This window comes from Oscillibacter sp. GMB15532 (assembly GCF_041020825.1).
GTDB lineage: Bacteria > Bacillota > Clostridia > Oscillospirales > Oscillospiraceae > Oscillibacter.
Window position 1 is genome coordinate 1 of the sequence record NZ_JBEVTO010000007.1, and the last position, 57,671, is coordinate 57,671.

The 57,671-nt window shown below is 54.4% G+C and carries 42 protein-coding genes; 26 read left to right on the forward strand and 16 right to left on the reverse strand.

Features of this window, described 5'->3' with window-relative positions:
- Positions 1 to 198 precede the first annotated feature (198 nt).
- The 10 genes from ABVS15_RS09365 to ABVS15_RS09410 all read left to right on the forward strand — a co-directional run bounded on the left by ABVS15_RS09365 (position 199) and on the right by ABVS15_RS09410 (position 13,155).
- Complete coding sequence (locus tag ABVS15_RS09365; RefSeq protein ID WP_369283467.1) at positions 199 to 1,275, forward strand: ABC transporter substrate-binding protein; 1,077 nt, start codon at positions 199 to 201, stop codon at positions 1,273 to 1,275.
- 67 nt (positions 1,276 to 1,342) lie between these two features.
- Positions 1,343 to 2,362, forward strand: a complete 1,020-nt coding sequence (locus tag ABVS15_RS09370; RefSeq protein ID WP_369283468.1) for an ABC transporter permease — start codon at positions 1,343 to 1,345, stop codon at positions 2,360 to 2,362.
- The gene (locus ABVS15_RS09375) at positions 2,359 to 3,153 is read left to right on the forward strand and encodes an ABC transporter ATP-binding protein (protein ID WP_369283469.1); all 795 of its coding nucleotides are present in this window, start codon (positions 2,359 to 2,361) and stop codon (positions 3,151 to 3,153) included. The genes ABVS15_RS09370 and ABVS15_RS09375 overlap by 4 nt, the downstream gene beginning before the upstream one ends.
- A 258-nt stretch (positions 3,154 to 3,411) precedes the next feature.
- Positions 3,412 to 4,566, forward strand: coding sequence for a BMP family ABC transporter substrate-binding protein (locus ABVS15_RS09380; protein WP_369283470.1), 1,155 nt, complete (start codon positions 3,412 to 3,414; stop codon positions 4,564 to 4,566).
- Between the two features lie 47 nt (positions 4,567 to 4,613).
- On the forward strand, positions 4,614 to 6,146 hold the full coding sequence (locus ABVS15_RS09385) for an ABC transporter ATP-binding protein (RefSeq protein WP_369283471.1): 1,533 nt from the start codon (positions 4,614 to 4,616) through the stop codon (positions 6,144 to 6,146).
- Positions 6,133 to 7,191, forward strand: a complete 1,059-nt coding sequence (locus ABVS15_RS09390) for an ABC transporter permease (RefSeq protein WP_369283472.1) — start codon at positions 6,133 to 6,135, stop codon at positions 7,189 to 7,191. Before ABVS15_RS09385 ends, ABVS15_RS09390 begins: the two co-directional genes overlap by 14 nt.
- Positions 7,188 to 8,144, forward strand: coding sequence for an ABC transporter permease (locus ABVS15_RS09395; RefSeq protein ID WP_369283473.1), 957 nt, complete (start codon positions 7,188 to 7,190; stop codon positions 8,142 to 8,144). The genes ABVS15_RS09390 and ABVS15_RS09395 overlap by 4 nt, the downstream gene beginning before the upstream one ends.
- Positions 8,145 to 8,205: 61 nt before the next feature.
- Positions 8,206 to 9,966 carry an adenine deaminase gene (gene ade / locus ABVS15_RS09400; protein ID WP_369283474.1) on the forward strand — a complete coding sequence of 587 codons (1,761 nt, stop codon included), beginning with the start codon at positions 8,206 to 8,208 and terminating at the stop codon, positions 9,964 to 9,966.
- A gap of 18 nt (positions 9,967 to 9,984) precedes the next feature.
- Positions 9,985 to 11,373: an amidohydrolase gene (locus ABVS15_RS09405; protein WP_369283475.1), complete on the forward strand. Its 1,389-nt coding sequence runs from the start codon at positions 9,985 to 9,987 to the stop codon at positions 11,371 to 11,373.
- Positions 11,374 to 11,391: 18 nt separating this feature from the next.
- The gene (locus tag ABVS15_RS09410) at positions 11,392 to 13,155 is read left to right on the forward strand and encodes an adenine deaminase (RefSeq protein ID WP_369283476.1); all 1,764 of its coding nucleotides are present in this window, start codon (positions 11,392 to 11,394) and stop codon (positions 13,153 to 13,155) included.
- Between the two features lie 151 nt (positions 13,156 to 13,306).
- Here ABVS15_RS09410 and ABVS15_RS09415 read toward each other — a convergent pair whose 3' ends face one another.
- From ABVS15_RS09415 to ABVS15_RS09445, 7 genes are all read right to left on the reverse strand, one after another.
- Entirely contained in the window at positions 13,307 to 14,086 is a 780-nt protein-coding gene (locus tag ABVS15_RS09415) for an enoyl-CoA hydratase/isomerase family protein (protein ID WP_369283477.1), read from the reverse strand.
- Positions 14,087 to 15,283 (reverse strand): CaiB/BaiF CoA transferase family protein, encoded by a 1,197-nt coding sequence (locus tag ABVS15_RS09420; protein WP_369283478.1) that lies wholly within the window; start codon positions 15,281 to 15,283, stop codon positions 14,087 to 14,089.
- A gap of 51 nt (positions 15,284 to 15,334) precedes the next feature.
- The gene (locus tag ABVS15_RS09425; protein WP_369283479.1) at positions 15,335 to 16,921 is read right to left on the reverse strand and encodes a BCCT family transporter; all 1,587 of its coding nucleotides are present in this window, start codon (positions 16,919 to 16,921) and stop codon (positions 15,335 to 15,337) included.
- A gap of 110 nt (positions 16,922 to 17,031) precedes the next feature.
- Positions 17,032 to 18,288: a hydroxymethylglutaryl-CoA reductase, degradative gene (locus ABVS15_RS09430; RefSeq protein WP_369283480.1), complete on the reverse strand. Its 1,257-nt coding sequence runs from the start codon at positions 18,286 to 18,288 to the stop codon at positions 17,032 to 17,034.
- Positions 18,289 to 18,333: 45 nt separating this feature from the next.
- On the reverse strand, positions 18,334 to 18,654 hold the full coding sequence (locus ABVS15_RS09435; RefSeq protein ID WP_369283481.1) for a hypothetical protein: 321 nt from the start codon (positions 18,652 to 18,654) through the stop codon (positions 18,334 to 18,336).
- A gap of 1 nt (position 18,655) precedes the next feature.
- The gene (locus ABVS15_RS09440; protein WP_369283482.1) at positions 18,656 to 20,023 is read right to left on the reverse strand and encodes an acyclic terpene utilization AtuA family protein; all 1,368 of its coding nucleotides are present in this window, start codon (positions 20,021 to 20,023) and stop codon (positions 18,656 to 18,658) included.
- A gap of 181 nt (positions 20,024 to 20,204) precedes the next feature.
- The gene (locus tag ABVS15_RS09445; protein ID WP_369283483.1) at positions 20,205 to 21,749 is read right to left on the reverse strand and encodes a sigma-54 interaction domain-containing protein; all 1,545 of its coding nucleotides are present in this window, start codon (positions 21,747 to 21,749) and stop codon (positions 20,205 to 20,207) included.
- Positions 21,750 to 22,007: 258 nt separating this feature from the next.
- Here ABVS15_RS09445 and ABVS15_RS09450 point away from each other — a divergent pair, with 258 nt between their 5' ends.
- The gene (locus tag ABVS15_RS09450) at positions 22,008 to 23,771 is read left to right on the forward strand and encodes a GGDEF domain-containing protein (RefSeq protein WP_369283484.1); all 1,764 of its coding nucleotides are present in this window, start codon (positions 22,008 to 22,010) and stop codon (positions 23,769 to 23,771) included.
- Positions 23,772 to 23,854: 83 nt separating this feature from the next.
- On the opposite strand, the gene ABVS15_RS09455 is transcribed toward ABVS15_RS09450, so the two are convergent.
- The 4 genes from ABVS15_RS09455 to ABVS15_RS09470 form a co-directional block, all read right to left on the reverse strand.
- On the reverse strand, positions 23,855 to 24,049 hold the full coding sequence (locus ABVS15_RS09455) for a hypothetical protein (RefSeq protein WP_369283485.1): 195 nt from the start codon (positions 24,047 to 24,049) through the stop codon (positions 23,855 to 23,857).
- Between the two features lie 261 nt (positions 24,050 to 24,310).
- Positions 24,311 to 25,111: an HAD-IIA family hydrolase gene (locus ABVS15_RS09460; RefSeq protein WP_369283486.1), complete on the reverse strand. Its 801-nt coding sequence runs from the start codon at positions 25,109 to 25,111 to the stop codon at positions 24,311 to 24,313.
- 24 nt (positions 25,112 to 25,135) lie between these two features.
- On the reverse strand, positions 25,136 to 27,286 hold the full coding sequence (gene ppk1 / locus ABVS15_RS09465; protein WP_369283487.1) for a polyphosphate kinase 1: 2,151 nt from the start codon (positions 27,284 to 27,286) through the stop codon (positions 25,136 to 25,138).
- Entirely contained in the window at positions 27,268 to 28,161 is an 894-nt protein-coding gene (locus ABVS15_RS09470) for a phosphatase (RefSeq protein ID WP_369283488.1), read from the reverse strand. The genes ppk1 and ABVS15_RS09470 overlap by 19 nt, the downstream gene beginning before the upstream one ends.
- A 502-nt stretch (positions 28,162 to 28,663) precedes the next feature.
- Here ABVS15_RS09470 and ABVS15_RS09475 point away from each other — a divergent pair.
- Positions 28,664 to 30,034, forward strand: a complete 1,371-nt coding sequence (locus ABVS15_RS09475; RefSeq protein ID WP_369283626.1) for a PhoH family protein — start codon at positions 28,664 to 28,666, stop codon at positions 30,032 to 30,034.
- 628 nt (positions 30,035 to 30,662) lie between these two features.
- A complete protein-coding gene (locus ABVS15_RS09480; protein ID WP_369283489.1) occupies positions 30,663 to 31,976 on the forward strand; it encodes a GntP family permease in 1,314 nt (437 codons plus the stop codon).
- Positions 31,977 to 32,277: 301 nt separating this feature from the next.
- Here ABVS15_RS09480 and ABVS15_RS09485 read toward each other — a convergent pair whose 3' ends face one another.
- The gene (locus ABVS15_RS09485; RefSeq protein WP_369283490.1) at positions 32,278 to 33,810 is read right to left on the reverse strand and encodes a PucR family transcriptional regulator; all 1,533 of its coding nucleotides are present in this window, start codon (positions 33,808 to 33,810) and stop codon (positions 32,278 to 32,280) included.
- 274 nt (positions 33,811 to 34,084) lie between these two features.
- Here ABVS15_RS09485 and ABVS15_RS09490 point away from each other — a divergent pair, with 274 nt between their 5' ends.
- From ABVS15_RS09490 to ABVS15_RS09545, 12 genes are all read left to right on the forward strand, one after another.
- Positions 34,085 to 35,332, forward strand: coding sequence for an MFS transporter (locus ABVS15_RS09490; RefSeq protein ID WP_369283491.1), 1,248 nt, complete (start codon positions 34,085 to 34,087; stop codon positions 35,330 to 35,332).
- 21 nt (positions 35,333 to 35,353) lie between these two features.
- Positions 35,354 to 36,526, forward strand: coding sequence for an iron-containing alcohol dehydrogenase (locus ABVS15_RS09495; protein ID WP_369283492.1), 1,173 nt, complete (start codon positions 35,354 to 35,356; stop codon positions 36,524 to 36,526).
- Between the two features lie 142 nt (positions 36,527 to 36,668).
- A complete protein-coding gene (locus ABVS15_RS09500) occupies positions 36,669 to 37,883 on the forward strand; it encodes a CaiB/BaiF CoA transferase family protein (RefSeq protein WP_369283493.1) in 1,215 nt (404 codons plus the stop codon).
- A gap of 62 nt (positions 37,884 to 37,945) precedes the next feature.
- Complete coding sequence (locus ABVS15_RS09505) at positions 37,946 to 38,740, forward strand: enoyl-CoA hydratase/isomerase family protein (protein WP_369283627.1); 795 nt, start codon at positions 37,946 to 37,948, stop codon at positions 38,738 to 38,740.
- Between the two features lie 76 nt (positions 38,741 to 38,816).
- Positions 38,817 to 39,968: an acyl-CoA dehydrogenase family protein gene (locus tag ABVS15_RS09510; protein WP_369283494.1), complete on the forward strand. Its 1,152-nt coding sequence runs from the start codon at positions 38,817 to 38,819 to the stop codon at positions 39,966 to 39,968.
- A gap of 20 nt (positions 39,969 to 39,988) precedes the next feature.
- Complete coding sequence (locus ABVS15_RS09515) at positions 39,989 to 40,804, forward strand: electron transfer flavoprotein subunit beta (protein WP_369283495.1); 816 nt, start codon at positions 39,989 to 39,991, stop codon at positions 40,802 to 40,804.
- A 14-nt stretch (positions 40,805 to 40,818) separates the two neighbouring features.
- On the forward strand, positions 40,819 to 41,829 hold the full coding sequence (locus ABVS15_RS09520; protein WP_369283496.1) for an electron transfer flavoprotein subunit alpha/FixB family protein: 1,011 nt from the start codon (positions 40,819 to 40,821) through the stop codon (positions 41,827 to 41,829).
- A 173-nt stretch (positions 41,830 to 42,002) separates the two neighbouring features.
- Positions 42,003 to 42,818 (forward strand): AAA family ATPase, encoded by an 816-nt coding sequence (locus tag ABVS15_RS09525; protein ID WP_369283497.1) that lies wholly within the window; start codon positions 42,003 to 42,005, stop codon positions 42,816 to 42,818.
- A gap of 5 nt (positions 42,819 to 42,823) precedes the next feature.
- Complete coding sequence (locus ABVS15_RS09530; protein WP_369283498.1) at positions 42,824 to 44,011, forward strand: VWA containing CoxE family protein; 1,188 nt, start codon at positions 42,824 to 42,826, stop codon at positions 44,009 to 44,011.
- A 241-nt stretch (positions 44,012 to 44,252) separates the two neighbouring features.
- Positions 44,253 to 45,659 carry an aldehyde dehydrogenase family protein gene (locus ABVS15_RS09535; protein WP_369283499.1) on the forward strand — a complete coding sequence of 469 codons (1,407 nt, stop codon included), beginning with the start codon at positions 44,253 to 44,255 and terminating at the stop codon, positions 45,657 to 45,659.
- Between the two features lie 345 nt (positions 45,660 to 46,004).
- On the forward strand, positions 46,005 to 47,684 hold the full coding sequence (locus ABVS15_RS09540; RefSeq protein ID WP_369283500.1) for a methyl-accepting chemotaxis protein: 1,680 nt from the start codon (positions 46,005 to 46,007) through the stop codon (positions 47,682 to 47,684).
- Between the two features lie 375 nt (positions 47,685 to 48,059).
- A complete protein-coding gene (locus tag ABVS15_RS09545; RefSeq protein WP_369283501.1) occupies positions 48,060 to 49,997 on the forward strand; it encodes a methyl-accepting chemotaxis protein in 1,938 nt (645 codons plus the stop codon).
- 159 nt (positions 49,998 to 50,156) lie between these two features.
- Here the strand turns inward: ABVS15_RS09545 and ABVS15_RS09550 are convergent, their stop codons facing one another.
- On the reverse strand, positions 50,157 to 51,260 hold the full coding sequence (locus ABVS15_RS09550; RefSeq protein ID WP_369283502.1) for a hypothetical protein: 1,104 nt from the start codon (positions 51,258 to 51,260) through the stop codon (positions 50,157 to 50,159).
- Positions 51,261 to 51,638: 378 nt separating this feature from the next.
- On the opposite strand from ABVS15_RS09550, the gene ABVS15_RS09555 reads away from it, so the two are divergent.
- Positions 51,639 to 52,979, forward strand: coding sequence for an aminotransferase class III-fold pyridoxal phosphate-dependent enzyme (locus tag ABVS15_RS09555; RefSeq protein ID WP_369283503.1), 1,341 nt, complete (start codon positions 51,639 to 51,641; stop codon positions 52,977 to 52,979).
- A gap of 297 nt (positions 52,980 to 53,276) precedes the next feature.
- Here the strand turns inward: ABVS15_RS09555 and ABVS15_RS09560 are convergent, their stop codons facing one another.
- The 3 genes from ABVS15_RS09560 to rlmB all read right to left on the reverse strand — a co-directional run bounded on the left by ABVS15_RS09560 (position 53,277) and on the right by rlmB (position 57,612).
- Complete coding sequence (locus ABVS15_RS09560) at positions 53,277 to 54,551, reverse strand: HD-GYP domain-containing protein (RefSeq protein WP_369283504.1); 1,275 nt, start codon at positions 54,549 to 54,551, stop codon at positions 53,277 to 53,279.
- Positions 54,552 to 54,643: 92 nt separating this feature from the next.
- The gene (locus ABVS15_RS09565) at positions 54,644 to 56,800 is read right to left on the reverse strand and encodes a hypothetical protein (RefSeq protein ID WP_369283505.1); all 2,157 of its coding nucleotides are present in this window, start codon (positions 56,798 to 56,800) and stop codon (positions 54,644 to 54,646) included.
- Between the two features lie 44 nt (positions 56,801 to 56,844).
- A complete protein-coding gene (gene rlmB / locus ABVS15_RS09570) occupies positions 56,845 to 57,612 on the reverse strand; it encodes a 23S rRNA (guanosine(2251)-2'-O)-methyltransferase RlmB (RefSeq protein ID WP_369283506.1) in 768 nt (255 codons plus the stop codon).
- Positions 57,613 to 57,671: the final 59 nt, after the last annotated feature.

Below are 57,671 nucleotides of genomic sequence, written 5' to 3' on the forward strand. Positions count from 1 at the left end.
CTCTTTCAGAAAGGAGCGGCCGCCATGATACGCTGTTTCAGTATGAAAGACCGATGTAAAAGAATATCTGACCGCGGCCGCCGTCTCTTTTGAGGCGACAGCCTGTGCATAACGCAATCCATGGCGCGGGGTGTACGAATTGTCGACACTCCGCGCCATGTGGCCATTAAAATTCTGAATAAAAGAGGTAGATTGACCATGAAAAAGGTAAAAGCGATGTCCCTTTTGCTGGCGGCAGCTATGATGGGGACCCTGCTCGCCGCCTGCACTGGAAATTCCGGCAACGGCGCACAATCGTCCCAAACTGGGTCCGGCTCTGCCGAAAGCACCGCGCAGGAAACGCCCGTCAAGTGGGACATTACCATCCCCGGTAATAACGGTTCACTGTGCAACGTCCCCACCTTCCTTGCATACGAGTTGGGGTACCTGGCAGAGGAGGGCATCAACGCCGACCTCGTTTCTGCCGACTATGAGTCCAAGAAGGTGGGCCTGAACAACGGCACCATGCCCATTGTCAATGGCGACTTTATGTATTTCCCCTCCATTGAGACAGGATTGAACATTACCGTGATTGACGGGCTGCACAAGGGCTGCATCAAGCTGGAGGTTTTGCCTGACTCTCCCGTTAAAACTGCCGAAGACCTGCGGGGCGCAACCATCGCAGTGGATGAAATTGGCGGCACCACCTATCAGGTAGCCGCCCTCTGGCTGGAGCAAAACGGCATCAAGGCCATTGGAGAGGACGCAGAAGTAACCTTCCTGCCCTTCGGCGACGACAACCTCTCTCTGGAGGCGCTGAAGAGCGGACAGGTGGATCTGGTAGCCGTCTGGGACCCCAAGGCCTCCGTTGCGGAGAAAGCGGGCGAGGTAAGGGTGGTTCTGGACATCTCCAAGGACGAACCCTTCGCCAGCCACTATTGCTGCTATCTTTACGCTTCCACCAAGGTGCTGAAAGAGGACCCGGAGCTGATCTCCGCTATCCTGCGGGCCTATCGAAAGGCCGAGGACTACATTGCCAAAAATCCGGAGGCGGCCACCGACCTGATTCTGGAAAAGAAGTACGTGTCCATCGAAGACCGGGATTTGGCTGTGGAGCTGGTGAAGGGCTACGGCTATCCCTCGGAAGCGGACTTTGACACCGGTAAGGCGCTGGACGCGCAGGCGGATGTGAAATACTTTGCCGAGGCACTGCATGACATCGGCTATCTCACCTCCGACCCCGAGGAGTATATCGCCAAGGCCTTTACCCCGGTGGATCTGACACTGGGAAAATAAGTGCAGACCTGCTCGCCGCACACCTCTGTGTGAGGTGTGCGGCGAGGCAATTTGAAGGAGACATCACGTGAAACAGATTGACAACACGAACCCGCCGGTGACGGACCGCCGCCTGATTCAGGCGGCAAGTCTCTCCTCAGCCGGGTTTCTGGCGGCCATTTTGGGAAACTGGCTGATTCCCCAGATATCGGACGGCGTGAAGCTGGCGGATTACGCTCTGGGCCCACTCCGGCTAGACATGAACGGCTTTTATCGAATCGTGCTACTTGCCGTCATGCTGACATTTCTGCTTGGCGGCGTTCGGGCCCGGCTGGATTCCCGGCGCCGCCCCGGCTATGTGCGTCAGGCCCCGTTTCGATTTGTTCTGGGGCTGGCACTGCTGCTATACGACATTCTGGGAACAAAGCTGCAGCTCACGCCCCAGCCGTTTTTTCCGGGACCCGCTCAGATTCTGGAGTCTTTTTTAATGGAGGGGAGCTACATTGGAAAAAATCTGCTTTACTCCCTACGGCTGTTCGGTGCGGGCTTCATAGCCGGTATCCTGCTGGGAGTGGTGACAGGGGTGCTGATCGGCTGGTTCCCAAAGGTGCGGTACTGGGCTTATCCCGTGCTCAAAATCAGCGGCGTTATCCCGGCGGTGGCGTGGATGCCCTTTGCCCTCACGCTGTTTCCAACACCCTTTGCCGCAGCGGTGTTTCTTCTGGTCATCACCTCCTGGTTTCCGGTGGCGTCTCAGACAGCTTTTGGCATTCAGTCCGTCTCCCGGGTCCATCTGGAGGCGGCGAGGACCTTGGGTGGGGGAACCGCCTTTCAGGTGTTCCGCGTGGCAATTCCCAGCGCGTCGCCACAGATTTTTACGGGAATTACCACCGCCTGCGCCAGCTCGTTCACCTGCCTTGTGATTGCCGAGATGATGGGTCAGCCCGGCGGCCTCGGTTACTATATCAACGTGGTGAAGGTTTGGAGCGCCTACTACAAGGTGTTTGCCGCCATTTTGCTGATGGCGGTCCTGTTCAGCCTGATTCTCGCAGTGATAGGGGTTCTGCGGGACTATGTGCTTCGCTGGCAGAAAGGGGTCATCAAATGACGGACGGAATTCTTCTGGATATTCAGCATGTCAGCCGGGTATACCCGGACGGGCAAAACGGGCAGGCAGAGGGAATTACCGCGCTGCAAGACGTGTCCCTTACCGTGGGCCGGGGGGAGTTTGTCTCTCTGCTGGGGCCCTCCGGCTGCGGGAAGACCACGCTGCTGCGGCTGCTGGCCGGACTGGATACGCCCCAGGGCGGGCAGCTCCTTCTAAACGGGCAGAGCATCAACGGAACCTCTCCCCAACGGGGCTATGTGTTCCAGCAGGGGGGCCTGTTTCCGTGGTGGACGGTGGAGCAGAACATTGCCGCCGGACTGAAGGCCCGCCATGTCTATCGCCGGGAAAAGGCGCGGGTGGCGGAATTTTTGGAGCTGGTGGGGCTGCAAGACTTTGCGGACGCCTATCCCCACCAGATCAGCGGCGGCATGGCCCAGCGGGCGGCCATTGCCCGCAGTCTCATCAACGACCCCGAGGTGCTGCTGCTGGACGAGCCCATGGGCGCGTTGGACTCCTTCACCCGGGCCGACCTTCAGGACAAACTGCTGGAATTGCAGCGGGTCAGCGGAACCACCATGATTCTGGTGACCCACGACATCGACGAGGCTGTTTACCTCTCCGACCGCATTGCCATCATGACCCCCCGGCCCGGCAGAATCAGCGAAGTGGTGACGGTACCCACGGAAAAGCCCCGGCAGCGAAGCAGCCAAGCGTTTACCTCCCTGCGGGGGGAACTGCTGGAAAAATTCCATCTGGCAAGTCAAACGCCGCTTCCTGAATATGCCATCTAGAGATTCGTGAAAGACACTTAAAGCAAACGAACTGCACAAACCGGGCGAGACAAGAAGATTGGAGCACACGGATAATTTTTCTGCGCCCCGGTTGTCACATGCCCCAAACCCCCGCTTTGAATCCGCAAATTTTTTATTACATTCTAAAATTGACAAACAGGCGACGCTTCTATATGATAAGCCGTAAGAATTTGCGATAGGTACTACCTTATCGCCTCCTTATGCTTATCATAAGGAGCAACTCGAAGGGAGAAAAACATGAAACTAAAGAAATTTGCCGCCCTGCTGGCGGCTTCCGCGCTGGCACTGTCTCTCGCGTCCTGCGGGTCGGAAAGCCCCGCTGCGGGTTCTTCCGCGGCATCTGCCCCCGGTTCCGCCTCCGGCGCCGCAAGCAACACTGCCTCCGGTCTTCCCGCGCTGACAGCGGAGGAAATCCACATCGGCGCCGTCTTCAACACAGAGCTTGGCACAGAGGGATTCAGCTATGCGCTGGGGCAAGGCTTCAAGGCGCTGGAGGACGCAGGCTATCAGGTGGACTATGCCTTCAGCATTCCCGAATCCGCCGAGTGCGAGGTTGCCGTTGAAAACCTGATTAATCAGGGCTGCAACGTTATCTATGCCACCAGCTACGGCTATGGCGAATATGTGGCCAATGTGGCCACACGGTACCCGGACGTCTATTTCAACCACTATTCCGGCAGCATCAATGCAGACAATCTGGCCACCTTCTTCCCGAAGAATTTCCAGAGCGAATATCTGTGCGGCATTATCGCCGGTATGCGGACTGCGTCCAACCAGATCGGCTATCTCGCCTCCTATCCGATCCCGGAGTGCGTCCGCATGATCGACGCGTTCACGCTGGGGGCACGGTCCGTCAATCCTGACGTGACGGTAAACGTCAAGTGGACCGGCTCCTGGTTTGACCCCGCCACGGAAACCGCCATCGCCACCGAGCTTGTCAACAGCGGTTCCGACGTGGTCATCGCCTATCTGGACAGCCTGAACGCGGCAATTGCGGCGGCCAATCTGGGTGCGTATTCCTTCGGCTACGCCACGTCCGGTTATGAGACGATTCCCGAGTCCTTCCTGACCAGCCCGGCGGCCGACTGGGAAAACTTCTTTGTAAACGACGTCCAGAGAATTGTGGACGGCACATGGACCGGCACCAATCAGTGGCTCGGCATGCAGGAAGGGCTTGTCAGCCTGACCGAGATGTACAACCTCGCCGACGGCACGGAGGAAAAGGTAAACGAGGCCGAAGAGGGCTTTAAAAACGGCACGCTGGACATCTGGGCCGGCCCCATCTCCGATAATCAGGGCAATGCAGCCGTGGCTGGCGGCGAGACGCTGGATCAGACGGCGCTGTTTTCCATCAACTGGTTTGTCGAGGGTGTGAACGGAAGCGTCAACTGAGACTGCAAGCGCGCAAACTGCCGCAGTCTGTTTTTTAGGAGAAGCACATGGAAAAGCGCATCGCAGTGGAACTCAGGCACATTAAAAAACATTTCGGCCCCGTAAAGGCAAACGACAATGTCAATTTAAAGGTCTGCGCCGGAGAAATCCACGCCATTCTGGGGGAGAACGGCTCAGGCAAAAGCACACTAATGAACGTTCTCTCGGGCCTGTACGCCCCGGACGGAGGGGAAATTCTCGTAGGGGGAACGCCAGTATGCATCCGCTCTCCCAAAGACGCCATACTTAATGGCATTGGGATGATCCACCAGCATTTTAAGCTGGTGGACGCCCTTTGCGCCTGGGAAAACATCGTCGGGGGCATGAAAACCCGGGCACTGCTGCGCAAAAAGCGGGCGGTTGCCGAAATCATGGCTCTGTGCGAAAAATACGGACTTCCGCTGGACCCCGAAAAGAAAGTCTGCCGAATGACCGTCGGTGAAAAGCAGACGGTGGAAATCGTAAAAGCCCTGTACCGGGGTGCGGAAATTCTGATTCTGGACGAGCCAACCGCCGTTCTGACGGTGCAGGAGACGGAGCGGCTGTTTGAAATCCTGCGGGAGATGAAAGCAAAGGGCCGCGCCGTGATTATCATCACCCACAAGCTTCAGGAGGTCATGAACGTCAGCGACCGGGTGACGGTTTTGCGAAAGGGCGTCAGCGTGGACTCCATCGTGACTGCCGAGTCCGATCCCGCGCGGCTTGCCGAGCTGATGGTGGGTCGGGCGGTGGACATCTCGGTCCCCTACGTGGAGACGCCCCGGGAGCGGCGGGAGCCGGTTCTGTCCATCCAAAATCTGCATCTTGCGGAGCGGGGCACAGGCGAAAAGCTGAGCATTGACCAACTGGACGTCTGCTCCTGCGAAATTCTGGGGATTGCGGGCGTTGCCGACAGCGGCCAGAGGGAGCTGTGCGAGTCCATCGTGGGCCTGCGGGCAGCGGAGGGCAGCGTGCTGCTCAAGGGGGCCGAACTGATCGGGCTGGACCCCCGGGCCATGCTGCGGCAAGGAGTCCGGATTGGCTTTGTGCCGGAGGACCGGCTGGGCATGGGTCTTGCATCGGGGCTGAATATCAGTGACAACGCGGCGCTGCGCACCTATTGTTCCGACAAAGGTCCGTTCTTGAACAAAAAGGCGGAGAAGGCCCAGGCCGTCCGCCTGACAGAGCGTTATCATGTCAGCACGTCCGGCGTGGATCAGCCGATCCAGAGCCTCTCCGGGGGCAACATTCAAAAGGTGCTGCTGGGCCGCGAAATCGACCAGGGCGCGGATCTGTTCATCGCAGCCTACCCCGTGCGGGGTCTGGACATCGGCGCCTCCACCTTTATTTATGAACAGCTTAATGAAGAAAAAAAGAAGGGCGTCGCCATTTTGTTCATCGGGGAGGACCTGGACGTGCTGCTGGGCATCTGCGACCGGATTGCAGTGCTGCACGGTGGCGAGCTGATGGGCGTGGTGGACGCGAAGACAGCCACAAAGGAGCAGCTTGGCCTGCTGATGATGGGGCAGAGACAGGAGGAGACAAGCCATGCTGCGAATTGAACGGAAGACAAACAGCAGGTTCCTTCTCCAGAGAATGCTCTCTCTTGTGGCCGCTCTGGCTGCGGCGGGGGTCGTTGTGGCAATTTGCGGATACGACCCCTTCGTGGTGTACCGGGAGATGCTGAAGGGCTCCTTCAGCTCTGTTTACTATGTGCAGCAGACCGTTCAGAAAATTATCCCGCTTTTGATGATGGGTCTTGGGGTAGCGGTCTGCTTCAAAATGAACTTTATCAACATCGGTGCCGAGGGGCAGTTCTATATGGGCGCGACGGCGGCGACCTACGTGGCGCTGAACGTCAGCGGGCCGCCCGCCCCTGTGGTCATGCTTTTGATGTTTGCGGCGGCCTTTCTGGCAGGCGGGTGCTGGTGCCTGATCGCCGGCTATTTAAAGTCGAAGTGGGGCGTAAGCGAAACGCTGGTGACACTGATGCTCAACTACGTGGCCATCAAGCTGGTGTCCTATCTCCAATATGTCCTGTGGAAGGACCCCCAGTCCTTTGGCTTTCCGAAAATTGCCAATTACCCCGTGGAGCTCCAGCTGAAACCCGTGCTGGGCGTCCATTCCGGGTGGATTGTCGCCCTTCTTCTGACGGTTCTCATATGGGTTCTGCTCCACCGCAGCAAGCTGGGCTATGAGCTGTCCGTGATGGGTTCCAACGAGCAAACGGCACGCTACGCGGGGATGAACACCAAAAAAATTCTCCTGCTGGCAAGTCTCTTAGGCGGCGGCATCTGCGGCCTTGCGGGCCTGATTCAGGCCGCAGGCGCGGAGCGCACGCTGAACGACCAGATGGGCGGCGGCATGGGCTATACCGCCATTGCCATCGCCTACATGTCCCGGATGGAGCCGCCGGTGATTCTGGCGGTTTCCTTTCTGTTTTCCATTTTGCTCCAGGGGGGCGCCTATATGCAGATTTCCATGCAGATCCCCTCCGCCGCGGGCGACGTGATTCAGGGAATTATTCTGCTGTTCATTCTGGGGAGCGAATTTTTCTCCACTTACCGGGTCGTCCTGACCCGCACACGGAAGGAGGCGGCAAAATGAACGAAGCCACTTTGTTTTTCCAAATGTCCGTGCAGCTGGGCACGCCGTTTCTGCTGGCCACCTTGGGGGGCATTCTGTGTGAAAAAGCGGGACATTTAAATCTTGGCATTGAGGGTATGATGATGCTGGGCGCGTTCTTCGGCTTTCAGGCCGGGTTTCTCAGCCACAGCCCGGCGGCGGCTCTCCTCATGGCGGCGGCGGGCGGCGCGCTGGGCGCGTTGATTTATGCCATCATCACCGTGACCCTCATGGGGAATCAGACTGTGACTGGCTTTGCACTCACGATTTTCGGCACGGGTCTTGCCAACTTTCTGGGCAAGGCGTATTCCAGCCAGATCATGGACAGCACTGTCACCGCCGCCTTGGGAAATCACAGCATTCCGGGTCTTTCCAAGATTCCGTTTCTGGGGCCGGTGCTGTTTTCCCAAAGCCTGTTTGTGTACCTTTCGTTGTTCCTTGCCGTGGGTCTGCTGTTTTACTATCAGAAAACGCGGTTCGGCCTTGCGGTTCGCATGGTGGGCGAAAACCCCGGAACGGCGGACGCCTCCGGCGTCAATGTGACGCTGTACAAATATGTACACATTCTTCTCGGGGGCGCACTGTGCGGCCTTGGCGGCGGCTATCTCTCTTTGGTATACGTCCCCTATTGGCAGGACAACATCACCGCGGGCATGGGCTGGATTGCGGTGGCTCTGGTCATTTTTTCAGGCTGGAACCCTGTCAAAGCCATTTTCGGGTGCTATCTCTTCGGAGTTTTGAAAGGGATGACCCTGAAATTTCAGGGGGCGGCTTTGTCTGTCTTGGGCCTTGATATTTCTCTCGCCGCCCAAGTGATGGATATGCTGCCCTATATTCTTACGGTGGCGGTGCTGGTGCTCTCGGCCATTTCCAAAAAAGGCGCGGGCGCAGGCCCGGCGGGCGTTGGAAAGCCCTATTTCCGGGAGGCCCGGTGAATATGGCTTTGGCCCGCATCCCATCACGGTTTTATGAATACTAAACATACAGGAGGTTGCCATGGACAACAAGTTGATTCAGGTGGCACTGGGAAAAGCGCCCGCCGACATTATTATCAAAAATGGCAGGCTGGTAAACGTCGTCACCCATGAGGTCTATGAGACGGAAATCGCGGTGGCAAAGGGCAGAATTGCATCCATCGGTCCCGTACCCGCAGGTGCGGTAGGCCCGGATACCCAGATCATCGACGCCGAGGGCATGTTTCTCGCCCCCGGATTTCTGGATGCACACATCCACATTGAAAGCAGCATGCTCTCCTACACGGAGTTTGCAAAGATGGTGGTCAAGCACGGAACCACCGCCGTGGCAACGGACCTGATGGAGGTCACGATTGTTTCTGGCATTGACGGGATGAAAGAAGTGCTGGCAGAGTCCAAAAACACGCCGGTAAAGCTCTATTATCCCATCCCGGCCTTTATGGAGGAAAACGGTATCCAGACCACCGGCAGCACGTTGCACAGCGAGATGATCGACCAGCTGATCACGCTTCCCGAGGCCGTGGGCCTTGCTGAGGTGCTGGCTCCGCCGATTTTGGCGGAGAGCCCGGCTTCCGCCCACATGCTGGAGCTGGCCAAGCAGTATCGCAAAACTGCAGAGGGCCACGCGCCCGCCGTCATGGGCGAAAACCTGAACGCCTATGTAGGCGCGGGCGTCACCAGCGACCACGAGAGCACCAATCACGAGGAGGCCCTTGCCAAGCTCCGCGCGGGGCTGCACGTACTGATGCGGGAAGGCTCCGCCTCCACAGACCTGCGCCCCTGCCTGAAAATCATTACGCAGGAACACGTGGACACCCGGTACTGCTCTATGGTCAGCGACGATATTGACGCGCTGCATATCAGCCGCCTTGGCCATCTGGACAACAAGGTCCGCATCGCCGTGGCAGAGGGCGTGGACCCCGTCACCGCCATCCAGATGGTAACGCTCAATCCCGCCGAAAGCCTGCGCATTCAGGACAAAGTGGGCAGCATTACCCCGGGCAAAATTGCAGACATTGTGTTCCTCTCCTCTTTGGAGGAGTGCCGCGTGGAGCGGGTCATCGCAAACGGCGAGCTGGTGGTGGACGGACGGGACCTTGTCAAAGAGCTGCCCGCGCCCAATTACAGCGGCCTTCTGCGGGACACCGTGAAGCTCTCCCGCAAAATCACGGGTGAGGATCTGGTTTTAAAGGCAGACCCCCGCTATACCATGGCAAAGGTTCATGTCATCGGTGCGTCCCACGACACCCTGCTCACCGATGCGCTGGAAGCAGAGCTGACGGTTGAAGACGGCGTGATTTTGCCGGATGTGGAGGGCGACGTGCTGCGCATCGCCTGCGTGGAGCGCTATGGGAAAAACGGCAGCATCGGCAGGTCGTTTATCAAGAATTTCGGCCTGAAATCCGGGGCCATTGCCATCAGTGTGGGCCACGACCACCACAACATCTCCGTGGTGGGCAGCGACGCGGAGGACATGGCCTTTGCGGTCAATCGCATTGGCGAGCTGCAAGGCGGCCTTGTGCTGGTGAAGGACGGCAAGGTTCTCTCCGAAATCCCCCTGCCCATCTGCGGGCTGCTTTCCGATTTGGACGGAGAGTCCGTCGCCGCCAAGCTGGCGGAGATGATTGACATTCTCCGGACGCTGGGCTGCGAGGTGCCCTCTCCCAACATTACCCTCTCCTTCATCACCCTGATTTTCATTCCCTGCCTGGGCATCACCGATCAGGGGTTGTTCGACGTGCGGGAATTCAAGCTCATCGACCCGGTGATTTCCTTAAACTAAAAGGAGGAGCTACGTTCCATGAAACAGATATTACTGAAAAATGGCTTCATCGTCACCATGGCCGAGGGGCATGAGACGGTGTACGACGGCGGCGGCGTTTTGGTGGAGGACGGCAACATCAAAGCGGTGGGCCGGATTGACCCCAAAACCGTGGCTCCTGACGCGGAGATTATGGATTTGAATGGGAAATACGTCCTGCCGGGCTTTGTCAACACCCACGTCCACACCTCCCAGCAAATCAGCCGGGGCGTGGGCGACGACGTGGACTTCGTCACTTGGCTGCACAAGCGGATGTGGCCCTTTGAGAGCAGCATGACGGAGGAGGATTCCTATATCTCCACCCTCGCCACCTGCCTTGAGATGATTAAAACCGGCGTCACCTCCTTCGCGGAGCCGGGCGGACAGTTTGTGTCCGGCATGTGCCGCGCCGTGGCAAAATCCGGCCTCCGGGCAAAGCTTGCAAAGTCCGTGATGGACTGCGGCGAGGGGCTGCCCTCCGTCTGGCAGCGCACCATGGAGGAAGAGCTGGAGCAGCAGGTCATTGATTTGGAGAAATATCACAACACCGCGGACGGACGGGTTCAGGTCTGGTTCGGCCTGCGCACGATTTTCAACAACACCGATGCGCTGTGCGTTAAAACCAAGGAGCTGGCGGACAAATACGGCGTGGGCATCCATATGCACGTGGCCGAGGCAAAGGAAGAGAAGGAATACACCTATGCCCGCTGGGGCGAGGGCACCGTTCATCATCTGGAATCGCTGGGCGTTCTCAGTCCCAACCTGCTGGCGGTCCACACCGTGTGGCTGACGGACGAGGAAATTGCCCTCTTTAAAAAGCGGGACGTGAAGGTGTCCCACAATCCGGCCTCCGCCATGCGGGTGCTGGGCTTTGCGAGAATCCCCAAAATGCTCAGTGAGGGCATCTGTTTGTCCATCGGCACCGATGGAGCTTCCTCCTCCAACCACATGGACATGGTGGATGAGATGTGGCTGACCTCCCTGATTCACAAGGGCTGGCGGCTGGACCCCACGGTGGTTCCCAGTCAGGATATTTTGCGGATGGCCACGCGGTGGGGCGCCCGGGCGCTGCTGGACGACAAGCTGTACGGCTCTTTGGAGGCCGGGAAAAAAGCAGACCTGATTGTCATTGACCCGCAGGGTCCTTCCATGATGCCCGTCAACGATAAAATTGCCGCACTGGTGACAGCCATGCACTCGGAGAATATCACCTGCTCCATGTGCGACGGCAAGTGGCTGATGAAGGACCGCAAAATCCTCACGCTGGACGAGGATGCAATTCTGGCGGAGGGCACGGCACGTGCCGCCGCCATCTACAAGCGGGCAGGCATCGAGCTTCCCGCAAGATTCCCGGTGGTCAAGGTCAGCAGGGAAAAGAAGCTATTTTAAGAAAGCGGGGCTGCAAACATGGATCAGAAGCTGTTGGCTGTGGCAGGCGGGAAAGAGCCCGCCGATCTGGTTGTAACGAATGGGAAAATCGTAAACGTTTTCTCCGGTGAAATCTATGATGGCGGCATAGCGGTGGCAGGGGACAAAATTGCCGCCGTGGGCGATGTGGACTATACCATCGGAGAGGGCACAAAAGTCCTTGACGCGCAGGGAAAGTATCTCACCCCCGGCTTTATTGACGGGCACATTCATCCCGAAAGCTCCAACCTTGCCATCCGCTCCTTTGCCGAAGCGGTGCTGAAGCGCGGAACCACGGTCATCATGACCGACCTGCATGAAATTGGCGTAGTGGGCGGGCTGGAGGCCATCGAAGCGGTGCTGAAAGAGGCAGAGGCCACGGATTTGAAGCTCTACTTCATCGTCCCTTCCCACGTCCCCTTTTCGCCCAATCTGGAAACCTCCGGTGGACGGTTTGACACGGAGATTATCAAGCATGCGCTGGAGCGGCCGGATGCGGTGGGCCTGTCTGAGTGCGTGGGCATGTATCTGGTGGCGGGATTCCCGGAGCTGATGGCTTCCTGCGACGCAGCGCTTGCCAAGGGAAAATCGCTTCAGGGCCATCTTCCCGATGCAGACACCGCCACCCTCAACACCTGCATTGCCGCCGGCGTATCCACGGACCACGAATCCCTCAGCGGCAAAGACGTGGTGGACCGGCTGCGTGCGGGCTGCTCCGTGATGCTGCGGGAGGGTTCCTCCGCCCGCAGCCTGACACAATTGCTGGAGCCGGTGCTTGCCGATCATCTGGACACCTCCAACCTCTCCATTGTCACCGACGACCTGCATACCATCGACCTTGCCACGACAGGGCATCTGGACGAGTCGGTACGCACGGCGCTGAAAGCGGGCGTGGAGTTCCTGACCGCCATTCAGATGGTCACCATCAATGCCGCCCGGGCTTTCCAACTGGACCGCTTTGTGGGCTGTCTTGCTCCGGGGCGGCGGGCGGACATCAACCTGACCACCGGACCGGAGGACTTCCGGGTGGAGACGGTTATTGCAGGGGGCCGCATTGTGGCTCAAGGCGGTGAATCCGTGGTTCATTATCCCGTGGCCGAGCACAATCCAATTCTCTTGAACACGGTCCATCTCAGAAAGCCCGTAGAAACAGCTGATTTTCAGGTCCGCGTGTCTGAATCCGCCAAGGCCGTCAAGGTCAAGGTGATGGATACACTCCCCTGGATTCCCATTACCCAGCCAAGGGATGTGGAGCTAAGAGTCGTGAACGGCGTGGTGCAGTGCGATGTGAATCAGGACGTGCTTTACATCGCCCAAGTGGAGCGGCACGGAAAAACCGGCGGCATCGGCAAGGCATTTATGGGCGGGTTCAAGCTGAAAAAGGGCGCCATCGCCTCCTCCATGGGCCACGACAACCACAACATCATCGTGATGGGCACCAATCACGCCGACATGGCCGCCGCCGTTAACCGGGTGGCAGCGCTTCAGGGCGGGCAGGTATTTGTGGTAGATGGAGAAGTTCTTTGTGAGATCCCCTTCCCGGTATGCGGGCTTCAGTCGGATTTGTCGGCAGAGGAACTGGCGGAGGAAAAGCGCAAATTCAATGCAACGCTCCGGGATTACGGCTGCGAGATCAACTATACCTGCATGTTCCTTTCTTTTATCTGTCTGGCGGCGATTCCCCTGTATGCCATCACCGATAAGGGCTTTATTGACGTTTTGCAGCAGAAGGTCATCGACCCGATTCTGGAAGTTTTGGAATAACCATGCACGAAGAAAAAGCACTGCATGAACGCGCAGTTTTATAAGCTGAGCAAGAAAGAGGCGCGCCCGAATGGGCGCGCCTCTTTTATAAAAATGCGAAAGTCTCGCTGTGCACAGGTGTTTTTTGCCGTATACGCATGTGCAAAAGCGTCTATTTTCCCCATCTCTCAGAAGGGAAATCAGGCGTCCGTTTTTCATAAAAGGAGGACAGCCCCTCTTTTGCATCCGCACTGGTAAATGCCTTATACCCCAGCATGGATTCCGTGTCAAATGCCTGGTCGATTGGCATATCCCAAAGCTTCAAAACAGCTTCCTTCGCCGTTTGAACCGCTGTGGTGCTGAGCTTTAGAAACATCTGTGCAAGTTCGACCGCCTTATCCATTACCTGCTCGGGGGGCACGACATAATTTAAGATTCCAAAGCGCAGGGCTTCGTCGGCCGTGAGCTTGCGGCCTGTCAAAATTGCCTCCATGGCATAGGTATAGGGAATCTGGCGGGCCAGCCTTGTCAGCGTGCCGCCTGCGGGAACGATTCCCAGGGACACCTCGGGAAGGGCAAATTTTGCTGTGCTGGAAGCAACACGAATATCGGTCCCCAGCATAATTTCAAAGCCGCCGCCCATGCACATGCCATTCACCGCAGCAATGACCGGTTTATACATTTTCAGATGCTTCAGATGTGCGGCATCCCATTCATCGATGTAGTGCCCGTCTGCAAGATACGGGATGGATTCCGTCAGATCCGCGCCGACACAGAACGCCTTTTCGCCTGCCCCGGTCAAAATACATACCGCAACACCGGGATCGTCCGCCGCCCGCTGAAATGCGTCGCCCAGTTCTTTATACATCTCTAGCGTAAGCGTATTCAGCTTGGAGGGGCGGTTAAAGGTAATCGTTGCGATTCCATTGTCTGCGACGTACTCAATCGCCATTTACAGAACTCCCCTCTGATGCAGCTCCTCCAGCTTTTGTTCGTGATAGCCCAAAAATTCCGCATAAATTTCCGCGTTGTTTTCCCCGATCTCCGGCGCCCTTTGGGAGGGCTCCAGAGGTGTCCGGCTCATTTTAATGGGCGTTCCAAATACTTTGACGGATGTATCCCCATACTTTCCGTCGATAAACATATTTCGATAGTTTAGCTGGGGGTCCTCCAGCACCTTATCCATGCTGTTGATGGACGTCAATGGCACCTTGTCTGCCAGCGCATCCTGAAGCTCCTGACTGGTGTAACGGGAAAACCACTCGTTAATTTTAGGCAATACCTTCCGATTATAGGTTTCAAGGATAAAGCGCTTGGGCATCGTGTCGATTTCGGGGTCGTTCAGCAGCTCCGGCTCTCCAAAATACTCGCAGGTGGTTTTCCAGAACCGGTCTGTGTATCCGCCGAAAAAGACGTGTCCGTCCTTGGTTTCAAACATGCCATAGGGCCTGCAAAGATTATGGTCGTTGCCCAGGGGCTGTTGAACCTGCCCCCCAACGGTATAGTTAACAACGGCATACTCCGTCAGCGCCAGAGAGGAATCCAGCTGCGCCACATCCACCAGCTGTCCCTCTCCTGTATTCTGGGCATGGATGTACGCACTCAGCGTGCCAATCGTGGCAAAGAACGTTGCGGCCTCGTCTCCGATAATCGTACCGATGCGGGTGGGGGATCCGGGCATTCCGTTCATGGACCATAGTCCGCTGAGTGCCTGCCCGCTATTGTCATAGGCAGGCCATGCGGAATAAGGCCCACTCTGTCCAAACCCTGAAATCGCGGTGTAAATCAGCTTGGGATTCAGCTCCTTCAAATCCTGATACCCCAGCCCCAGCTTATCCATCACACCTGCCCGGTAGTTCTCAAACACAATATCGGCCTTTTTGACCAGCTCCTTAAAAATGGCTTTGCCCTCGGGCTCCTTCAGGTTCAGCGTAATGGCCTCCTTATTGCGATTATATTGCAGGAAGCTGGCGCTCATCCGTTTCTCTCCATCCTCGATATAAGGGGTGAAGGCACGGGTATAATCGGGATCATCGGGGTTTTCAATTTTAATCACCCTGGCGCCCAGATCAGACAAGATCATTGTGGAATAGGGGCCTGCCACAACCCGGGTCAAATCCAAAATCGTCACGCCCTCCAATGGCTTCATGACATATCCTCCTTTAAGTTCTGATTTTTGGGACAAATCCTGTGAATCAATTCAAACGTCTTTTCCAACAAGCTGGTCGGCTACGATATTCTGATATCTGGGATCATCAAAGGTTCCAACCTTGTCGTACTTTTTGCAGTTGAACATCTGCTTAAAGAAGCCAATTCCCATCAGTACCAGCAGAATTGAAACCGGCAGTCCCAGCAGGACGCTGACCGTCTGCGTATTCGCCAAAGAGGCCTTCCCGCCGGCAAGCAGGAGCACGGCTGTGATTAATGCCATGGAGATTCCCCAGAACGCAATGGAGAGCTTGCTGATGGGGCCGTTATTTCTACCGGTAGACGCGGCCAGTGTGACGGAAACGGCGCTTGCCTTTGTGTTGAAGGAAATTGCAGCACACACCAAGGTTACAATAATTGTAAAGCTTGCGGCGGGCAGGGCTTTCATCAACTCATAGGTAGCGGCATCCTTGCCATTTTCGATAATGGCGGCGCCAATGCCTGCATTTTCAAAGATGTCAAAATACATACCCGTACCGCCAAAGACAGTCATCCATATCCAGCAGAAAAGAGCGGGAAATACCAGATTGACCATCACAAATTGCCGCAGCGTGCGGCCTTGCGCCAGCTGTGCCAGAAACAGCCCGGTAGGGGGGCATGCACACAGCCACCAGGGCCAGAAAAACGCGGTCCACGTATTCATGAAGCCGTCCTGCTCAAACGCGTCCCAATTTGTAGACAGGGTGGGCAGGTTTTGCAGATAAGAACCAACGGATGCGACAAAGCTCTCAATTAAAAAGCGGGTGGGCCCAAATACCAGAACAAACACCAGAAGGAAAATGTACAGCAACATATTAAAATTGCCGACCTGCTTCATGCCGCCGGAGATGGGCGTGAGAGACACTCCCACATAAAGAACCGCCATTACCAGAATCACGACGGCGGCGACGGTAACAGAGTTCGGGATGCCAAACGCATAGTCCAAACCGGCGCTGATCTGTAATGCACCCATGCCCAGAGAGCTGGCAATACTGCAAACAATGGAAATGGTGATGATGGCCTCAAAAATCTTACCGGGCATCCCATAAATCTTATCGCCGATCAGGGGATAAATCGCCGAACTGCAGCGGAAGGGTAGCTTCATATTCTGCGTGGCAAACGCAACCATGACGCCGGCGCCGCAATACATTGCGAAAAACACGGGACCCCAATGATGAAATGTCCAGTTCATAGAGGCCTGTGCGGCGCCGATAGAGTACGCCTCAACGCCATCCATCGCAGCAGGCGTAGCAAAGTGCATCATTGGCTCGGCAGTCCCCCAAAAGCTGATGCCAATAGCCATTGCCGATGTAAAAGAAAGTGCGATCCAGGAGCCTGTGCTCATCAGCGGCTTCGAGCTTGCACCGCCAAGCCTGATTCTTCCGTATTTACTGAACATGGCAAAGCAGCAAATAAAGAACATCATTAAGACAACCAGACCCATGAACCATCCCAGTTCGTCAAGAATCCAAGTCAGCGCCGCACCCATGGCCGCACTGAACTGCGCAGGAATTGCAATCGCCAGAACAGTAATAATGACAACAATAATTGCCGGAGGAAGGAAGATACCCGGATCGATTTCATTGAAAAATTTCTTCATGTTATTCTCTCCTCTTCTTCACATTTCGCGCACACCTGTCCGATACCTGCCCAACATGTTTATGTCGGCTGCCGTTTCACTGCTTTTGTCCGCCAAAACTCATTTTCGTATTACAGAGACGACAAAATTTCCTTAGCGTACTCAACTGAAATGTTTTGAGCGGAAATCATCTTCGCAACGACTTCATCCAATTGCCCTTCCGTGGCGCCAGCCACGGTGGCGAGATTCCGGGCGTGGAGCTTCATGTGGCCCTTCTGGATTCCGTCGGTGGCGAGCGCCCGCAGGGCGGCAAAATTCTGCGCAAGACCCACGGCGGCAATAACCTGCGCCAACTCCGCGGCGGTGGTCACGCCCAGAAGCTTGACGCACGCCTGCGCCGCAGGATGAATCTTCGTGGCGCCGCCCACCAGTCCCACGGGGGTGGGCAGCTCAACGGAGCCGGTAAGATCTCCGTTTGCGTCCTTCTCCCAGCGGGTCAAGGAAGTATAGCGGCCGCTCCGCGCGCAGTAGGAATGTACACCGGCCTCAATCCCGCGCCAGTCGTTGCCCGTGGCAACGATGACGGGATCAATTCCGTTCATAATGCCCTTGTTGCTGGTAGATGCCCGATAGGGGTCCGCCGCTGCGAAGGCGTAGGCCGCCACAACGCCGTCCACCACATCCTCGCCGCCAACAGCCTCCTTGGTGAATTTTGCGGTGGCGCGGGCCAGACGGTGATCCGCCAGATTGGAGAGAATACGCAGCTTTACCGTGCCGCCGGTGAGCTGCTCAATGGTGGGAGCCACAGCCTCCGCCATAGTGTTTACGGCGTTGGCTCCCATGGCGTCGCCTGTGTCCACCAGCAGATGGGTCACCACCATAGGACCAATCTGAGAGTCCAGGATACGGACTTCCAGATCCTTTGCCCCGCCGGTGATCTTCACCAGAACAGGGTCCTTTGCGTTGGCGATATCTAGAATTTCCTGTTTGTGGTGCAGGATAGTCTGTCTGGCAAAAAAGGGATTTGCCACGCCGATGCACTGGACCTGCGCAATCATGATATTGCCGGTATAGCTGGTGGTGAAGCCGCCCGCCTCCCGGGCCATTTTCGCTGCGTTGGACGCGGCAGCCACAACGGAGGCCTCTTCCACCACCATGGGGATGATATACTCCTTGCTGTTGATGAGGAAATTCATGGCCACGCCGATGGGCAGCTGATAGGTCCCGATGACGTTTTCAATCACATGATTTGCCGTTTCAAGGCTCAGTGCACCGGGATTGGTCAGGCATCCGAGCTCCTCCTCCGTCAAACCGGAAAACTCTGCCGCTTCCGCGGCTCTCTCCTGAACGGACAGCTTATGAAATCCGGGGTATTGATTTGTTTTCATTGGAAACACTCCTTTCAAAAATCAGGGCTTTTCCGCAGCTGGTATTTACCAGTCCGTGTTTACCTTCATCCGCATGAAGGCGGACCCCATGGACTTTCCCAGACTGTCCAGCCGCAGGGAATGGGTGGCGCCGCCGCCCAGAGCGTGCTTCATCACAAAGTTCATTCCGTAGAGGGTATCTACGTCGTAGCGGGTGATTTCCCCCATTACCATTCCTCCAAAGTAGTCCCGGACCCGCCCTACCGTAAGAATACGCTTGAGGTATTCATAGTCCTTGGGGTCCCGCGCAAAGATACACACGTTGCTGGTGTCACCCTTGTCACCGCTGCGCCCGTGGGCCAGCGTGTTCAGATAGACCGTTGCCATATCACTTCACCTCCAGAATGTGAGATTCCAGTCGAACTGCGTCTCTGGGAATCAACGTGGGCCACAGGCCAATCACGTCGGTGACGTGGGCGCGGCCACCGAAGAAGGAGGCACCCGGCGGGCCGTTGAGCTGCAAGGGACTGATTTCCGGAATAATCAATTGTGCGTCCTTTTTCTCCTTGGTGCGAATGGCGATGCGGAGGACCACCTCGTTCATGCGGCGGATCAGGTCCTCGTCCACCTCGGCCACGTCTAGATGCAAAGCGTTGAGCCCCACATAGTCAATCCGCAGGTCCTCGTACTGCATCCCTTTGCGCTCCAGCTTCTTCATCAGGATGTCTGCGGCATACTGTGCCTTCTCATAGGCGTCCGGCCAGGCGAAGGACAGATACGTGACCACTTTGTACCCGGCGTGATACCCCAGGCACAGCTTCAACTGATCCGGCTTTGCCTTTCCCTTCACGCCGCCCACCCGGACGCGGTTGTCGCCACTCTGGGTGAGGGTGGCATGGCTGATATCCACCGTGACGTCGGGGGTAATATAGTTGGCAGGATCATGGACCTCATACAGGAACTGCTCCTTGCAGGACTGCTCGGAGATCAGTCCGCCGCAGTCCGGCGCTTTGGTGATATGGAAGTCGTCTTCCGTCAGCTCTGCAATGGGGAACCCCAGCCGGTCCATGTCCGGAACGCCGCGCCAGTCATACTCGAAGTTGCCGCCGGAGCCCTGTCCGCCGCACTCCAGCAGGTGTCCGGCCATAATGCCCCGGGCCAGATTGTCCAGATCGCCGTCTTTCCAGCCAAACTCATGGGCCAGCGGCGCAAGGAACATGGCGCTGTCCGCCGCCCGTCCGGTGAGCACCGTGTTTGCTCCCTGCGCAAGACATTCCATGATGGGCTCTCGCCCAAAATAGACGTTGGCATTCACCAGCTTATCCTTGATCTCATTGAAGTCGCCCACGTCGTCCATGTTCTTGAACTCGCAGCCGTCGGCAATCATTCGGGGGATTTCGTCCAGCAGGTCGTCGCCGGTGACATAGCCGATTTTGTAGCCGTGCATTTCCTGCTCCTCCGCCACGGCCCTCAGCGCTTCCACCGCGCCGGGAATGTTCATGCCGCCGGCATTGGTGATGATGCCGATTTTCTTTTCATAGGACTCCCTGCCAACCTCTTTCATCAGGCTGATAAAGTCCCGGGCGTAGCCGGCGGCGGGGTTTTTCATCTTCTGGCGCTGCATGATGGACAGCGTCAGTTCCGCCAGATAATCACAAGCCATATAATTCAGATTTCCGTGCCGAATCATGTGGATGGCCGCGTCCGGGCTGTCGCCCCAGAAGCCCTGACCGCCGCCAATGGATATTTTCTTCACGTCCTAACATCTCCTTCTATTTTCGTTCGTGAAATACAATTTCCTCAACACCTTGATTATAACAACGCCCCTCCCAGAAGTCTTTTGTGGGGATTTCCACAAAAGAGGTCCAGCCATTACACAAAAAAGCGGCAAACCGTATCCTTTTTGACACGGCTTGCCGTTTACTTTTTGGCACTGTTTACTTTTCGCCACAAGACAGGACTCCCAGCTCGGCACATTTCCGATAGAAGGTCCGTCTGCTCAGACCCAGCCGCGTCATGGCCGCCGTCCGATTGCCGCCACAGGATTGCAGTGCCTCCTGGATTACCCCCGCTTCAAAGGCCCTCATCTGGTCTGCCAGAGGTGCGTCGCTGTGAGGCCTGCGGGGTGCGCACTGGCTGAGTTCTGCGCAATCCTGCTCCTCTGTCCGCTCAAAAACAGGCAGACTGTCGTCCGCCAGAATGACCGCCCGCTCCACGTAACTCCTCAGCTCCCGCAGATTCCCGGGCCAGCCGTATCTTTGAAGCTCCCGGTAGACCGAGGGCGAAAACGTCACAGTTCTGTGATACTTTTCGTTGCACTCGGACAGGAAGCGGTTTGCGATGGGGACAATGTCATCCTGCCGCTCCCGCAGGGGCGGAAGGGACACCGTAATCGTATTTAACCTGAAAAACAGTTCCTTGCGGAATCGCCTCTCCCGCACCAGCGGCTCCAGCGGCTGGCTTGCGGAGGCGATCAGGCGCACGTCCGGCAGGCTTCCTTCCTCGTGGCCCCCCGGAGCCATCCCGTCCCGCTGCAAAAGATACAGCAATCGCGTCTGTGCCGGCAAAGGAAGTTCGTCAATCTCGTCAAGAAACAAAGTCCCGCCGTCCGCCAAGGCAAATTTTCCCTGCCGCTGCCTGCCCTCGTCGCCGAACAACTCCTCTTCAATCATGTTCGGGGGAACAGCGGCGCAATTGACCGCGATCAGTGGCTTTTCCCTGCGGCTGCTGCATTGGTACAGATACCGGGCCATGGCGTTTTTCCCGGTGCCGCTCTCGCCGCAAATCAGCAGCGGCACGTCCGTAAGCGCCACGGTGGCGGCCTTTTGGATCGTGGTCTGCAACGCCTTGTTGAACGAGGCAATCCCCAGCTTCTCGGCCGTGGCCTGACTGCGGATTCTCTGGGAATATTCATCCACGATGCCGGACATCTGGCGCATCTCCTGATTCAATTGGTGAAGTCTGGTCACGTCCTGAAAAATGGAGACAGCCCCCAGAAACTCCGCCCCATCCCACAGGGGAAACGCCCGGAGAGAGACGTATTTTTTAATGGAGGGAATCAGCTGTTTTTCGCTGGTGAAAGACATGCGCTTGAGCAATGCCTGATTTAAAAGGGAGCCCGGCTCCACCTCTTGAATCCGTTTGCCCAGAATCCGCCGCAGAGGCACACCCAAAACCGAGACATACGCCGGATTAGCGTAGAAAATACGCCCGGCGGCGTCAACGACGATGACGCCGTCGTTCATACTGTCCAAAATCTGTTCAAACCGGAACCTTTGCTGGCGGCGTATCAGGTAGAGCAGCGTTTCTTTCTGCACCTTTCCAAACACGGAGGCCTGGCTGTTCGCTATGTAAATCGTTTCCGGATACTCCGCCAGCTCCTCTGCCGTCAGTTCGGAGATCGTCCGGCCGCCCTGAAGTACACAGGTGAAATCCGGCTGATCCTCCGCCCGGATGCGTTTTGAAAAATCCCGTAATTTCATAACAGCCCTCTTTCCGCTCTGCGCATCGGTTTACAGGTGCAATTATGGCACAGATATCGCCGCTGTGCAAGCCGCCTTTTATGTCTGACACTGAAACAGGCATCTGCTTTCAATGCGCGTCTCTTTGCGTCTTGACTTCCTTTTTTAAGAAGACATTACACAGCTTTAACAACAGACTACTTGTACTCCACTCCCCGTTGTAGTAGCCTGTTTGTGCATTCCCCGAAAGTGCATGAACGACCACATGGAGGTGAACTGATGCAAAATTCCGAAACGGCTGGGGACCGATCCCAGTCTGACATTCTTGAGGAAATTCTAAAGGGGGGACATATCAAGCCTGTATATCAGCCCATCGTATTTTTGTCCAGCGGACAGATTTACGGGTACGAGGCCCTCAGCAGGATTTCCAGACAAGAGCTCCAGATGAACATTGAGCAGATGTTCCGGCTTGCCGACAAAAACGGAAATGCGTGGAAACTGGAAAAGCTGTGCAGAGCGAGGGCATTGGAAAACGCCGCGCAGCTATCCGCCGACAAAAAGCTGTTTCTCAACGTAAATTCCAACATCCTCTACGACCATCAATTCAGGACGGGCTTTACAAGAGAGCACCTGCAGGAATACGGACTGAATGCCAGCAACATTATATTTGAAATCACCGAACGCGTTGCGGCCCTTGATAGCAGCGCGTTTTTGTGTTCCATCGATCACTACAAAAAGCAAAGCTACGGAATCGCCATCGACGACGTGGGCGCGGGCTATTCCGGACTGAACAACATCGCCAGTGTAAAGCCAAACTTAATCAAGCTGGACATGAGCCTCGTCCGGGATATTGACAAGGACGAAATCAAGCGGCTGCTTTGTAAGGCGATGGTCGACTTCGGGAAAAGTGCCGGGATTCAATTGATTGCCGAGGGAATTGAGACAGAAGAGGAGCTGGCGGTGCTCGTCAGGCTGGGCGTCGATCTGGGACAGGGCTATTTTCTGGGAATCCCGCAGGAGTCTTTTTCTCCGATTGCGGTCGAAAAGGTGGAAACCATCAAGCGATGCCACGCAAAGCAGTACAACGAAAATCTCATAACCTCGGTCTATCCTATCGTGGGGCATCTGGCAAAGCCCGGCTATATCGTTTCCCCCAGCGAAAAGCTGGGATGCATCTATGAGACGCTGAAGCTCAATCCCTCCGTCACAGAGTTTTCAGTGGTACGGGATGATATGACCATGGGGTTTATGACGCGCACGGACTTAAATGAGCTGCTTGGCGGCAGATACGGCTATGGCCTCCACTCCAAAAAGACGGTTCAGCAGGCGATGAAGCCGGATTTCTCCCGAGTAAACTACGGAATGACGGTGGACGCGGTTTCGCGGCTCGCCATGCAAAGGCCGTTCGAGCAGCTGTACAATCCCATTGTGGTGGAAAAGGACGGAAAGTACCTGGGGATTGTGACCATTAAAAACCTGCTGGATGCCTGCACCAAGGTGGAGGTGGACATTGCAAGGCATTCCAATCCCCTGACGGGTCTGCCGGGCAACCTCGTGATTGAAAAAGAAATCCAGAGCCGCATTTTCGCAGACGCGCCCTATTGTGTTACTTATTACGATATTGACAACTTCAAGGCATACAACGATGCCTACGGTTTTGAAAACGGGGATAAAATGCTCACGCTTCTGGCGGAAACTCTGAAAGTCTGCGCCGTGGGGGAGGAATTTATCGGGCACATCGGGGGCGACGATTTCATCGTCATCTGTGATTACCACGAGGGAGAGCGGTATTGCCGGGCGGTGGTGGAGCGCTTCTCCCGGGAGGTGGCCTCGCTGTACCGCGACGAGGATATCAAAAACGGCTACATCATCTCCAAAAATAGAAACGGCGTGACCGAAAACTTCCCCATTGCCGGGTTATCCGTCGCGGGGATTTCAAACCGGGCCAGAGACTATAAAAATATCGGGGATTTTTCGCAGGACATTGCCCAGCTAAAAAAGAAATGCAAAAAACAGCCCGGGAACTATATTGAAATCCTGTAAGGAACCCGCAGCCTGCACCCGAAAGATGGGGTAAAGCATCCGCCCAATTTTTCGGGGAGTTTGAGGAACCGGCCCCCCGCGGCTCACCGCATGGGGGCTCTTGCCATCATGGACACGTATTGGTGAATCGTCTGGGTGCGTCGCGGATCGTGGAGCCGCAGATATTGCTTTTTCGCCTTGCGCTGGGCGCTTTGCCGCTCCTGAAAGCTGCGCCAGCGGGCACAGCCCTTGTGGCAGCCCTCCTGATATTCGTGACATCCGGTTTGACATGGCAGCATGTTTCATCGCTCCTGTTCCTAATTTATAATAAAAAAATGCCTGAACGGGCCTGCCCGCAAATTGCGCGGCAGTCCATTCAGGCACAGGTAAAAAGCGGGAACGCGCCCGCCCGGGAATCACGGCATACGGCATTACGGCAGGCTCCTTTCCCACGGATACTACCAGTTTAACTCCGTTTTAAGAAGCGTGTCTCCGCATTTGTGTAAGGTTCAGGTAAAATCTTGGCGGACGGCACGTCCGGCGCCCGTGCACGCGGATGTTCAAAGGATAACAGCCTGGGCCGCAGCGGGAATGTCGCCCACCCCGTCCAGAATCAGCCGGGGCCGGTAGGGGAAATTCAGGCACTCCTCGCGGGTTGTGACGCCGGAGAGAACAAGCACGGTGTCAAGTCCCGATTCGATGCCCGCCACGATGTCGGTGTCCATCCGATCCCCGATCATGACGGCATCCTCGGAGTGTACCCCCAGAAGCTTCAGCCCTGTGCGCATCATCAGCGGGTTGGGCTTGCCCACATAGTAGGCCTGCTTTCCCGTGGCCAGCTCAATGGGCGCCAGCAGCGCCCGGCAGGCCGGGGCAATGCCCGATTCCGTAGGGCCGGTCAGGTCATAATTGGTGGCGATCAGCTTTGCGCCGCCGTTCACCAGCCGAACGGCCTTTGTAATCATGGCAAGGCCATATCCCGCCGGTTCCCCTACCACGACGTAATCCGGGTCCACATCGTTATAGGTGACACCCGCGTCGTACAGCGCGTTCTGAAGCCCGTGATCCCCCATGACATAGGCGCTGCATCCGGGGGCCTGGCTGTTCAGGAAATGCGCCGTGGCCAGGGCACTGGTGTAAAAATGGGACGCGTCTACAGCAAGGCCCATCCGCTCCAGCTTCTGTTGCAGCTCCCGGGGCGTGTTCTGGCCGGAATTGGTGAGGAAGAGAAAATTCTTCTCTTCCTTTTTCAGCCAGTCGAGAAATTCCTTGACCCCCGGCAGCAGGCGGTTCCCGTGGTAAATCACGCCGTCCATGTCGCAGATAAATCCCTTTTTCTCAAGTAGCTGTTTCAAATCCATACGCCTCACTTTTCTTTTATATCTTTAATAAAGGCCGCGCAGCGCCCTGCGGGCCAGTCCGGTAATTTTCTCCGTCAGGGTAGGCTTTGTGGGAAGACAGGGGGCCGCACTGTGAATCGAAGCCTCCATAAATTGGACCTGACTGTCATAGGGAATCGGCTGCTGCCCCCGTTTCCGGCAATACAGCCCGTCCGGCGTCATGAAGCTGGCCTTGGCGGTATCCCTGAGCTGGCAGGACAAAATCCACAAAAGCTGATCCCTCAGGTCCCTGTCGTGAACGGGGCAGGCAATCTCCACCCGTCGGCTGAGATTGCGGGTCATCAAATCCGCCGAGGAGAGGTACACCTTAGCCTCCTGGCCCTTTCCAAAGCAATAGATGCGGGCGTGTTCCAGAAAGCGCCCCACGATACTGGTCACATGGATATTCTCGGTTTCCCCGGGAACCCCGGGGAGAATGCAGCAAATCCCCCGGACGATCATCTGCACCTCCACTCCCGCCCGGGAGGCGGCACGGAGCCGGTCGATGACCTCCCGTTCCGTGACGGAATTGACCTTGATACAGATGTATCCATTATACCCCAGCGAAATCTGCTCGTCAATCAGGTCGCAGACGGCCGATTTAATTCCGTTGGGGGAGATCAAAAGCTCACGGTATTCTCCGTTCAGATTATTTACCAGCATATTCCGAAAAAAGGCCGTGGCATCCTCTCCAATGGCGTCGGAAGCGGTCATAATGCTCAGATCGGTGTACATAGCGTTGGTCTTTTCGTTGTAATTTCCGGTTCCGATCTGGGTAATATATTGTACCTTCCGTTTTCCCCGCAGGGTGATAAGACAGATCTTACTATGACATTTGAAACCGTCCATTCCATAGATGACCTGACATCCCGCGTCCTCCAGCAGTTTGGACCAGGAGACGTTGTTGGCCTCGTCAAATCGAGCCCGCAGCTCCATCAGGACAATAATCTCCTTGCCATTTTCGGCGGCGCGGCACAGGGTGTGGGCGATTTTGGAGGAGGACGCCAGTCTGTAAATGGTGATTTTGATAGACAGCACATCAGGATGCTCCGCAGCTTCGCTCAGCAGACGCAGAAACGGGGTCACAGAGTCAAAGGGAAAAAACAGGAGCTTGTCCCCCCGCTGCACCTGCTCCACAATACTTTCCTCCAGGCGGATGTCTTCCGGCCACCGGGAGCGGTACGGCTGATGGAGCAGAGCCGCGGCCTTTGAGTCCGGCAGCTCCTTTGCAAGCTCAAATACATATCGCATATTCAGCGGACAGGAATCCACGTAAACCTGCTGCTTTTCTACCTTCACCAGCTTTGTCAGCCGGGTTAAAAAGCCGTCTGATATTTTTTTGCTGATTTCCAGCCGGATTGCCGATAGACTGCCTCTTTTCTTCAGCAGCTTCGTCACTCGAATGCGAAAATCTTCCTCGCTGTCCTCAAATTTTTCATCGTCGAAGCCGATGTCCGCGTTGCGCGTGACGCTGACAATGCAGGATTCCTCCACCTGGTAAGCGCCGAACAGAGATGAAAGTCTCTGCAAAATCATTGTTTCCGCGCGGATATACCGCAGCACCTCACCTCCCAGCCTGAAAAAGGGAGGCAGGATCTCCGGTATGGGAACCAGCCCCACGGAGGGTTTCCCTTTCTTATCCGTCAAAAGCGCCGCCGCATACAGGGCTTTGTTTACCAGATGAGGCGCCGGGTGACGGCTTCCGATGATGATGGGCGAGATAATGGGTAGGATATTCGACTTGAAATAGGCGTTCACCGTAGTTTGCTCCCAGTGCGTAAGCTGAGAAAAAGATAGATCCGCCACGCCCTGCCGCGCTAAATCCGCCGTCACCGACGCGTAAATCTGTTCCTTCAGCTCGATCAGGCCCGGTATGGAGCGATAGATTCCTCCCAACTGCTCCGAGGCAGTCATGCCGCTTTTATTGTCCGCCTCGTCGGGGGAGACGAGGGCGATATCAAACAGGCTGCCCACCCGGACCATAAAAAACTCGTCCAGATTACCGGAGAAGATGGCAATGAATTTCAGTCGCTCCAAAGGGGGATTGGTACGATCATCCGCCTCCTCCAGCACCCGCTGGTTAAACCGCAGCCAGCTCAGCTCCCGATTCTGGGTATAGGCGTACTGTCCCGGGTCAATTACAGAATCTTGCGGCACAGATATCCCTCCCGCACTCCGTATTTTCCGATTTCAAGGATTTTGGCATCAAGCAGATGAAACAGGCTGTGCAGCACCAGAATTCCCGGCACAATGGTGTGAATCCGATCCGGCGACAGCTTTAAAATCAGGTCGATGGCCTGTCTGTCTCCCCGGCACAATATGGCGCACAACCCGTCCAACTGCTCCGCGCTAATGGCGCGGCCTCCCTCCGGCTGAGGATACACCGCGCCCGCCAGCTTTAAGACGGCGCGCCCGGTGCCCCCCACGCAGACCAGCGGCAGCTGCCGCTCAAAATCGGGCAGACTACTCCTGTCCAGTTCGGCTTGAATCGTCTCCCGTATTTTTTTCAGGGCATGCCTGCCCGGAAGAATCTTCTTGACACAGCTTCGATACAGGTTCAGTGACCCGATGGGGAGGCTGAGGGAACGGAGCGGCCGGTCTTCGTCAAACAGTGCAAGCTCCGTGCTGGCGCCGCCAATATCGAGGACCGCGCCGTGGGAGAGCTGAAATTCCCGCATGGCACCGGTATAGCCGTACAACGCCTCTTCCTCCCCGCTGATCACCTCCACCTCCCAGCCGGTGCGGTCCCGGATCGCCGAGATGGCCGCTTCGGTATTGCTGATATTCCGCAAAGAGGCGGTGGCAAAAATGACCACGTCCCAAATATCCAGAGACGTAAGCATTTTTTTAAATTTCAGCAGACCCCGGCAGGCACATAAAATTCCCTCGTCGGATAATGTTCCGTTTTCCACATAACCGGCAAGCCCGGCCATGCTTTTTTCCCGGAACAGGATTTTGAAGGAGTTGCCCTCCGTTTCATAAACCGTCAAACGCATGGAGTTGGAGCCAATGTCAATCATGGCTTGTTTCATGTGATCTTCCTCTACTTTTACGTTCTCTCTTCCCACGTCGTATAGGAGCCAATCGTCTCCTATGATGGCTTAGTATACCCCGAAAAACGCGGCGGGGAATATCCCGGGGCGGTAAAGCCTGTGTGAAGCGCAGGTAAAGCATAAATGCGGCGCAAAAGGCAGCGCCGCAGCAGCCATGGGCCAATTTATCGGCCTGCCATGGAGCTATGCGCCCGAATCTGTTTACAGCTTTTACACAAGTGTGATCACAGATTTTGCATACGACGGCTATTCTTAATGTAGTGCAATGACAATCTCCGCAGCAATATTCTATTAGGGGTGAGTGCGTGAATGTATCTTTGTCCGTGGCTCGGGTTGGACCCTCTCACAAAAGAGAGATACTTGAAATCGGAGACGCCCATGCAATAACGGCTCCCAATGGGACAGTATGCGCAGTTATGTGCCCTGTCCGACTGGGGCCGTTTTTGTCTGCCGTAATGAATACAGGAAAGGAAAGACGATGATGCCGAAAACTTATGTTTTGGATACAAATGTCTTAATTCAGGCCCCATATGCGCTTCAATCCTTTGAGGATAACCATATTGTTTTGCCCATTGCGGTTCTGGAGGAGCTGGATACCCTGAAGACCAGTGATGGAGAAAAGGGGGCCAACGCGCGACAGGCAATTCGCTATTTGGAATCGCTTCGGACCGCGGGCAATCTCCTTGAAGGCGTACCTCTGCCGGGCGGTGGAACGCTGCGTCTGGAGGTCAATTGTGTTCACGTGAAGCTTCCGGAAGGCTTTCCGGAGCATAAAAGCGACAACCGCATTTTGAAGGTCTGTCAGGGACTGAAAGAAACGCAGGCACCCGTCATTTTGGTCACAAAAGACATTCTTGTACGGATCAAGGCCCAGATGATGGGGATAGAGGCAGAGGATTTTACAACAGAACAGGCGCCCATCGGTGACCAGCAGTACACTGGGCGCTGCGAAGCGTACGTCTCCGAAAAGAAGTTTGAATCCTTTAAGAAAAAGCACATTTCCCCCGACGATCTGTATCTGATGGATGAAACGGACCAGAAACGCGCTGTTGCGCTCATACCCAATCAGTTTGTTATCCTCAGGGCCGACCAGTCCGACCGCAAAACCCAGTTGGGGCGGTTTGACGGGAAAAAAATTGTCCCGCTGGCATACGGGAAGAAGAAACCTTACGGCGTTACGCCGCGAAATGTGGGCCAGTATTTTTTGCAGGAGGCGCTGATGACCGATACGGACAAAGCGCCTTTGGTCATCGTGAAGGGAACGGCGGGAACCGCAAAAACTTTTTACTCCCTGGCAGTTGGCCTGAACGCTGTAATGGAGCTGGAGGAGCCGGCTTACAGAAGAATCCTTATTTGCCGCCCGAATGTCCAGTTCGATGACGATATCGGATTTTTGCCTGGCGACGAGTCCGAAAAAATCGCGCCTTTGCTGCGCCCAGCCATTGACAATCTGGAGCTGTTGGTTGATCAGAATGAAAAGGAGCGATTTTCGGATGAGCACAGCCTTTCCGGGAAGGTGGAAGAACTATTCGACCGGGGTATTATTGTCGCGCAGGCACTCAATTTTATCAGAGGCCGCTCGGTCACCAAAACATATTTAATTATTGATGAAGCGCAAAACTTGACCCCAAAGCAGGCGAAGGGGATTATTACCCGGGCCGGAATGGGCACAAAGGTAATTCTTCTTGGGGATCCGAATCAAATTGACCACCCCCTATTGGACGAACGCACCAACGGACTGAGCTATGCAGCGGAAAAAATGAAGGGCAGTCCCCTCTGCTACCAAATTACATTATCCGCTGATGAATGTGAACGTTCCGCTTTGGCTATGGATGCAATCAAGAGAATGTAAGGGGACGTCTGTGTGAATGCCCAACTGCCAAAAGCACAGCCGAGAAGCTTCGGGGCGGTAACCTCCGGTTGTGAATACCCGGGGGTACCCCGCGATACCCTCCATGCCCGCGGAAGACATGCCGGAAATGCAGAAAGAAAATTAAACCTCTTGTGCACCTTGCCACGCAAAGAATTTTAATTTTAAATTGACTGAGTCAAGGATGCCATGCGCGTGTACTTGACGTGCAGCGTGTCACAGGTTTGAGTCTCGTAGCGTACACAAAAAAGAGCCTTAGAACCATTACGGTTCTAAGGTTCTTTTTGCACAGCACTGTAACAACTTGAAATGTCGATCCAAATATAGCATAATTGCAGACATGCTTTCACTTCGGGTTCCCAAGAAAACAAATTAAATGAACGACAGTCTATCCGACCCAAAATTTGAAATTGCGGCGCAGGCAGTAGTGTTGCGTAAATTCCATTAAAACAGGCAATTGTCAGTTTCAACAAATTTCGCCTTTAAATTGTGCAAGGAAACCAATGCCGCTTTAGGCAAAATGTGTAATTATATTAGCAGATCGTAAGTGGTTTCTGGCAAAAATATTATTTAGGCTGACATATCTAAGTTGGGAGGGACTATCGTTTATATGGGCGTTCTTGGATGTATTTTGGGCTTTCTGGTGGTCATTTACTTAACATATAAGGATTGGTCTGTATATCTGGCAACCTTTCTCGGCGTTTGTGTAGTAGTTCTGCTGAACCGGCTGAACTTTGTAACCGCGCTGACAGATACCTATATAGCTGGCGTGTACACAGCTATCAAGAGTTTCTTTTTTCTCATGGTATTTGGCTGTCTCCAGTCGTATCTGTACCGCGAAAGCGGCGCCGCATTTTGCATTGCCAATACCATTATGAAGAAACTGATTCGGGATGACGCGAGTAATACCAAAAAGAACTTAATTGGCATGGCAATTATTTTGGTGATTGGCACCATATTAAACCTTGGTGGAATTATTGCCGGTGTGGTAATTGTCTTAATGTATCCCATTGCATTGGCGGTATTTGAGCGCTGCGATATTCCCAAGAAATTTATTTTGGGCGTTTTGGGCGCCGCCTGCTATACGTTTACGCTGACGGTTCCCGGCAGCCCCCAGGTAACAAACGTGGCTGCCATGTCCGTTTTACACACGAGTGCGGGGGTTGCGATGGTTCCCGGGCTTGTGGGCGCTGTGGTAGAAGTTATCGTAATCCTTGTGTTAATGAACATCATGATTAATAAGGCAAGGAATAATGGGGAGCATTTTGTACGGCACGAGTTGGACCCTGCAACCGATCCGAATATGGATACGCCAGGCTTTCTGATATCCGTTATTCCCATGGCAATCCTGTTTCTAACATTTAATGCATTTAATTTAAACATCGTAGTTTGCCTGATTTTTACTTGCCTTCTGTCCATTGTACTGTTCTGGAAGCAGTTAAAGAATAAGGACTTGAAGCAGGTTTTGAGCCAAGCTGCCGCCGACTCCATTCCAATGACAATGACCGTTGGCGGTATTTGCGGTTTTGCGGGCGTTATTACCAGTACGGATGCATTTCAGACAATGCTAAACGCAATTGTCAGCATCAATCTCTCACCAATTTTAATTTGTTGGGTCGTCGTTGCGCTGATGTGTATGCTGACGGGCGGGTCTTCCACAGGACAACTGATTGCACTGCCTCAGATTGCGCCAAAATTGCTGGATATGGGACTGAATGTAAATGCGATTCATCGTGTCTCCGTATTTGCCGCCACAACGCTGGACTCAATGCCCTATTGCGGTTCCATTCTGATGCTGCTTCCGATGTGCCACATGAAACTGCGGGAGATATACCCCTCCATGTTTATCACCACGGTTGTGGCAACGTCCTTTGGTACGGCGGCTGTTGTATTGATGTGCACGTTGTTTCCGGGACTGGTATAATTATTTCTTGCGGTGCATCCGCTGTGAAACAGAGGACCTTTGTAGCCTATGGGATAATTTGAAAAGGCCGCATTTTAAAGGCACGGCGGCGACCCCGTCCGCGCTGTATTAATCAAATCATGTTTTTTAAGGTCCCCGGCGCAATGCGCCGGGGACCTTTCTTTGTTATAAGGATTCAGCCGTGCTCTGCATACACACCGCAGAATGTGTTATCCATCATAGGCAAGTATTTCGTGGATAATTTTCTTGAGAAAGCTCACTTTTTGTGCACGCTCTATTCAAGCTGCAATCCACACATTACTTAATGATCCGTGAGATATCGGTTTTTACGCCAAGCGTAAATAATAAATGAAAGCTGCAGGGTAAAAAGCAGGTGTTCTTCAGAAAAATCCAATTTATAGATATTCTCTATCTGCTGAATACGGTAATTAATTGTATTTCGATGGACGAACATCATCTGCGCCGTGCGATTCTTATTAAATCCAGTCTGTGTAAAGATGCGAAGCGTATCAAAAAATTCCGTTTTTTTCTGGCAGTCGTACTCTATGAGCGCCGGGAGCACCGGATGGCAGCACTGCTCCAGAAGCGCGTCATCCTCCACCTGATCTAAAAAGACGTACACCGAGCATTCAAGATAATAATTCAAAGGCTTTTTACAGGAGAAGCGGCTGGAGAGCTTTAACGCCGTGATCGCCTGCTGATAATATTCCAGAAGAGAGGAAATGTCTGAAAAGTGATTGCTGACCCCTGCAAACAAATGATTTTTCTGCATGCACAGCTCAATTGCGGCAAGCAGCTCGGAGGACAGGTTGCCTGTCTCGTCGGTTTGGGCAATTGCCACCAGCGCGCCTTTATAAACAAAGCAGGGCTGATGCTTTATCGCGTCGGAAATCTGCGGCAGCAGAGACTTGGAGAGAAATTGGCTGTGGCAGTTTGACGATGACTTGATGACAAGAATCCGCATATGAGATGGAACCTTGAGATTGACGCGCTTGGCGCGGGTAAAAATCTCGTTTTTTGAAGCGCCGTTTACCGCGTCCAGTAAAATATTGTTCTCAAAAACATTATAACAATAGTTGGCGTTTTTGAGACGAAGGATGGATTCCCCCATGCGTTGGGCCAGCAGCGGCATCAGCTTTTCCGTTTGCTTATCAAAATTCGGCTTGGAGTTAATGGCAAATAAATAGCCAAGCGGCTCGTTTTTATCCAGAATCCGTGCAACAAGAATATACATATTAATTTTGGAACAATACAGACTGAACACCGCCGGGCCCTTTGGCGCCCGGATATTTTGTCTGCGGGAATTGATATAGTCCATCAGCACATCGTCACAGTAGCCCTGCTGCACGCTTTGCATCCACAAGGAGTAATCCACATAAAACGGCGATGAGTTTGCAAGGATCTTTCCAGAAAGATCAATCGCCGCAAACTGATTTCCGCTCCGGATAAACAGTTCTGACAGGATGGAATTCAGGTCGTGCCCCAGTACCAGCTTTGAAATGGTTTCGGAATATTGAATTTGGGCCAAGGGGGAGGAATCCAACTGGGACTTTACATAGCGAAAGGCCGTGGGAAGGCTGACCGTGATTTTCGCTCCATTCTGAAGAGCAGCAGCCCGAAAGGGCGGAATATCTCCCGTATAGAGCAGGGTTTGCGGCAGCTTGGTCCCATATCCGACCTGCGCTCCGTCAAAAAAATAGAGCGTCGAATTGTTGAAATCCTGAAACGCACTGTCCATTAGGGTCAAATCCATAATTTCGCAGTCATTATCAATTTTGACATCTGAAATCATTCCGGCGTTTTGCAAGATGTCCAGTAAAACTGAAAATTTCATAAATTGACTCCCACCCTTATCCTTTTCTATAAAAATATATTAAATTATAATCTAGTGCAACCCCAAAGCTTGTTAAAGTAGTCTATAAATTATTCTAACAGACGGGCGCAATAAATGAATTGTCAAAAAAGACAAAAAGAAGTTCAATACTGTTTTCAGTGCACATAGGGCTTTTGTCACGGATTTGTTAAACTAAGCGCAACACCGGGTCCGGTTCACCTGGCTGTTGCCTGCCACTGCCTCTTACGAGCAAAAAGAAAGGAAGAGCTTATTTATGTCTACAAAGGATTTGCAAGGCACAAATAGATCTGGAATTTTAATCAGAGGTCTTATCGTTCTGGTCTGCGCGGGAATTATCAACGCCACCTCCGTATTTATCACTCCACTGGCCGCTTACTATGGGTGGGACCCATCGGCAATTGCCAATATCGGCACAACCATGCTGACCTTCTGGCCCATTGGATCCCTGCTGGGAGGAAAGCTTCTGCAAAAGCTGGGCGGCAAGCCGGTGGTCCTAATTGGCGCAATTGTATTCGGCACAGGATTGATAACAACCGCCATGGTTCCTATCGGCAGCCCCGGCATGCTGTATTTCACCTTCAGCTTCCTGATTGGCATGGGAAACGGCATTACATATTGCGGCACGATGTATTGCGTTATGGGCTGGTTCCCTGATAAAAAGGGTCTGGCTACCGGCCTGTGCATGGCATTTAACGGCGGATCCTCTGCGTTTCTGGCTCCTCTGTGCGCCGGAATCACCGCCATGAGCAATGTAAAGGTCACGCTTATTTCCTGTGGCGTGGTCGCCATGGTGGTTTGCATTATCTGCGGTCTTGGGATAAAGTCCGCGCCTGTGGGCTATGTTCCTGAGGGGTACGTCCCGTCCTCTTCCGGTGAAGGTCTGGTTTCTCAGTATGAGAGCATTCCGATTTCCAAAGCGTGGAAAACCAAGCAATTCTGGCTGCAGCTGGGCGCGATGGCGTTCTTCCCCTCCTTTTATTTAATCATGTTCTCCCGCTTTTCCATGTTTATGACGGACAAGGGCATTGATCTGGCCTATGCAACTCTGGGCGTTTCCATCTATAATATCGGCAACGTCGTGGGCCGCTTGGGGCTGGGCAAGCTAACCGACAACATTGGCTACAAAAAGGTTTACGGTGTTTGTTGGGCACTGTGCATGGTTTGTGGAGCCTGCCTGCTTACCGGAAATTCCACGGCCACGATTTTGGTTGCGTATTTCTGTCTGGGTGCAGGCTTTGGCTCTACGAATTCTGTGTATCCTGTGATCACTACCACTTCCTTCGGCCCTATCTACGCAGGCAACATTTATGGATTTGCGCTGCTGGGTTACATGGCGATGACACAGATTATCCCCCGAGTCACGGCCGCTTCGATTGAGGCAACGGGCACCTATACCATTGCATTTGTCATGGCCTTCATTCTTTGCACGCTGGGCGTGCTTTGCGGCTTCTCTATTCCCAAGCTTACGCGCAAGCGTCTTGACGATACAGCAAACAAATAATATTTTGAGGAGGCTTACCACATGATTGCTTTTGATGCTTATAATACGCCGCGGATTATTTACGGCGTGGGCGTTTCCACAAAGGTGGCGGACCTGCTGAAAAGCTTGCAGGTGACCACGGTGATGGCCGTTTATGACGAGGGTATCCAGAAAGCGGGAATTGCCGATCGGGTCATCGAGCCTATCCGCGCGGCGGGCTTCACCGTTCACGAGTTTGGCGGAGTAACCGCCGACCCTCCGGTGGAAATGATTGAGGATGCCGCAAAGGCGGCCAAGGAAAAGAATGTTGACATCTATCTGGCAATTGGCGGCGGCGGCGTTATCGACACCTCCAAGTGCATGGCGGTTATGCAGACAAATCCCGGCAGGCTGCTGGATTATGTGCTGGGCGCCGGAAAGCCAATTGCCAATATGTGTCCCCATGTGCTGGCTGTTCCCACCACCTCCGGCACAGGCTCCGAAGTAACAGCACTGTCTATCGTGACAGATACCGCAACCCACAGAAAGGTGTGCATTAAGGACGTTGTGAAAATGTGCCCCTATGCGGCGTTTCTGGACCCGGAGCTGACCTTGGGCCTGCCCAAGGGGTTGACCGCCTCCACCGGCATGGATGCGCTTTCCCATGCTGTTGAAGCATATCTGGTAGGTAGGCACAACGAGTTTGCGGACATGTTCTGTGAGAATACCATTCGCAGAGTCATTAAGTGGCTGCCCGTGGCCGTGGAGGACGGGGGAAATGTGGAGGCCCGCGGCCAGATGATGCAGGCTGCAACTTATGGCGGCGTCAGCTTTGCAAGCAGCACGCTGCAGGCCGGTCACGCCATTGCCCATGCGCTGGGCGGGGCGCTGCACGTGCCACATGGCATTGCCTGCGCCTGGGGCCTGAATTTTGCCATTCAGCATTGCGGTAAATCTGTTGATATGGAGCGTTTGCAGGCGTTGGCCGGGTTTATGGGGCTTGAATCCGACGGCAAAAGCCGCGAGATGCTGATTGCCGATTGCTGCAAGGTTGTGGGGGATATGAATGCTTCTTTGAACATTCCCACGCCCAAGGCCTTCGGCATTGGTACAAAAGATGAAATGGAAGCGGCCTACGCAGCCTGCTGGACCTATGAGCAGGGGATGCTGGGCGTTGCCGGTGTGACAGATCAGGACGAGCTTCATGCCTACTTTGAGGAAATGTGGGCCTGGTAACTCTTAAAACAGTCTCTCCCCCTTGCTTGCAGGGGGGAGAGCGCCCTGAATTGAGAAAACAAAAACTGCTTTCGGGATTAAACGATCACTTTTTGATAAAGCATTCCGGCAGTTTTTTCAGAAATAAGCGAGGTTTAAATAAATGGGAAGAAAACTCTACGGGGGCCTCAAGGTAATTGACGCCACAAACAACTATGCCGGACCAATGGCCGGAGCTATGCTGGCTGATTATGGCGCCGATGTTATTCATATTGAAAAACCCGTCCTTGGCGATGACAATCGCTTTTTTCCTCCCATGGTCGATGGGATCAGCATTAATTACTGTGTTTCAAATCGCGGAAAAAAGTCTCTTGTACTGGATTTAAAGGACCCTCGCGGCGCGGAAGCATTTAAAAAGCTCGCTAGGGACGCGGACGTAATTTTGGAAAGCTACCGCCCCGGTGTGATGGAGCGCTTGGGTTTGGATTATCAGGCCATCAGAAAACTCAATCCGAGAATCATTTACTGCTCGGTTTCTGCATACGGCCAAACCGGCCCGTACGCCCACCGTCCAGGCTACGACGTCATTGCGCAGGCAGTTTCCGGAATGATGGAGATGACCGGAGAACCGGATGGCGCACCTACAAAAATTGGCGCCGCAATCGGCGACTGGGTGGGCGCACTGAATGCATTTGGCTGTATCGGAACGGCTCTGTATTACCGCGAGCAGACGGGCAGGGGCCAGCACATTGACATTGCGCTGGCGCGCTCCCTTATGTGGATGGCCGCAAAGCTGGATCACGGGATTACGGGAACAGTTGCTACCCGCACGGGCAACCATCACAGCAACCTTGCTCCATACGGTATTTTTCAGGGGAATCACGGAGAGTCTGTGGTAATCGGAGCGCTGAGTTCAAATCTGTGGACCAAGCTGTGCGATGTTATGAACAAACCCGAGCTGGCAAAGGACCCGCGTTTCATCTCCAACGATCAGCGGGTGGAAAATAAGTCTGTTTTAATTGAGATGATTGAGGAATGGCTGAAGGGCCTCGACAGCGTAAATACCGCCGTTGATGCGCTGATGGAGGCAGGCGTTCCTTGCGCGAAGATCTATAACATGATGGATATTGACGAAGATCTTCACTATAATACCTGCGGCTGGATTGCCGATATGCCCATGGCAAACGACATGAAATCCGTACGTACACGCCGTTTTCCCAGCAATCCGTTCACATTTTCTGAAATTCAGGCAGAATATGGCGTCGCCCCGAATCTGGGCGAAAGTAACCACGATATCCTGGGACAGCTTGGTTTAAGCACGGATGAGATTGACGCCATGGAGGGCGAATGGGAAGAAAAGGCAAAATCTATAAAATAATTGTCTTTCGCAAGGCCTCTTGCGCTTGATGATGATAAAAAGGCGGGAAGATTATTTTGAAAGTGAATTTAATGACAGACCGGGTCCTGTTTGACATAAAGGACGGCGCTGCTTACATTACGCTCAATCAGCCGGAGAAGCTAAACCCGGTTCCTGCTGAAGTCATGCAGGATCTGATACAGTGTTTAAACGAATGCGAGAGCAGCGACGCTGTGCGCGTAGTCGTCTTGCGCGGGGCAGGCGGAAACTTTACGGCGGGGGGCGACGTGCGCGGAATGAAGGAGCGCATGGACAAGGGAATCAACAATACCAAGGCCGCAATTCGTATCGGAGGTGAGCTGATTACCAGACTGCGGATGATTTCAAAACCCACCATCGCCTGGATTGAGGGAGCGGTGGCCGGCGTTGGCATGAGCATGGCGATGGCTTGTGATTTCTCTATTGCGGAGGAAACTGCAAAAATGGTATTTGCGTTCGTAAACATCGGTTTTGTTCCGGACGGCGGCATTACATATACGCTCAGCAAAACGGTGGGACCCGTCAGAGCCACGGAGCTTTTAATGTCCGGCAAGCGCTTTAGCGGCGCGGAGGCAAAGGAGTGGGGCATCATTACAGACGCGGTCCCCAAAGAGCAGCTGGAGGAAACCGTCCAAAAATATATTTATAAATACTCTCACGGCCCCAGCACTGCGTATGCGCAGCTTAAGGCCTTGATCAACAGTGTGACCTATGACCAGTGGAATGCCTGCATGCAGCGGGAGGTGCAGGCTCAGTACGCTTGCAGCCTGTCCCTGGATCACCGGGAAGCGGTGGAGGCATTCCTTGAAAAGCGCAAGCCGGTCTTTCAGGGAAAATAACTTCGCCCCTTCGCCCAAACGCAGTATTTATGGTAAATTGAGCAATCAATTATTAGAATAAGTGAGGCAATTGATTATGAGTGAATATCAGCTAATGACAGCCGATCAAAAAGATCTATGCGCAATGGTTCATGATTTTTGCGCAAAGAAGGTAGACCCTTATGCAGCCGAGTGGGACGAGCAGAGCGTCTGCCCCATTGACACGGTGAAGGAATTGATGGATCTGGGCTTTTGGGGTCTGGACGTACCCGAGCAGTATGGCGGAACAGAGTTGGATGTCAGCACCATTATGTACATCCGCATGGCCTTGGCCTATCATGATGCGGGCTTTGCAAACACCTTCAGTGCCCAGACCTTTGGCTGGAAGCCCGTGCTTCTCTCCGGCAGTGAGGAGCAGAAGGAGAAGTATGGCCGGTTATTGTCCGAAGAGGGTCGTAAATTCTGGTCCATGTGCATCACCGAGCCACAGTCCGGCTCCGATGCGGGCAACTGCAAAACCAAGGCCGTGAGGGACGGCGACGACTATATTCTTTCCGGCAGCAAGTGCTTTGTCACCAACGGCGGCGTGTCAGATTTGTATACCGTGACCGCCTGCACAGATGCCGCCAAGGGAAACAAGGGCATCTCTTTGTTCATCATTGACCGCAATATGCCCGGCGTTTCCGTGGGAAAGCATGAGAACAAAATGGGCATTCGTACCTCGGACACCACCGATCTGGCGCTTGATGAGGTTCGCGTACCTGTCGCCAACATGATTGGGCCCGAGGGCAGCGGATTTAAAACCATTATGAAGATGCTCTCCCGCACCCGGCCCACCGGCGTGGCGCCCGCTGTCGGCGTAGCCCAGCGGGCAATGGATTTGGCCCTTGATTATTCCCGCACCAGACTGTCCTTCGGTGCACCCATTGGAAAGTTGGAGGGTATTCAGTTTAAGCTGGCCGATATGGAAATGAAGCTTCAGGCCTGCCGCTCCCAACTGGCCTACTCCGCAGCTTTGGTCGACCAGGGGATTTACGACACCCTGGTGGGCTCCTGCACCAAGTGCTTTGTTTCTGAGGCAGTTCTGGATATCTGCCTTCAGGCTCAGCAGATTTACGGCGGCTATGGTTATTCCAAGGAATATCCGCTGGAAAAGCTGGTTCGTGACGCCAGGATTTACTCAATCTATGAGGGTTCCAGCGAGATTCAGCGCTATATCATCGGCAAAACCTTAGTAGGCAAGCTGTAATAAAGGAGGAACTAACCTGCATGAATATTGCTGTATGTGTAAAGCAGGTACCGGATACAACGCAGGTCAAGATTGATCCGGTTACCAATACGTTGATTCGGGAGGGTATCCCCAGCATTTTAAATCCATTCGACGGATTTGCTCTGGAGATGGCCCTGCGCATGAAAGATCAGTCCGATGGCACGGTGACTGTCATCAGCATGGGCCCCGCACAGGCAGAGGCTGTTTTGCGCGAGAGTATGGCCGTAGGTGCCGACGACGCCTATCTTGTTTCCGGGCGCGCGTTTGGCGGCTCCGATACGCTGGCCACCAGCTACATTCTTTCCTGCGCGGTAAAGGCCGTGGAGGAAAACCGCGGTGCGAAATTTGATGTTGTATTCTGCGGAAAGCAAGCCATTGACGGAGACACAGGTCAGGTTGGCCCCGAGATGGCAGAGCATTTGAACTATGCGCAGATTACCTATGCCACCGAAGTGCTATCCTGCGCCGACGGCAAGGTGCAAATCCGCAAGGAAACCGCCGACGGCTATGATGTGCTGGAAGCCGTCATGCCTGTAGTTGTGTCTGTCACCAAAACTCCTTTTGAGCTGCGTTTTCCCACAGTGAAAAAGCGGCTGGCCGCTAACCGTGCGCAGATTCCCGTAATTACTCCCGAGGATATGGAAGCAAAGTCTCAGATTGATCTGGCTTGCTGCGGATTAAAGGGTTCCCCCACCAAGGTGAAAAAGAGCTTTACCCCGGTTCGAAGCAAAATATGCAACATTGTCGAAGAGGACAGTCCCAGTGCCTCCGCGGTCAGGTTGATTGCCATATTAAGCAACGACAAGAGGATTTGAGGAGGTGCGCGACAATGGAATTTTCTGAGTACAAAAACCTTTGGGTATTTATTGAAACTGACGACGGTAAGGCCGTCAGCGGTGGTTTGGAACTGCTGAATCCCGGCGCACAGCTAGCACATCGGCTGGGCCAGCAGGTGGTGGCCGTTATTCTTGGAAAAAGTAACGACGAGGCCGAAAAGACAGCCATTGCCTACGGAGCCGACAGCGTTATTTCAGTAGAGGACGACGATTACGAAGCCTATTCCACGGAGGGCTATACTTACGGCCTTGTTCAGCTAGTCGAAAAATACAAGCCGTCCATTCTAATGATCGGCGCCACCATTATCGGACGGGATCTGGGTCCCCGGCTGGCATGCCGCCTGAAAACCGGACTGACCGCCGACTGCACAGAGCTGGATGTAGACACGGAAACCGGTCATGTGGCGTGGACGCGTCCCGCATTTGGCGGAAACCTGATGGCCACCATTATGTGTGAGAGAACCAGACCCCAGATGGGCACAGTTCGGCCTGGCGTGTTTAAAAAAATCGCACCCGACGCTTCCCGTACCGCCAAGATTAGTAAGGAACGTATTTCCGTTCCCGAAGGCCAAATCCGCACCAAGCTGATCGAATCTATTCGGGAGGCCGTGGCGGAGATGGTCAAGTTGGAGGATGCCGAAATTATCGTCTCCGGCGGCCGTGGACTGGGAGGCCCAGAGGGCTTCGAGACTGTTATCAAGCCTCTGGCCGATGCACTGGGCGGCGCTGTGGGCGCGTCCCGCGCCGCTGTTGACTCCGGCTGGATTCCGCATGTACATCAAGTGGGTCAAACGGGTAAAACGGTTGCCCCAAAAATTTACATTGCCTGCGGTATTTCCGGTGCCATTCAGCACCTCGCCGGAATGAGCGGCGCCGACTGCATTATTGCCGTCAACAAGGATCCCGACGCGCCTATTTTCGGCGTGGCTGATTACGGCATTGTGGGCGATTTGTATCAGATTCTCCCGGCAATGACCGCCGAAATCAAGAAGCTGAAGACTTAACGGAGCGAAGGCTTATTATCTGTGACAATTCCACGGGTGGCAGACGTGCCGCTTCCCACAAAAGACTAATTAAACCCTTTGGAAGAAGCAGTCTGTGGGATCAAGACCCGCAGACTGCTTTTTCACAGCATACGTCGTATTTTTAATTTGAAAATACAGGAGGGCTGCTTACAATGGAGCAATTTCAAAGCGGCAAAGACTATGTGGCAGGCGATGACCTGCTGCAAGCCGTGAATATTGCGATGGCTCTTCAAAAGCCCCTATTGATTAAGGGAGAACCCGGGACCGGGAAAACGGTTCTTGCCCAAGCTATCGCTGATTTTTTTGGCAAAGAACTGCTTGTATGGAATATTAAGTCTACCACAAAGGCGGAAAGCGGCCTGTATGTCTATGACGTTGTGCAGCGCCTTTACGACAGCCAGCTTGGCGTAAACGGCGTAGATCAGATTGAACGGTATGTGCGGCTTGGAACGTTGGGTCAGGCCTTTTCAAGTGAACAGCAGGTTGTTTTGCTGATCGATGAAATTGACAAGGCGGACCTGGAGTTTCCCAACGATTTGCTGTGGGAACTGGATCGCATGGAATTTCACATTTCGGAAACCGGAAAAACCGTGGCAGCCAAGCATCGTCCAGTCGTTATTATTACGTCCAACGCCGAAAAGGAACTCCCGGATGCGTTTTTGCGAAGATGCGTATTCCATTATATCGAGTTTCCTGACAGAGACTTGATGGAACAGATAATCCGCGCCCATTATCCGGAGCTCGACAACCAGCTGCTTCAACAGGCGCTTAAGATTTTTTACCAAATTCGCAATTTAAATGGCCTGCAAAAAAAGCCCGGCACCAGCGAAGTGCTGGACTGGATTTGCGCCTTACAGATCAGCGGAGCGGAACTTGATTTGAAGAAAAATCCGCTTCCGTTTACCGGTGTTTTACTCAAGAAAAATGAAGATCTCAACACGCTGGCCAAGAATTTTCAAGGTGCGTAAGGCCTATGTTTTTGTCACTATTTTATTTGCTGCGGGCAAACGGATTAAGTATTTCACCAAACGAGTGGATTACCCTGCATGAAGGTCTGCGCATGGGCCTTCATGCATCCACCCTCACCGGGTTTTACCGACTGTGCAAAGCAATTGTTATCCACAGTGAAACGAATTATGACAAGTTTGACCAAGTCTTTTTGGAGTACTTTAACCGCAAGGACGAACAGCCGGAACTTTCAAAAGAACTGCTGTTCTGGCTAAATCACCCGGAGCTGTCGGAAAACGGTCGGGAAGGGCCTCCGGAATCAACAGCTATAAGCAGAGATCTGATTGACCGCCTATTTACCAAACGGTTGCAAGATCAAAAGGACGAGCATAACGGCGGAAAACGGTGGATTGGTACGAGCGGCTATACCACATATGGCAATCAGGGAAAAAAGTCGGGAGGAATCCGGGTGGGCGGAGAGGCAGTCCACGGCTCCGCTTATCGCATTGTGGGTGAGCGGAGGTACCGGGACTGGCACGGAGACAACGCGCTGGATGCGCGGCAGTTTCAGGTTGCTTTTCGCAGGCTGAGGCAGCTCACGGCGGAATTCCGCGGCTTAAACGATGAAATGGATGTGGAGGCAACCGTACGCAAAACCTGCGAAAGCGGCGGGATTTTAAAAATTGAGCCTGCCCGTCCGCGAAAAAACACCATTAAGGTAGTGCTGTTCATAGATTCGGGCGGATCAATGGAGACCTATCAATCACTGTGTAGCATGCTGTTTCAGTCCGTCCAAAAGGCAGGAAATTTTAAGGAGTTGAAAATTTACTACTTTCATAATGTTCTCCGAAAAAATGTTTATCTGGATCCAACCTGCGATTGGAGAAGCGGTATTTCCCTGGATTCCATTTTAAATCAGCTAGCTCCGGAGTATCGGGTCATTTTTGTGGGAGACGCCATTATGACCCCGGAGGAGCTGCTTTCGGGAAAACGGGGAGCTGCCGGCCCGGTTCCCGACGGCTGCGGACTGCAAAACTTTTTAAGGCTCAAAAAGAAGTATTCTCATATTATCTGGCTGCATCCGCAGCCAAGGCCGCTTGAGCACAACTATTTTACAAAGACCTTTGAGGTTTTGGACAGTTACTTTGACATGTATCCTCTCACCGTAGACGGACTGACCTGCGGAATTAAAAAGCTTGTTGCAAATCAATAAAGGAAACAAGCACAAAAGCAGCCGGTCTAAAAGAACCGGTCTGTAAAAAAAGACAAAAACGGCAACCTATTTGAGCAGAGTGCACATTGTGACAAATTAGTCAAAATGTTACTATGAAACTGCAGCAAACCAAAAGGCTTTCATTGCTTTCGCACAGATTGTCCCGGCTCCAGGCGTCTTAATTTCCGAAGCACGATGGATTTCGGAACCTGTATTATGATTTATTTTTGGAGGTATTGACATGGCTGAAGCAAACGTAAAAGAGTACATCGGCGAATTGGTGAAACGCGCAAAGGCGGCGCAAAAGGAGTTTGAGAGAACCTACATCGATCAGGTCAAAATCGACGAGGTGGTTCGTGCAATCGGAAAAACCATTTACGACAACCGTTCCGTTCTTGCGAAGGATGCCTGCGAGGAGACGCAGTACGGAACCGTAAAAATGAAAGAGAGCAAAATTGTGGCTACCACCACTTCTCAGTGGAACATTATGCGCGGCAAGAAGTCCGTCGGATACATTAAGAACCTGCGTGACGAGCCGGGCGTGAAGGTGATGGCAAAGCCGATGGGCGTCATCGGCTGCGTAATGCCCAGTACTAACCCCATTATTACGATTGCCGCAAACGGCATGATGTCCATTAAGTGCAGAAACGCGTGTATCATTGCGTCCCATCCTTCCGCAAAGAACGTCTCCACCAAAACCGTTGACATGGTGCGCGAGGCAATTGCCGCGCTGGGCGCACCTGCTGATTTAATTCAGATTGTTGACGCGGACCATGCTTCCATCGAAGCGACCAGCGAGCTGCTGGCCCAGTGCGACTGCAATATTGCCACCGGCGGCCCGGGCATGGTGAAATCCGTTTACTCCTGTGGCCGCCCCGGCTTCGGCGTGGGGCAGGGCAACTGTCAGGAAATTATCTGCGAGGACTGGGATGACCTGGAGTTTATGACCACTGTTGCAATCAACAATCGCTCTTACGACAACGGCGTGCCCTGCACCAGTGAACAGACCATTCATGTCCCCACTGCCATGGAGGCCGATTTTTTGAAGTATATGCAGAAAAACGGTGCGTATCTTATTGAAGGGGATGCTCTGAAGGACAATTTGCGCAAGCTGGTGTTCCCTGACGGAGAGCACATTAACCGCGCCGTGGTCGGTCGCTCTCCCCAGGTGGTGGGAGAGATGCTGGGGATTGCCGTTCCCGAAACCTGCAAAACGATGCTGACCAAATACTCCGGCTGCGCGGAGGAGGATGTTCTTTCCAGGGAAATCCTGTTCCCCTTGGTACGCTATGTTACCTATGATAAGTTTGAAGATACGGTTGCCGCCGCAGTGGCCAATTTGGAGATGGAGGGTGCCGGTCACAACAGCTGCATCTGGACACACAATCAGGACAAGGTTGAATACGCTGCGAACCTGCTGCCTGTTTCCCGCTTCCAGATCAACCAGACCCCCTTTGGCATCAACAACGGTATGCCCACCACCTCTACTCTGGGCTGCGGCACCTGGGGCAACAACAGCATTTCTGAAAATCTGGCCTGGTATCACCTGATGAATACGACCCGGGTAAGTGTGACCCTGAAGAACCGTCGCACATGGAAAGAGGGCGACTGGGACAATTTGGACGAGTGCCCGATTACCGAGGATTAATTTTCGCAGCTGTGCTTTACGACCGTTTTCGCGAGGCACAGCTAAGGGCTGCTAAGGCACAGAACGAGCAATTGCCGGGCTTCCAGACAAGTTCATTACCAGCACTGATATAATTTCAAAAAGGCCTGTATTGCATGCGATACAGGCCTTTTTTATTCCTCGAAATAGAAATTGGCACCCCCCGGTGGGACAGCGCATCCAGAGGAAGCGGCAGGTGCGGCACTGCCCGGTTTTTCTGCTCTGCTTCAGGCGCGCATAAAGGGCGGCCCGTAAGCCCTTGTATTTCTAGGGCTAAAAAATCGGGTGGGCATGAAGCGTGCCAGCTTTATTCTTAGGAGAGATAGTATGATAGAATACAATTATTTTCAAAAATGGTTGATGGACCTGAAAATTTCAAAAAAGCTTTTAATGGGATTTTCGATGGTGCTGATATTGTCCGTGATGATAGGCGCTGTCGGCGTTTTCGGCATTTCAGCTGTAAATCAAAGAAGCGCCGTGCTCTATACCGAGGATACGATGGGCCTTAAATATGCCGGAGATGCCGCCGCCTTATTTTCAAAAATAAGTTTAAAAAGCATTACTTTCCCTTCTGCCGTGGAGGACCGGAACAATTCTTCCATCAATCAAATGGATACCCTGCTTGCACACTGCCATGATGCGATTAAGGACCCTGAAGCCGCCGCCCTCCTTGATAAAGCTGAAAAAGACTGGACCACATTCAAATCAACAATGACCGAACAAAATGAAGATTCGCTTTACGGGCAGACCGCAGGAATAGATTCAGCCACAGCCTCATTGGGAAATACGCTATGCGATAATTTTTCTCTGCTACTTGAACGCATTGCGCAAACAGCATACGAAAAAAGTGAGAACAACCACAATACCGCCAAAATTTTTATGGTTGCAACTCTTTTTATTTTGCTTGCGTCCATTGCAATTTCCATTCCCCTCGCTTTATACATAGCGGATATCATCAGCGACCCCATGCGAAAATTTGTGGCAATTGCCGACCTGATTGCAGTCGGCGGCTTGGATTTTAATGCTGTCTGCGAAGAAAGGGACACGTATACAAAATTTAGAAAAGACGAGTGTGGAATGCTTGCACGTGCATATGTAAAGATGACAACAAGCACCGCTAAAATGGCAGAAGAAGTGGGAAAGATTGCAGATGGAGATTTGACCATTGAGATTGAAGCCCGTTCAGAGGAAGATGTGCTGGGCAGCGCGTTGCTCGGACTGGTACAAAAATTCAACATTCTTGCAGGTAACATCATATCTTCTGCCAACCAGGTCAATTCCGGAGCAAATCAGGTGGCGTATACCAGCACAGCCCTTTCCCAAGGCGCCACTGAACAGGCCAGCTCCGTTGAGGAACTGTCAGCATCAATGGAGGAAGTCACCTCGCAAACAGCCCAAAATGCCGGAAACGCGCAAAAAACCAACATACTGGTAACAACCATTCAAAGCGATGCAAATTACGGTAATACGCAAATGGCGGAAATGCTTCGTGCCATGGATGCAATTAACGCCTCTTCCATCAATATCAGCAAAATCATCAAGGTCATTGACGACATCGCTTTCCAGACAAATATTCTGGCGCTGAACGCAGCCGTAGAGGCCGCCAGAGCCGGCAACGCGGGGAAAGGTTTTGCTGTGGTGGCGGACGAAGTACGAAACCTTGCCGCCAAGTCAGCTCAGGCAGCAAAAGAAACCACCGAATTAATTGAAGCCTCCATAAATAAGGTAAATGACGGTACCGACATCGCCCAAGAAACCGCGGCCGCGCTAAGCAAAATTGTAGATGGGGTTTTGCAGACCGGTCAACTCGTAGGAACAATTGCCTCTGCTTCAAACGAGCAGGCCGTTGCCTTGGAACAGATCAATCAGGGTTTACTGCAGATTTCACAGGTTGTCCAAACCAACGCCGCCTCCGCCGAGGAGTGCGCGGCAGCCAGCGAAGAACTCTTAAGTCAATCCGATTGCTTGAAGGAAAGCGTAAACGTATTTAAAGTGACCAGCAATTAGTAGAACGGGTACGTCCGAAACGGCAGGCATTTCACCTGTCGTTTCGGACGTACCTTTTTTCTAATTGTCTGCCTGGCTCACCCAGCAGGGAGCTTAGGTATGCCCTTGATCGTATTTTCTTCACGAGTTTGAGAGCGCGCTTTTTAATTGCAATTCCCTACGGGCTTTACATGTATTTTGCTTGCACTTTTTGTCGAAATAAGTTAGTATTAGCTATTGCAGAGCAATTGATAGATATTGGTATTTTTTCTGCTTTAATCTGTCATTTCTGTATTTCCCAGTAAATTACTGTGGTTGCACTTTATTTTTACAAGGAGCGCAAGCAGACCGCGCATGCGCCAGCCACCTATCATCAGGCCTGAAAGGAATTGCCATATGAAATATCTGAAAAACAAGCTGCTACTTTACATCTCCTTGCTGTTGGCTTTCACTATACTCTCTCTGACCACGATTTCTTCTATTCTTTACTATAAAAGCTCCATGGCGCAGGAGGAGGACACCTCTTCCGCGCTGGTATCCGCATATAGTCAGGGCCTAAATATTGTGATGGAATCCTACCGCAATGCCATTCAGGCGGTGGCCGCGCGAGGCGAGCTGACAGATCCCGAGCTTTCATCGCAGGCGCTCCAGCAATACCTGACGCAGGAGGCCAAGCAAAACGGGTTTAATTATCTGGCTGTCACCGACGCGCAGGGAAACAACACCCGCGGGGTCTCCCTAGCGGAGCAGACATTTTTTCAGCAGGCAAAATCCGGCCAGGCTTATATTTCCAGCCCCGCTCTCAATAGCGCGCAGGAGTTGGTGCTTTATGTAGCGGCCGCTATTCCCGGCAGCAACCAGCTTTTGTACGGAGAATTTCCCTATACGGTGTTCAGCGACGTGCTGAACCAGATCAAAATTGGCGAAAACGGATATGCGTTTGGCATCAATGCCGACGGCTATACGGTGCTGCACCCCGATACGAACAGCATTGCAAATCCGGTGAACTATTTTGAACTGGCGGAGAAGGACCCCAGCTACGCGCCTACCGCCGCCATGTTTAAGCGCATGATTTCCGGGGAGACGGGAATCGGATACAGCTATTACAATGGCGTGCGCCGCATGGTGGGCTTTACTCCCCTTGACGGCCCGGAGGGCTGGTCCATTGCCGTGACAAGGCCGCTGACGCAGGTGGAACAAAACGCGAAAATTACCCTGGCCTTCTGTGTGGGCACAGGCCTTGTGCTGCTTTTCTTGTCCATTATCTTTACCCGTATCTTTTCGCAGATGATTACCCGCCCCATCGTCCTTGCCACCCGGCGACTGGAGCTGCTGGAGCAGGGTGACCTCCAAACCGAGGTGGAGCATGTGAAGGGGAAAGACGAGGGCGCTCGCCTGATGACCGCTATCCAAAATACCATCCATGGCCTTCAGACGTACATCGGGGATATTTCCGACATTCTCCACAGTGTTGCGGAAAAGGACCTGACCGTGACCAGCAGCGTGGCGTACTCCGGTGACTTTGTGTCCATTCAGACTGCGCTTGAGAAAATCGTGCAGTCCTTAAACGGTACATTGGAGCAGATTTCCCAGTCCACAGCGCAGGTTCGCTCCGGTGCGGAGCAGGTGGCGCTGGGCGGGCAGAATCTTGCGGAAAACTCCTCCGAACAGGCATCCGCGGCGGAGCGAGTTGAAAATTCGCTGGAATTTGTGGCCAACCAAATTCAGGAGACGGCGCACCATTCCGAATCCATGCAGAATATGACACAGACTGCCTTGCAGGAAACCCAGACGGGCCGCGAAAAAATGCAGAAGATGCTGGACGCCATGCAGAGCATCGACGATTTTACCACGAAGATACAAGCCATCATCCATTATATAGACGACATTGCCGCCCAGACAAATATTCTGGCGCTGAACGCCGCCGTGGAGGCCGCCCGCGCGGGCGAATCCGGAAAGGGCTTTTCCGTGGTTGCAGACGAGGTACGTCAATTGGCGTCCAAGAGTGCGGAGGCCGCGAAAAATTCTGCCGAGCTGATTGACAGCACACTGGCTTCCGTGGAAACCGGCAAGCAGACCGCCGAGGGCGCGGCGCTGGCGTTCCAGAGAATTGTGGAGCAGACCAGCAGCGTGGGCGCACTGGTGGATGAAGTCACCAAGTCTCTGGGCAGTCAGTCCCAGAGCGTGTCCGAGCTGAGCGAGGGGGTTCGTCTGATTTCCAATGCGACGCAGGCCAACTCCGCCACGGCGGAGGAAAGCGCCGCCACCAGCGAAGAACTGCTGGGGCAGATGCAGATGCTGGACGACATGGTGTCTGAGTTTAAAACCATCTGATCGCGCGGTAATTGCACTACATTAAAAAGAAAGCCGGACTGACCGTCCGGCTTTCTTTTTGTTTTCCCCAAGCTGCTCCAAGACAGCAAAAAGCGGTCCGGCCTAAACGCTTTGATGCGCCATGAAGGCCCGCAGGTATTTTATGATGGCTGCGGAAAATCAGTATCTCCTGCCGTGCCTTAAAATCTTATAGATGCCAATGGTCATCATGGGAACCACAAAGAAGAGGAGAAAGCCCCAGCTGATGGTTCCATAGCCCTGTGCAATCAGGTCCACCAGCCCGAAGGTGGAAAACAGAACACCCATCACCATGCAGCCAATCGCCACGCCGGGCCGCACCCACCCGGAAACGGGCTTGCCGGAGGCGGCAATGGAATGTTCAATCCTGTCGTCCAGGGCCTTGATAAAGCCGGTTCCGGTTTCAATAAGGGTGCCAAACAGCACGATCTCAAACAGCCAAAACAGCCAGTTTATGTCCAGCGCCTGAAACACGGCGATAATGGGCACCTCTGCCACCATGCAGGCCCCCATCATCGTGCCCATGGTCAAAAGCAGCATTCCGGCGGGGACAATGCCGATCACACCGGCCAGCAGGCCGGAGATAACCGCTTCCCTGCGGGTGTGACACTGGCGGACGGTGTAGAGCAGGGCCGGGATAATGCCCAGATTGTAAAACGCATATTTTGCGCCCCCCATCAGCCAGTCGGAACCAGCCAAACCCCGGGATGCAAACGCCGCAGGCAGATTGCTTCCAAACCTTACAAACACGACAATCATGAAGAGGATGTACACCGCGTACAGCACATAGGACCAGAAGGTCAGCACATTTTCAATGGCAGCGGTCCCCTTGATGACCAGCACGATAATCCCGAGGGACAGAACCGCAACGCCAATCCATTTAGAACCACCCGTCAGGCTGGTGACCATGCTGCCTGCCGTGGCCGTGACCACACCCAGCACAATCAAAAGCATCACAATATAGCAGATTTCATACAGGAAGTCAGCTTTGCCCAGCAGCTTGGTCATCATGCTCTTATAGTCATAGGTCCTGAATGTACGGGAAAATTCAAAGGTCACGGCGCACAGAACAGACCAGATTCCCAGCGTAACGGCCATTCCCAAAAGGCCACCGGCAAGTCCCCTTGACAGGAAGTATTCCCGGATTTCCGCGCCGGTTCCGTATCCGCCGCCGATGACCACAGACTGGAACACAAAGCCGGGAATCAGGATACGAAGCAGCCTGCTGCGTCTCTTGTTTGCCATAGAACGCTCTCCTCCTACACGTTTTTTATACTTTTTTTCTTTTTTGTGGCCTTATTTGAACCCCGAAAATATTTGGTTTAATACCCGCAATTGCGGCAGCCTTTTCAAATCAAATGCAATTTGCCACAATAAAGCGATAAACGCCCGAATTTTTCAGCGCATTCAATCAATCTGCTCAAAATATTGAAAACAGCTCATTTTTAACAAACTGCAAGACAAAGCTTGTATAAAAGTTGTTGAAAATGGTGTTGACAGGAAAACAGCGGCCCGATATGATAAAAAGCAACTACCCTCGCGGAGGACAAGCTTGGTCTGAAAAACAGAAAATGCGCGGAGCAGGCGTGTGCTGCCGCCGCACAAATGATTGGAGAGGGTTTTATGTCGAAACAGTTGGAGAGCATCCTGCAGCGTCAGGATGAATACGTGCCAAAATCGGCCCGGGTTTCCTATATTCCCATTTCCTTTGTCCGGGGGAAGGGTGCGAAGCTGTACGACTGCGACGGAAACGAGTACATCGACTTTCTCGCCAGCGCCTCCTCCGCCAACATTGGTCACGGAAACGAGGAAATCGCCCAGGCAGTCTACGGGCAGATGACGGAGCTGTCCCAATATATCTCGGCCTATTTCCCCTCCGGGCCGATGATTGATCTGGCGGAAAAGGTTTCCCGCATGACCGGTCGGCCGGATATGATGGTTTCTTTCAGCTGCACGGGCTCGGCGTCCATCGACGGGGCCATTAAATACGCCCGGGGCTACACCGGACGGCCCAAAATCGTCTCCTTCAGCGAGTCCTATCACGGCAGCACCTATGGCGCCATCTCCGTCTCCAAGCTCACCAACAGCATGCGCCGCAAAATTGGCCCGCTGCTCCCGGAGTGCGAGACGTTCAACTATCCCGTCTGCCTGCGCTGCCAGTATCATCAAGCGCCCGAAAACTGTGCGCTGGACTGCCTGGAGCAGATCCGCTACGCCTTCCGCCACTATCTCCCTGCCGACGAGGTGGCCGCCTTTCTGGTGGAGCCCATCGCGGGAGACGCGGGCCTGATTGTCCCCCCGGCAAGGTTTTTTCAGGACTTGGCGGCCCTGTGCCGGGAAAACGGGATTCTTCTGATTTCCGATGAAATCAATCAGGGCGTCGGTCGCACGGGGCGCATGTTCGCCATGGACAATTTTGGCGTGGAGTGCGATTTGTACGTGCTGGGCAAATCCTTTGGGGGCGGGTTACCTTTGGGCGCGGTGGTAGGCCGCAGGGAGGTGATGGAGTCACTGGAATCCCCGGCGCACGCGTTTACCATGTCCGGCAATGCCGCCTGCTGCACCGCCTCTTTAAAAATGCTGGAAATCATGGAGCGGGAAAACCTGTTTGAGGAAGCCTTTCAAAAGGGTGTTTACTTGCGGGAGCGGTTTTTGAAGATGCAGGAGGAATTCCCTGTCATAGGCGAGGTACGGGGCATTGGACTGAACATCGGCGTGGATCTGGTGACAGATCGAAAAACCATGGAGAAAAATTACCCCGCCGCCGCGAAAATTTCCTATTACTGCATGAAGCACGGCCTGCTGTTGACCTTTGTGGGGCAAAGCTCCCTGCGGGTACAGCCGCCGCTGGTCATCACCCGGGAGGAGCTGGACCAGGCAGTGGAGATTATCCATGCTGCGCTGACGGCCTATACCGCGGGAGAACTAAGCGATTCCATTCTGGAGAAGATTCAGGGCTGGTGACGCGGCCCCACGAAATTGAAACGCTGCGTCAGGCAACAACCCGACGGGATACGGCCATTCTAATGGACGAGGCTTAGAGAGCTTATGCCGGTAGAGTGCCCCCCTATGCGCTTTGTGCGCCAATATGACCATTTATACGTCTTTAGGCGCATATCCAAGGGCTTTGGCCTCACGGGAATGCGCCCCCGACATAGCTCGCCTCAGCAAAGAGCGAAAAGAGGCCCGCCGTCCGATCGGACGGCGGGCCTTGCGTATTTAAGGCAGTACGATACAATTCGCGGCAGTTGCTTTAAGGCTTTATACGCAGTCCTGCAAAAAGAGCCTGTCGTACTGCTTCCCGGCCTGATCGGCCGCTTCCTCCCGAAGGTGGGAAATCTCCTGATGATGGGCCAGCAGAAGGGACACCAAATCTGACGAAATCGCGCCATGGCGGGCCATATCCCGCAGCAGGGTTTCCGTTCTGGAGAAGGACATTCCCTTCCGATAGGGCCGATCCTCCGTCACGGCGGTAAATATATCCGCCACGGCCATAATGCGGGACCCCAGCGGCAGGCTGTCGGCCTTCAGATGGAAGGGATACCCGTTTCCGCTGAGCCGCTCGTGATGGTAAGACGCCCACTGGTTAATCGTCTCAAAGCCCCGGATGGGCCGAAGCAGACGGTAAGTATAAAAGGTGTGGCCCCGGATAATGTCAAACTCGTCGGGGTCCAGCTTGGACCGCTTCTCCAGAATCTCAGTAGGGATAGCCAGCTTTCCCAGATCGTGGAGATTCCCCGCAATCCGCATCATCTTGCACTCGTTTTCGGAAAAGCCCGACAGCTCCGCCAACTTTTCCGCCGTGGCCGCCACACTGGCGGAATGCCGCGTGGTAAAGGGGCTGCGAAAATCGATGATATGGGCGAACACGTCGGTCAGCCTTACCACCTCATCCAGCGTCAGCTTCACTGCGTCCAAAGAGAGCTCGTCCATAAAATCGTGAATCCGGGGTTCGTCCACCAGCTCCAGCCACAGCGCCTCCTGCATGCTGATTGCCAGAAACGCATCAACCATCTCTGGTACAAATGCCTCCCCCCGCTGCGCGGCAATGACTTCCCGGATGGACCCGATCTGACTGATCACGCCCATATCCGGACGAACCTGCACCACCGCCCTGTCCGCCAGATGCAGGACATGGGAAAGCAGGGGAACCTTCTCTCCGCAGTGCATCCCGCCCGCACCGTTTTTCCATGGGACGTGGTGAAAGCGGACAATCTCCGCCTCGCGGCGCAGAAGGGGGAAATCCTCCAAAAATCTTGCCCCAATTCTGGCGTGACCCTCCGGCTCGGTGGCTTCTCCGGTAATGAGCTGCAATCGCTCGCTCAACGTCAGGGCACCGATGTCGTGCAGCAGGGCCGCCTGCACCAGCGTCCGTCTTTCCTCCACCGGAAGGCCCATCTGCTCGGCCAGCTTTAAGGACATAAACGCCACGCGCTGGTGGTGGTTTGAAACCCTTACGTCCAGCAGGTCCACCGCCGCGGTCATGCAGGCGATCAAATCGTAAAGCGTTGCAAAATAGCGGTTGTAATAGGTCATAATTCCTGTCCCTGTTTCTCTGTAAATTTTATTCGGAACCGCTGGGGTGGGGGCAAACGCCCCCGACTTTCCGGTGTATCCGCCGGGCAGCCTCAATACCGCCCAGCCATATGATCCAGCAAAAACACCGGCACCGTCCACAGCAGGGAAAACGCCAGAAGACGCAAGGGCTCCATCAGCGCATAGCTGCCAAGTCCCGTCAGATAAAAGCTCAGAAGGGACCCGGCCACGGAGGCCAGCAGCGTCAGCGCCGTGCCGCTGCGCACCGCGCGGCACAGGCGGCGGCTGCCGGTCACGGTTTCCGCATAGGGCAGCAGCCCCTCCCGCAGCAGCAGCGCCCGGGGACGGCCCTGCGCACTTTCCTGCTCGGAAAAAGCCACACGGTCGGAAAGCGCGGGATACTGAATCCTCACCTTGGCGGTAAATTTCCGTTTCAGCAAGCCGGGATTCACATTGGGGTCCCGGGAGGCAAGAATCGGCTGAATTTTATTTCTGCGCAGCAGCCGCAGCGCCCAGTCCACGTTGTCCGAGGGCTTGTACTTCACCGCAAACACCGCCGCCAGCTCCCGGTCGATGGACAGGAACACGCCGGTGCGCAGGTTCAGCCCACTGGGCAGACGCACGTCCATCTTGCGCATGAAGGACGCGGTGCCAAGTAAAACCGATTCTCCTCGGATGGCGGCGGAGAAGCCGCCCTCCTCGTAAAAGCTGAAATCGTCCAAAGGCTCCAGTGTTCCGCCCTCGGACACCAAAAGATTGTCAAACAGCCGCCGAAGCCCGCAGCCGGAGGAGCGGGCCAAAGACGCGGCATAGGACACGGCCCTTGGCATCTCCTCGCCGAAGAGCTTCACGCCGTTCAGGCTGACCGTTCCGGGAGGGAACAGGTCCTGATCCGTGACCACCATGGATTTCTTCCGGCTGATGCGCTCCGCCCCGGTGCAGCCCGCCACGGCGCAGCCGCCCTTTTGCAGCCGCTTTGCAAGCCGCGCGGCGGGGAGTGCGTCCGTCATGGGCAGCATCAGGGCCGCCGAAGCTGCGAGAATCGCGGACCAGTTCAACAGGAAATCCGCGTTCCGCCCCTGCCCCACAGAGCCAAGGGCCGCAAACACCACGGAGGCGACAAACACCACCGGCAGCAGCGCCGCCTGCCAAATCTCGGAGAGGGAGGGCTTTTCCGCATCGCTCCAGAAGCCGGGAACGCGGCCGGGCTGCTTGCAGGCCCCCGTTTCCAAATCCGTCACCAGATAGGGTGGCGCGAGGTCCAGCGCGGCGGTGCGGAATGTATCGCACCGAGCCTTTTCCCGCTGAGAAATGCCCCACTGCCCGAAGAAAAGCCCCACGCAGGCGGGAAGCGCATACAGCGGAGCGGCGCTCCGTCCCGGAAGCCAGAGTACCGCCGCGCAGTCCAGCAAAGCCGCCACAGCGGAGAAGGAGAGCAGCAGCTCTCCCGTAAAAAATTTATGAGCCAGCCGGGAAATCCCGCGGACAAACACGCCCCGGCACAGAATGCACAGTAAAAACAGCGCCCCGGCGGAAACGGCGGTTTGCAGAATCCCGTCTCCCGTCCACAGAGGGACAGCGTATCCGGCGGCCTCCGCCGCCTGGGGGGCCAGCAGCAACAGACAGATCAGCGCAGATACGGGCAGAGGGCGGCGCAGCCGCCGCCAGCGCTTCTGGGCAAGGCGCATGGCCTCGTCCAGGGGTGGCTCGGGCCCTACGGGGGGTTCCTCCGGCTCCGGGTCCGGCGGGGGACCGGGCGGCTCGTAAAGCTGCTCCGTATCCTCCAAAGGCATCTTTTTCCGGGAAAAAAGGCCCCGGCGGGGACGCGGGGACGACGTCAGGCTTTCCTGCGCCTCCATCACATCCCCCACCGTTTGCCCCACGGCCTGTTCGATGGAGACGGGCCGGGGCGGGGGAGGAAGACCCTCCTCGGGCACGGGGAGGTCGGTCACTTCGTCCGGAAGGTCCTCCACCTCTTCGTCCGGAAGCTCGTCCGAATCCGGTTCCTCCTGCGACGGCGGGGTGAAAGCAGTCTCCTCCCTGATCGTCACAGCCGCATCCTGCGCCTCCAGCTCTGGGGCGGCCAAAGCCTCCGCCTCCTCCAGAATGTGCCGGCGGCGGCCGCCGCCGTACTCCGCCAGAATCTCCTCCAAAGAAAAATCGCCCTCCGGGACCACTTCGGTCCCGGCGGTCAAATCCTCCGCGTCGGTGAGCGCATCATATGGTTTTTTGTCTCTGATCTCAGCCATGTCTCTCTCCCATGTTCTCTCGCCGCCGAAAGTCTCTTTTTAAATCAGCTCCTCTGGCGCACTGCTTCATACAGCAGTACCGCGGCTGCCGCCGAGGCGTTCAGCGAGCTGAGCTTTCCCCGCATGGGGATACTCACCAGGAAATCGCAATTTTCCGCTGCCAGGCGGGTCATGCCCTCACCCTCGCTGCCGATGACAATGGCGGCGGGGCCCCGCAGGTCCGCGTCGTACAGGCCGGTGGTCCCATCTGCCGCCGTGCCAAAAATCCACAAGCCCTGTTTTTTCAAATCCTTTAAAAGGGACGGAATGTTGGGCACCCGAGCCACCGGCAGGTGGGCCACTGCCCCCGCGGAGGTCTTGGCAACAATTGCCGTCAGCCCCGCGCTGCGGCGCTTAGGAATGATCACTCCGTGAACTCCGGCACACTCGGCGGTGCGGATGATGGCGCCCAGATTATGAGGGTCGGAAATCTCGTCGCAAATGACAAGCAAAGGCTTCTCGCCCCGCTTTTCCGCGATGGCCAGAATGTCCTCCACCGTGGCGTACTCCCGCACGGCCGCCAGCGCAATCACGCCCTGATGGGCGTGGGTCCGGCTCATGCCGTCCAGCTTCCGCCGGTCCGCCTCCACCACGACCACACCGGCCGCCCGGGCCTTGGAGGCAATGTGCCCCAGGGTTTTATCCGTCTCACCCCGGGCAATATAAATTTTGTCGATGGTTTCGCCCGCACGCAGGGCTTCGATCACCGCGTTGCGGCCCTCGATCATGCCGTCCGCCTCGGCGGTAAGCAGGTCTTTCTTTTCACTGTCCATAGGTTCTCCTTCAGCCGCCGCAAGTATCCGGCCCGCAGCCGGGCGGACAAAAACGCCGC

What these genes read in the sequence shown, in the direction of transcription:
- ABVS15_RS09565 (WP_369283505.1), bottom strand. Translation starts at nt 56,800, where the DNA reads ATGGCTGAGATCAGAGACAAAAAACCATATGATGCGCTCACCGACGCG.
- ABVS15_RS09515 (WP_369283495.1), top strand. Translation starts at nt 39,989, where the DNA reads ATGAATATTGCTGTATGTGTAAAGCAGGTACCGGATACAACGCAGGTC.
- ABVS15_RS09415 (WP_369283477.1), bottom strand. Translation starts at nt 14,086, where the DNA reads ATGGCGATTGAGTACGTCGCAGACAATGGAATCGCAACGATTACCTTT.
- ABVS15_RS09420 (WP_369283478.1), bottom strand. Translation starts at nt 15,283, where the DNA reads ATGAAGCCATTGGAGGGCGTGACGATTTTGGATTTGACCCGGGTTGTG.
- ABVS15_RS09380 (WP_369283470.1), top strand. Translation starts at nt 3,412, where the DNA reads ATGAAACTAAAGAAATTTGCCGCCCTGCTGGCGGCTTCCGCGCTGGCA.
- ABVS15_RS09375 (WP_369283469.1), top strand. Translation starts at nt 2,359, where the DNA reads ATGACGGACGGAATTCTTCTGGATATTCAGCATGTCAGCCGGGTATAC.
- ABVS15_RS09425 (WP_369283479.1), bottom strand. Translation starts at nt 16,921, where the DNA reads ATGAAGAAATTTTTCAATGAAATCGATCCGGGTATCTTCCTTCCTCCG.
- ABVS15_RS09475 (WP_369283626.1), top strand. Translation starts at nt 28,664, where the DNA reads ATGCCGAAAACTTATGTTTTGGATACAAATGTCTTAATTCAGGCCCCA.
- ade (WP_369283474.1), top strand. Translation starts at nt 8,206, where the DNA reads ATGGACAACAAGTTGATTCAGGTGGCACTGGGAAAAGCGCCCGCCGAC.
- ABVS15_RS09560 (WP_369283504.1), bottom strand. Translation starts at nt 54,551, where the DNA reads ATGACCTATTACAACCGCTATTTTGCAACGCTTTACGATTTGATCGCC.
- ABVS15_RS09460 (WP_369283486.1), bottom strand. Translation starts at nt 25,111, where the DNA reads ATGGATTTGAAACAGCTACTTGAGAAAAAGGGATTTATCTGCGACATG.
- ABVS15_RS09430 (WP_369283480.1), bottom strand. Translation starts at nt 18,288, where the DNA reads ATGAAAACAAATCAATACCCCGGATTTCATAAGCTGTCCGTTCAGGAG.
- ABVS15_RS09530 (WP_369283498.1), top strand. Translation starts at nt 42,824, where the DNA reads ATGTTTTTGTCACTATTTTATTTGCTGCGGGCAAACGGATTAAGTATT.
- ABVS15_RS09450 (WP_369283484.1), top strand. Translation starts at nt 22,008, where the DNA reads ATGCAAAATTCCGAAACGGCTGGGGACCGATCCCAGTCTGACATTCTT.
- ABVS15_RS09485 (WP_369283490.1), bottom strand. Translation starts at nt 33,810, where the DNA reads ATGAAATTTTCAGTTTTACTGGACATCTTGCAAAACGCCGGAATGATT.
- ABVS15_RS09410 (WP_369283476.1), top strand. Translation starts at nt 11,392, where the DNA reads ATGGATCAGAAGCTGTTGGCTGTGGCAGGCGGGAAAGAGCCCGCCGAT.
- ABVS15_RS09550 (WP_369283502.1), bottom strand. Translation starts at nt 51,260, where the DNA reads ATGGCAAACAAGAGACGCAGCAGGCTGCTTCGTATCCTGATTCCCGGC.
- ABVS15_RS09495 (WP_369283492.1), top strand. Translation starts at nt 35,354, where the DNA reads ATGATTGCTTTTGATGCTTATAATACGCCGCGGATTATTTACGGCGTG.
- rlmB (WP_369283506.1), bottom strand. Translation starts at nt 57,612, where the DNA reads ATGGACAGTGAAAAGAAAGACCTGCTTACCGCCGAGGCGGACGGCATG.
- ABVS15_RS09470 (WP_369283488.1), bottom strand. Translation starts at nt 28,161, where the DNA reads ATGAAACAAGCCATGATTGACATTGGCTCCAACTCCATGCGTTTGACG.
- ABVS15_RS09535 (WP_369283499.1), top strand. Translation starts at nt 44,253, where the DNA reads ATGGCTGAAGCAAACGTAAAAGAGTACATCGGCGAATTGGTGAAACGC.
- ABVS15_RS09455 (WP_369283485.1), bottom strand. Translation starts at nt 24,049, where the DNA reads ATGCTGCCATGTCAAACCGGATGTCACGAATATCAGGAGGGCTGCCAC.
- ABVS15_RS09525 (WP_369283497.1), top strand. Translation starts at nt 42,003, where the DNA reads ATGGAGCAATTTCAAAGCGGCAAAGACTATGTGGCAGGCGATGACCTG.
- ABVS15_RS09405 (WP_369283475.1), top strand. Translation starts at nt 9,985, where the DNA reads ATGAAACAGATATTACTGAAAAATGGCTTCATCGTCACCATGGCCGAG.
- ABVS15_RS09520 (WP_369283496.1), top strand. Translation starts at nt 40,819, where the DNA reads ATGGAATTTTCTGAGTACAAAAACCTTTGGGTATTTATTGAAACTGAC.
- ABVS15_RS09445 (WP_369283483.1), bottom strand. Translation starts at nt 21,749, where the DNA reads ATGAAATTACGGGATTTTTCAAAACGCATCCGGGCGGAGGATCAGCCG.
- ABVS15_RS09480 (WP_369283489.1), top strand. Translation starts at nt 30,663, where the DNA reads ATGGGCGTTCTTGGATGTATTTTGGGCTTTCTGGTGGTCATTTACTTA.
- ABVS15_RS09545 (WP_369283501.1), top strand. Translation starts at nt 48,060, where the DNA reads ATGAAATATCTGAAAAACAAGCTGCTACTTTACATCTCCTTGCTGTTG.
- ABVS15_RS09555 (WP_369283503.1), top strand. Translation starts at nt 51,639, where the DNA reads ATGTCGAAACAGTTGGAGAGCATCCTGCAGCGTCAGGATGAATACGTG.
- ABVS15_RS09385 (WP_369283471.1), top strand. Translation starts at nt 4,614, where the DNA reads ATGGAAAAGCGCATCGCAGTGGAACTCAGGCACATTAAAAAACATTTC.
- ABVS15_RS09540 (WP_369283500.1), top strand. Translation starts at nt 46,005, where the DNA reads ATGATAGAATACAATTATTTTCAAAAATGGTTGATGGACCTGAAAATT.
- ABVS15_RS09510 (WP_369283494.1), top strand. Translation starts at nt 38,817, where the DNA reads ATGAGTGAATATCAGCTAATGACAGCCGATCAAAAAGATCTATGCGCA.
- ABVS15_RS09395 (WP_369283473.1), top strand. Translation starts at nt 7,188, where the DNA reads ATGAACGAAGCCACTTTGTTTTTCCAAATGTCCGTGCAGCTGGGCACG.
- ABVS15_RS09435 (WP_369283481.1), bottom strand. Translation starts at nt 18,654, where the DNA reads ATGGCAACGGTCTATCTGAACACGCTGGCCCACGGGCGCAGCGGTGAC.
- ABVS15_RS09390 (WP_369283472.1), top strand. Translation starts at nt 6,133, where the DNA reads ATGCTGCGAATTGAACGGAAGACAAACAGCAGGTTCCTTCTCCAGAGA.
- ABVS15_RS09500 (WP_369283493.1), top strand. Translation starts at nt 36,669, where the DNA reads ATGGGAAGAAAACTCTACGGGGGCCTCAAGGTAATTGACGCCACAAAC.
- ABVS15_RS09365 (WP_369283467.1), top strand. Translation starts at nt 199, where the DNA reads ATGAAAAAGGTAAAAGCGATGTCCCTTTTGCTGGCGGCAGCTATGATG.
- ABVS15_RS09490 (WP_369283491.1), top strand. Translation starts at nt 34,085, where the DNA reads ATGTCTACAAAGGATTTGCAAGGCACAAATAGATCTGGAATTTTAATC.